Origin of the sequence: Haloglomus irregulare (genome assembly GCF_007421925.1) — an archaeon.
Classification (GTDB): Archaea; Halobacteriota; Halobacteria; order Halobacteriales; family Haloarculaceae; genus Haloglomus; species Haloglomus irregulare.
On sequence record NZ_QMDX01000004.1, the window covers coordinates 1 to 57,383 of the forward strand.

The 57,383-nt window shown below is 70.0% G+C and carries 50 protein-coding genes and 1 pseudogene (1 of these 51 running past the window's edge); 18 read left to right on the forward strand and 33 right to left on the reverse strand.

The features are described from left to right. Positions 1–686: hypothetical protein (locus DP107_RS07970; RefSeq protein WP_202877367.1), on the reverse strand; the 686-nt coding region annotated here is incomplete at its 3' end. A gap of 725 nt (positions 687–1,411) precedes the next feature. Here DP107_RS07970 and DP107_RS07975 point away from each other — a divergent pair. The 3 genes from DP107_RS07975 to DP107_RS07985 all read left to right on the forward strand — a co-directional run bounded on the left by DP107_RS07975 (position 1,412) and on the right by DP107_RS07985 (position 6,338). Then, complete coding sequence (locus DP107_RS07975) at positions 1,412–3,814, forward strand: hybrid sensor histidine kinase/response regulator (RefSeq protein WP_144261634.1); 2,403 nt, start codon at positions 1,412–1,414, stop codon at positions 3,812–3,814. Positions 3,815–4,373: 559 nt separating this feature from the next. Then, positions 4,374–5,018, forward strand: coding sequence for a hypothetical protein (locus tag DP107_RS07980; protein WP_144261635.1), 645 nt, complete (start codon positions 4,374–4,376; stop codon positions 5,016–5,018). Positions 5,019–5,069: 51 nt separating this feature from the next. Further along, positions 5,070–6,338, forward strand: a complete 1,269-nt coding sequence (locus DP107_RS07985) for an outer membrane protein assembly factor BamB family protein (protein WP_144261636.1) — start codon at positions 5,070–5,072, stop codon at positions 6,336–6,338. Positions 6,339–6,552: 214 nt separating this feature from the next. Here DP107_RS07985 and DP107_RS07990 read toward each other — a convergent pair whose 3' ends face one another. The 6 genes from DP107_RS07990 to DP107_RS08015 form a co-directional block, all read right to left on the reverse strand. Continuing rightward, on the reverse strand, positions 6,553–7,623 hold the full coding sequence (locus tag DP107_RS07990) for a dipeptide epimerase (RefSeq protein WP_144261637.1): 1,071 nt from the start codon (positions 7,621–7,623) through the stop codon (positions 6,553–6,555). Further along, a complete protein-coding gene (locus DP107_RS07995; RefSeq protein WP_238330826.1) occupies positions 7,620–8,702 on the reverse strand; it encodes a DUF1611 domain-containing protein in 1,083 nt (360 codons plus the stop codon). Before DP107_RS07995 ends, DP107_RS07990 begins: the two co-directional genes overlap by 4 nt. Before the next feature lie 62 nt (positions 8,703–8,764). Beyond that, positions 8,765–9,655 carry a Vms1/Ankzf1 family peptidyl-tRNA hydrolase gene (locus DP107_RS08000; protein WP_144261638.1) on the reverse strand — a complete coding sequence of 297 codons (891 nt, stop codon included), beginning with the start codon at positions 9,653–9,655 and terminating at the stop codon, positions 8,765–8,767. Positions 9,656–9,706: 51 nt separating this feature from the next. Further along, on the reverse strand, positions 9,707–10,090 hold the full coding sequence (locus DP107_RS08005; RefSeq protein ID WP_144261639.1) for a DUF5802 family protein: 384 nt from the start codon (positions 10,088–10,090) through the stop codon (positions 9,707–9,709). Between the two features lie 122 nt (positions 10,091–10,212). Beyond that, positions 10,213–11,316, reverse strand: coding sequence for a M48 family metalloprotease (locus tag DP107_RS08010; RefSeq protein WP_144261640.1), 1,104 nt, complete (start codon positions 11,314–11,316; stop codon positions 10,213–10,215). A 286-nt stretch (positions 11,317–11,602) separates the two neighbouring features. Beyond that, positions 11,603–13,414 (reverse strand): S9 family peptidase, encoded by a 1,812-nt coding sequence (locus tag DP107_RS08015; protein WP_144261641.1) that lies wholly within the window; start codon positions 13,412–13,414, stop codon positions 11,603–11,605. Positions 13,415–13,586: 172 nt separating this feature from the next. Between DP107_RS08015 and DP107_RS08020 the strand changes: the two genes are divergently transcribed. The 4 genes and pseudogenes from DP107_RS08020 (at position 13,587) to DP107_RS08035 (ending at position 17,379) form a co-directional block, all read left to right on the forward strand. Further along, positions 13,587–13,928, forward strand: coding sequence for a hypothetical protein (locus tag DP107_RS08020; protein WP_144261642.1), 342 nt, complete (start codon positions 13,587–13,589; stop codon positions 13,926–13,928). Continuing rightward, positions 13,895–14,500, forward strand: a pseudogene (locus DP107_RS08025) (S8 family serine peptidase); the annotation flags it as partial. The gene DP107_RS08020 and the pseudogene DP107_RS08025, both read left to right, overlap by 34 nt. A gap of 132 nt (positions 14,501–14,632) precedes the next feature. Then, positions 14,633–15,745, forward strand: a complete 1,113-nt coding sequence (locus DP107_RS08030; protein ID WP_144261644.1) for a glycosyltransferase — start codon at positions 14,633–14,635, stop codon at positions 15,743–15,745. Between the two features lie 89 nt (positions 15,746–15,834). Next, positions 15,835–17,379, forward strand: coding sequence for a CocE/NonD family hydrolase (locus tag DP107_RS08035; RefSeq protein WP_144261645.1), 1,545 nt, complete (start codon positions 15,835–15,837; stop codon positions 17,377–17,379). Positions 17,380–17,403: 24 nt separating this feature from the next. Here the strand turns inward: DP107_RS08035 and DP107_RS08040 are convergent, their stop codons facing one another. The 7 genes from DP107_RS08040 to DP107_RS08070 form a co-directional block, all read right to left on the reverse strand. Further along, positions 17,404–18,036 carry a peptide-methionine (S)-S-oxide reductase MsrA gene (locus DP107_RS08040; protein ID WP_144261646.1) on the reverse strand — a complete coding sequence of 211 codons (633 nt, stop codon included), beginning with the start codon at positions 18,034–18,036 and terminating at the stop codon, positions 17,404–17,406. An 84-nt stretch (positions 18,037–18,120) separates the two neighbouring features. Then, positions 18,121–18,447: a transcription factor S gene (locus DP107_RS08045; RefSeq protein WP_144261647.1), complete on the reverse strand. Its 327-nt coding sequence runs from the start codon at positions 18,445–18,447 to the stop codon at positions 18,121–18,123. A gap of 39 nt (positions 18,448–18,486) precedes the next feature. Continuing rightward, positions 18,487–19,014, reverse strand: coding sequence for a hypothetical protein (locus tag DP107_RS08050; RefSeq protein WP_144261648.1), 528 nt, complete (start codon positions 19,012–19,014; stop codon positions 18,487–18,489). Beyond that, positions 19,011–19,958, reverse strand: coding sequence for an FmdB family zinc ribbon protein (locus DP107_RS08055; protein ID WP_144261649.1), 948 nt, complete (start codon positions 19,956–19,958; stop codon positions 19,011–19,013). The genes DP107_RS08050 and DP107_RS08055 overlap by 4 nt, the downstream gene beginning before the upstream one ends. Before the next feature lie 93 nt (positions 19,959–20,051). After that, on the reverse strand, positions 20,052–20,888 hold the full coding sequence (locus DP107_RS08060; protein ID WP_144261650.1) for an RAD55 family ATPase: 837 nt from the start codon (positions 20,886–20,888) through the stop codon (positions 20,052–20,054). Between the two features lie 24 nt (positions 20,889–20,912). Further along, the gene (locus tag DP107_RS08065; protein ID WP_449405192.1) at positions 20,913–21,299 is read right to left on the reverse strand and encodes a DUF7344 domain-containing protein; all 387 of its coding nucleotides are present in this window, start codon (positions 21,297–21,299) and stop codon (positions 20,913–20,915) included. Positions 21,300–21,384: 85 nt separating this feature from the next. Then, positions 21,385–21,873, reverse strand: coding sequence for a universal stress protein (locus DP107_RS08070; protein ID WP_144261652.1), 489 nt, complete (start codon positions 21,871–21,873; stop codon positions 21,385–21,387). 138 nt (positions 21,874–22,011) lie between these two features. Between DP107_RS08070 and DP107_RS08075 the strand changes: the two genes are divergently transcribed. Further along, positions 22,012–23,454, forward strand: coding sequence for a cryptochrome/photolyase family protein (locus DP107_RS08075; protein WP_144261653.1), 1,443 nt, complete (start codon positions 22,012–22,014; stop codon positions 23,452–23,454). A gap of 100 nt (positions 23,455–23,554) precedes the next feature. On the opposite strand, the gene nadC is transcribed toward DP107_RS08075, so the two are convergent. The 6 genes from nadC to cyoE form a co-directional block, all read right to left on the reverse strand. After that, a complete protein-coding gene (gene nadC, locus DP107_RS08080; protein WP_144261654.1) occupies positions 23,555–24,361 on the reverse strand; it encodes a carboxylating nicotinate-nucleotide diphosphorylase in 807 nt (268 codons plus the stop codon). Between the two features lie 2 nt (positions 24,362–24,363). Continuing rightward, entirely contained in the window at positions 24,364–25,893 is a 1,530-nt protein-coding gene (locus DP107_RS08085) for an L-aspartate oxidase (RefSeq protein WP_144261655.1), read from the reverse strand. A gap of 3 nt (positions 25,894–25,896) precedes the next feature. Then, positions 25,897–27,030 (reverse strand): quinolinate synthase NadA, encoded by a 1,134-nt coding sequence (nadA, locus tag DP107_RS08090; protein ID WP_144261656.1) that lies wholly within the window; start codon positions 27,028–27,030, stop codon positions 25,897–25,899. A 158-nt stretch (positions 27,031–27,188) separates the two neighbouring features. Continuing rightward, complete coding sequence (locus tag DP107_RS08095; protein WP_144261657.1) at positions 27,189–28,778, reverse strand: amidohydrolase; 1,590 nt, start codon at positions 28,776–28,778, stop codon at positions 27,189–27,191. A 40-nt stretch (positions 28,779–28,818) separates the two neighbouring features. Then, complete coding sequence (locus DP107_RS08100; RefSeq protein WP_144261658.1) at positions 28,819–29,739, reverse strand: isoaspartyl peptidase/L-asparaginase; 921 nt, start codon at positions 29,737–29,739, stop codon at positions 28,819–28,821. A 180-nt stretch (positions 29,740–29,919) separates the two neighbouring features. Further along, positions 29,920–31,365, reverse strand: coding sequence for a heme o synthase (cyoE, locus tag DP107_RS08105; RefSeq protein ID WP_238330827.1), 1,446 nt, complete (start codon positions 31,363–31,365; stop codon positions 29,920–29,922). Positions 31,366–31,469: 104 nt separating this feature from the next. Here cyoE and DP107_RS08110 point away from each other — a divergent pair, with 104 nt between their 5' ends. Next, entirely contained in the window at positions 31,470–32,348 is an 879-nt protein-coding gene (locus DP107_RS08110; RefSeq protein WP_144261659.1) for a cytochrome c oxidase subunit II, read from the forward strand. 170 nt (positions 32,349–32,518) lie between these two features. Here the strand turns inward: DP107_RS08110 and DP107_RS08115 are convergent, their stop codons facing one another. Together DP107_RS08115 and DP107_RS08120 are read right to left on the reverse strand one after the other, a co-directional pair. After that, positions 32,519–32,800: a DUF7410 domain-containing protein gene (locus DP107_RS08115; RefSeq protein WP_144261660.1), complete on the reverse strand. Its 282-nt coding sequence runs from the start codon at positions 32,798–32,800 to the stop codon at positions 32,519–32,521. 2 nt (positions 32,801–32,802) lie between these two features. Next, on the reverse strand, positions 32,803–34,197 hold the full coding sequence (locus DP107_RS08120) for a hypothetical protein (RefSeq protein ID WP_144261661.1): 1,395 nt from the start codon (positions 34,195–34,197) through the stop codon (positions 32,803–32,805). Positions 34,198–34,336: 139 nt separating this feature from the next. Between DP107_RS08120 and DP107_RS08125 the strand changes: the two genes are divergently transcribed. The 6 genes from DP107_RS08125 to DP107_RS08150 all read left to right on the forward strand — a co-directional run bounded on the left by DP107_RS08125 (position 34,337) and on the right by DP107_RS08150 (position 39,652). Further along, entirely contained in the window at positions 34,337–35,203 is an 867-nt protein-coding gene (locus tag DP107_RS08125) for a cytochrome c oxidase subunit 3 (protein ID WP_185977227.1), read from the forward strand. A 108-nt stretch (positions 35,204–35,311) separates the two neighbouring features. After that, entirely contained in the window at positions 35,312–35,791 is a 480-nt protein-coding gene (locus DP107_RS08130) for a DUF7541 family protein (protein WP_238330828.1), read from the forward strand. Positions 35,792–35,845: 54 nt separating this feature from the next. Further along, positions 35,846–36,196 (forward strand): DUF6684 family protein, encoded by a 351-nt coding sequence (locus DP107_RS08135; protein ID WP_144261662.1) that lies wholly within the window; start codon positions 35,846–35,848, stop codon positions 36,194–36,196. Positions 36,197–36,343: 147 nt separating this feature from the next. After that, entirely contained in the window at positions 36,344–38,200 is a 1,857-nt protein-coding gene (gene ctaD / locus DP107_RS08140) for a cytochrome c oxidase subunit I (protein WP_144261663.1), read from the forward strand. A gap of 99 nt (positions 38,201–38,299) precedes the next feature. Further along, positions 38,300–39,073 (forward strand): class I SAM-dependent methyltransferase, encoded by a 774-nt coding sequence (locus DP107_RS08145; RefSeq protein WP_144261664.1) that lies wholly within the window; start codon positions 38,300–38,302, stop codon positions 39,071–39,073. A 228-nt stretch (positions 39,074–39,301) separates the two neighbouring features. Further along, positions 39,302–39,652: a DUF7520 family protein gene (locus DP107_RS08150; RefSeq protein ID WP_238330829.1), complete on the forward strand. Its 351-nt coding sequence runs from the start codon at positions 39,302–39,304 to the stop codon at positions 39,650–39,652. Between the two features lie 435 nt (positions 39,653–40,087). Here the strand turns inward: DP107_RS08150 and DP107_RS08155 are convergent, their stop codons facing one another. Next, entirely contained in the window at positions 40,088–41,704 is a 1,617-nt protein-coding gene (locus DP107_RS08155) for a class I adenylate-forming enzyme family protein (RefSeq protein ID WP_144261665.1), read from the reverse strand. A gap of 106 nt (positions 41,705–41,810) precedes the next feature. On the opposite strand from DP107_RS08155, the gene DP107_RS08160 reads away from it, so the two are divergent. After that, the gene (locus tag DP107_RS08160) at positions 41,811–42,707 is read left to right on the forward strand and encodes a hypothetical protein (RefSeq protein WP_144261666.1); all 897 of its coding nucleotides are present in this window, start codon (positions 41,811–41,813) and stop codon (positions 42,705–42,707) included. Here the strand turns inward: DP107_RS08160 and DP107_RS08165 are convergent. The 9 genes from DP107_RS08165 to DP107_RS08205 all read right to left on the reverse strand — a co-directional run bounded on the left by DP107_RS08165 (position 42,662) and on the right by DP107_RS08205 (position 55,207). Beyond that, positions 42,662–43,363, reverse strand: coding sequence for a thioredoxin family protein (locus DP107_RS08165; protein ID WP_144261667.1), 702 nt, complete (start codon positions 43,361–43,363; stop codon positions 42,662–42,664). The genes DP107_RS08160 and DP107_RS08165 overlap by 46 nt on opposite strands. 26 nt (positions 43,364–43,389) lie before the next feature. After that, positions 43,390–44,133, reverse strand: a complete 744-nt coding sequence (locus DP107_RS08170) for an ABC transporter ATP-binding protein (protein ID WP_144261668.1) — start codon at positions 44,131–44,133, stop codon at positions 43,390–43,392. Then, positions 44,130–44,987, reverse strand: a complete 858-nt coding sequence (locus tag DP107_RS08175; protein ID WP_144261669.1) for an ABC transporter ATP-binding protein — start codon at positions 44,985–44,987, stop codon at positions 44,130–44,132. The genes DP107_RS08170 and DP107_RS08175 overlap by 4 nt, the downstream gene beginning before the upstream one ends. After that, entirely contained in the window at positions 44,987–46,216 is a 1,230-nt protein-coding gene (locus DP107_RS08180) for a branched-chain amino acid ABC transporter permease (RefSeq protein WP_144261670.1), read from the reverse strand. The genes DP107_RS08175 and DP107_RS08180 overlap by 1 nt, the downstream gene beginning before the upstream one ends. Further along, positions 46,213–47,163, reverse strand: coding sequence for a branched-chain amino acid ABC transporter permease (locus DP107_RS08185; protein WP_144261671.1), 951 nt, complete (start codon positions 47,161–47,163; stop codon positions 46,213–46,215). The genes DP107_RS08180 and DP107_RS08185 overlap by 4 nt, the downstream gene beginning before the upstream one ends. A gap of 119 nt (positions 47,164–47,282) precedes the next feature. Next, a complete protein-coding gene (locus DP107_RS08190; protein WP_394348535.1) occupies positions 47,283–48,611 on the reverse strand; it encodes a substrate-binding protein in 1,329 nt (442 codons plus the stop codon). 316 nt (positions 48,612–48,927) lie between these two features. Continuing rightward, on the reverse strand, positions 48,928–50,922 hold the full coding sequence (gene acs / locus DP107_RS08195) for an acetate--CoA ligase (RefSeq protein WP_144261673.1): 1,995 nt from the start codon (positions 50,920–50,922) through the stop codon (positions 48,928–48,930). Positions 50,923–50,964: 42 nt separating this feature from the next. Continuing rightward, entirely contained in the window at positions 50,965–53,103 is a 2,139-nt protein-coding gene (locus DP107_RS08200; protein WP_144261674.1) for a bacterio-opsin activator domain-containing protein, read from the reverse strand. 151 nt (positions 53,104–53,254) lie between these two features. Next, on the reverse strand, positions 53,255–55,207 hold the full coding sequence (locus tag DP107_RS08205; RefSeq protein ID WP_144261675.1) for an AMP-binding protein: 1,953 nt from the start codon (positions 55,205–55,207) through the stop codon (positions 53,255–53,257). A gap of 168 nt (positions 55,208–55,375) precedes the next feature. Here DP107_RS08205 and DP107_RS08210 point away from each other — a divergent pair, with 168 nt between their 5' ends. Both DP107_RS08210 and DP107_RS08215 read left to right on the forward strand, forming a co-directional pair. Continuing rightward, positions 55,376–56,296 carry an ABC transporter ATP-binding protein gene (locus DP107_RS08210; protein WP_144261676.1) on the forward strand — a complete coding sequence of 307 codons (921 nt, stop codon included), beginning with the start codon at positions 55,376–55,378 and terminating at the stop codon, positions 56,294–56,296. Then, positions 56,293–57,171, forward strand: coding sequence for an ABC transporter permease subunit (locus tag DP107_RS08215; RefSeq protein ID WP_144261677.1), 879 nt, complete (start codon positions 56,293–56,295; stop codon positions 57,169–57,171). The genes DP107_RS08210 and DP107_RS08215 overlap by 4 nt, the downstream gene beginning before the upstream one ends. 85 nt (positions 57,172–57,256) lie before the next feature. On the opposite strand, the gene DP107_RS08220 is transcribed toward DP107_RS08215, so the two are convergent. Beyond that, positions 57,257–57,383, reverse strand: the end of a protein-coding gene (locus DP107_RS08220; protein ID WP_144261678.1) for a hypothetical protein. 275 nt of this gene lie beyond the right edge of the window; only the last 127 of its 402 coding nucleotides appear in the window; its start codon lies beyond the right edge, outside the window; the stop codon is at positions 57,257–57,259.

The window sequence follows — 57,383 nt, forward strand, 5'->3', positions numbered from 1 at the left end:
CGAGTTGGGAACCTCTCCGCCGTGGGAGCCCGTCTGTGACGGGAACCCCACGACTGAAGTCGTGGGAGGAAGTCAGCCTCGCGGTAGCGGGCGGCAGCACTCCCCGAATCCGCGAACGGATCGTAGTCATACTCGGCGTACCACACGTGACCGTCGCTCCCGTCCAGCACCGATTCTCGGCGTGTCGAGTCGAACAGGATGGTGTGTGCGCCGGTCGGCGAGTTCCGTCCCCTCCGACGGTCCGTGCGCCGTCTGGGTCGTGCTGAGTCGTTTCCTGACCGGCTGCCACAGGTCGGCGGACGTGACACCGTCGAACGGCCAGTCGACGCCCTGCTGGATGCACGGCGTGCGGATGACGGGAGACCGGACCCACCCTGCCACGAGTCGGCGTTGTACGCGCCGAGACGGTTGTACTCGCGGTCGAATCGCTCGAACAGCACGCGGCCCATCGGCGTCAACAGCTCGTTCTCGTCCTCGGCGACTCGCACGCGCACAGCCGCTTCGCTGGTATCGGTCAGCGACTCGGCCAGCTGCTCGCCGTCGGCGTGATGTGGGCCGGAGTTGAGCACCAGAGTCGCGTGGCCGCCGGGGAACCAGAGCCCCGAAACCGTGATGCCATCCGTCCAGCCAAAGCCCGTCGTCTCGACGTCCCACGCCACGTGAGCGTGGTCCGAATGGTCGAACATCGCGTCCGAACGTGTCGCCAGCGGTGCGTATACTCCTGAGCGTGTAGCTCCCGGAACGTCCGACTACTCCGTTATCAGTGGGCTGTCGGTCTCATAAGAGACTGGAGGACGTCGTAAGTAGCGTAGGCACCTCATTGCGGCATAACATCGTGGATGTGGAACTATTCGGAGAACACGTCGAAACGTCTGAGGAGGCAACCACACTCGGCGACCCCCCGAACTCCCCGGAAAACTGCTCGGGGCGTTCGAAGCCGAACGCCACGGGAGGACCTCTCGAACGTCGGCGCTGGCCCTGGCCGAGATACCGGCTACTTCCACGGACCCGACCACGGGATCGGTATCGCGTCTCCAACTGGACGTCCGTAACCGGCCCGTCTCAAGAGATCATGATCCACGGTCATATGGTTCGTCCCAAGGACGGTTTCTACGCTGTCGATCGATTCGGCCCGTTCGGGGTTCGAAAGGCATCTTCGGTAGTTGGAGCGGTCATCATCCGGGTCTGCAGTACGATCGACGTGATCCTGGCTGTCCCCGTTGGACCTCGGGGCCTGATACGAACCGCGTGCCGAATACCGCGTGCGACCGTAGCGCGATGGGGGTATCAGGGCTACTCGGGTCGGTCATGGCAGGGCATGGATGTGACAACCGGCAGCCAGTATGCGATACCCCTATCTCAAACATTTATTACTCGTATCGTCCAACCGCCGAAGACAGAATAGATCATCATGAGCACAGTTCCGGACGCCATCCACGTCCTTCATGTCGATGACGAGCCGGATTTTGCCGACATGGCCGCGTCGTTCCTCGAACGCGAGGACGAGCGTCTCAGCATCAGAACTGCGACCAGTGCTGAGGCGGGACTGGAGCGGTTGGGCGACGACGAGTTCGACTGTGTCATCTCGGACTACGATATGCCGGGGACGACCGGTATCGAGTTCCTCCGGGCGGTGCGCGACGACTACCCTGATCTCCCGTTCATCCTCTACACCGGCAAGGGGTCGGAGGAGGTCGCCAGCGATGCCATCTCCGCCGGTGTCTCCGACTATCTCCAGAAGGAGACCGGAACCGACCAGTACAGTGTCCTGGCCAACCGCATCACGAATCTCGTCAGTCAGTATCGGGCGATCGCCACCGTCGAGGAGTATGCCAGCCACCGCGAGGAGAGCGAACAGTACCGCCAACAGCTCCTGGAAATCGTCTCCGATACGGCCCTCTCGGACCCCGAGAAGATCGACCGCTTGCTCGCGCTTGGGCGCGACCGACTGGGGGTCGAAAACGGACACCTCGTTATCATCGACGAGGAGACCGACCGGCACGAGGTCGTCAGGATCTCCGGCTCCGAAATCGTTCGAGAGGGTGTCACCGATCTTTCCACTACCTACTGCCGCAAAACGATCCAGTCCGACGGGATACTGGATGTCTACCGGGCTGGTGACCAGGGCTGGGAGGGTGACCCTGCCTACGAGGCGTTCGGCCTGGAGTGCTATATCGGTGGGAAGCTCGGTATGGACGACCGACTGTTCGGCACCCTCTGTTTTGCCGGTGAATGCTCACGCGAACCGTTCACACACAACGAGAAGGCGTTCTTCGAGCTGTTACGGCAGTGGTTCACCCACATGCTCGATCGGAGACGGCGCTTGAACCAAGCCGAGACCATCTTCGAGCACACCCAGGATGCGCTCTTCCTGATCGACGTAGTCGACGAACGGACGTTCACCCTCCAGTCGGTGAACCGTGCCTACGAGGAACTGACTGGAGCCACGGCCGCTGATGTCCAGGGGCGGACACCACAGGACCTGCTGAGTGACGACCAAGCAGCCAACGTGGTAACGAAGTATCAGGAGTGTATCGAGAAGCGCGAACCCATCGAATACGACGAACGACTCACGTTCGGCGAGACGACGAAATGGTGGCATACACGCCTTGCGCCGGTCATCGAGGACGACAACATCGTTCAACTGGCCGGGGCGACCCGTGACATCACGTCACAAACTGAGCGGGAAGCGCGCCTGCAAGCGCTCAACGAGACGAGCCAGGAACTGATGGCCGCGAGCACTCCACAGCAGGTCGCCGAGATTGGCGTCGGGGCGGCGCGGGAGGTCCTGGGGCTGGAGGCGAATGCGGTCCATCTCTACGACGACGAGCGAGACGGCCTCGTGGCACTGGCACAGACGGCACTCAGCGAGGAACTCGTCGGTGAGGCCCCCACGTTCACGGAGGGAGACAGCATCGCGTGGCGCGTCTACGAGACCGGAGAGGCAGTTGCCGTGGACAGCGTCCACGACGACCCGAATATACTGAACCCGGACTCGCCAGTGGAGAGCGAACTCTGTATTCCGATCGGCGACCGAGGAATCCTGCTCAACGCCTCGGAGGAGCCGGAAGCGTTCGATACACAGGACGTCGTCCTCGGAGAGCTGCTAGCTGGCAACATGGCGGCTGCACTCGAGCAGATCGATCGAACCGCACAAGTCCGTATCCGTGAACGGAATCTGGAACGACAGAACGAGCGCCTGGATGAGTTCGCCGGTGTCCTCAGCCACGACCTCCGCAATCCTCTCTCCGTCGCACAGGGCCGTTTGGAACTCCTGGCTGAGGAGTGCACCAGCGACCATACCGAGGCGATCGACCGTGCGCTGACCCGGATCGACGAACTGACGCAGACACTCCTCCAACTGGCCCGTGGGAGCAAGCGAGTGCACGACACGGAGACCGTCGATCTCGCGGAACTGTCGGAGACCTGCTGGCAGAACGTCGAGTCGAGTGACGCGAGTCTCCGTGCGGACGTCGAGCGCACCGTCGAAGCCGACCGGAGCCGGCTGGCACAGTTGCTGGAGAACCTGCTCCGGAACGCCGTCGAACATGGTGGGGACGACGTCGAGATCCGCATCGGCGACCTGTCGGACGGGTTCTTCGTAGCGGACGACGGACCAGGGGTTCCGGCCGACGAGCGCGATGCGGTGTTCGAGTGGGGGTACTCGACACGGAAGGACGGGACCGGGTTCGGGCTGAGTATCGTCAAGACGGTTGCAGAGACCCACGGCTGGACGATTACGGTCACGGAATCCGCCGAGGGTGGCGCGCGGTTCGAACTGACGGGCGTGAGTGGCTCGGGAACGAGCACCTGAGATCGTAAACTGCTCCGCCGGGTTTCGTGGCTCTATCGACTTCCCCGATCGGCATCTGGTGAATCCGCCCTCTGCGTTCGGCACGAGGATGGAAACGTATCACCATCCGGGAGTCCCGACAGAGCCCCCATATTCAACTCCGGACGAACTGGAAACACTCGTCAGTCGCCTGGGTCCGGTTGCGTCCGACGGAGTCGCGCAGGCCCCCGACGGTCCTCAGCCGGGTCGCGATGTCCCGCTCTGAGCCTTCGCCGTTCCTGGGCGGAGCCGTTCCGTGATGGTGGCGCAGTTTCACCCAGTGCTGGTGGACGTCCACCGCATCCACACCCAGCGCTCGGGCCTCGACTCGGAGGCGGCCGTACCACAGGCGGTCGATAAGAGCGTGCGCTATCCGGGGCGGACTCCCCATACCCGAGCCACTCGGGACACTCGAGGGTCGCCCCGGCAACAACGGGCAGGCGTTCCGGCCGGCGAATCTGACTCCGGGCGAAGGACATATACCGGGTAGCGCGTAATCATGCCCAGACATGGCATGCCGGAGCCGGAGGGTGGGAACGGAATGAGCGACTCGAACGATGACCCGTCGGGCGACCACGTCACGGACGCCCTGATGGGCGGGTCGGCGTACGAGCGGCTCCGATTCGAGCGGTACAGCGTCTTCAAGCAGTCCATCCCCCAGAAGATGCACTTCCAGAGCGCCCTCCTGTTCGGGCTGGCGGCGGTGCTTCCCGTGATGGCTGCGCTGCCCGCGGACGTACGGGAGGCACTGAACGCCAACGAGGTCGCGGCCGCGTCACCGCGGGTCATCCTGCTGGGGCTACTCGGCGGCGCCCTCGTCTTCGTCTGTGGGATCGGGCTGGCCACGCTCGGCTTCGCGCGGCTCAAACTCGGCAGTTCCATCACGGAATCGCAAGCGGAGACGATGCTCAACCTCGAGGAGGTCGCCTCGCTCCTCAGCCTCATCATCGGCGGCATCAGCATCGTCCTGACCATCTGCTACGCCCTGATGGCCCACGGTGGGATGGGGACCATCCAGGCCTACGTCCGGACGGTGGGCCGGGACCCGTACGTCGCGAGCGGTTTCGACGTCTCCGTCGTGGCCGTGGCCGCCAGCGCGTTCGTCGGCGGCGTTGCGCTGTTCGTCCTCGCGCAGGCCATCCACCTCCAGTTCCGCCTCAAGCTGGGTGCCGACGCGAACGCGTGACGGCGCCGCGGAGGCGAACAGCGAAGTAGGGGGCCCCAGTTGCTCCCTCCAATGACCGACCGACGGGACAGGTCCACACGTCGGACGTTCCTCCGACTCGGCCTCGGCGCGAGCGCCGCGCTCGCCGGCTGCATCACGCTCGCGGACTCCACCACCGAGAGCGACTCCGGGCCGGCGGCCGCGACGGCGCAGTTCCGCGGTGGCCTGTCGCGCCGGGGCTACCGACCGGACGTGACCGTTCCCGATAGCGTCGCCGTCGACTGGGCCGCACCCGTCAACACCGGGGACCACACCGCGGCGAAAGCGAGTTTCGTCCACGTCCCCCGGGCGGCGGTTCGCCGGGCCACGGGCGAGGACGATGCGGGCGACCGGCTGGTCGTTCCGGGCGACGACGGCCGAGTCCGGGCGTTCACCGCGGACGGTGAGACGGTGTGGAGCGCGGCCATCGAGGCGGCCGCGCGCGGCATCCACGGCACGCCGGCCGTCGCCGGGGGGCGGGTGTACGTCGGCGGGTACGACGGCGCGCTCTACGCCTTCGACCTCGGGTCCGGCGAGCGCGTCTGGCGGCGGAAACTCGGGGACGCCATCGGCTCCTCGCCGGCCTACCACGACGGGACCGTCCACATGGCTGTCGAGTACTACACCCCCAGCGGCGGCGTCTTCGGCGTCGACGCCGCGACCGGCGCCGGGCGGTGGGCCGACCGCCGCCCGACTGACCACCCGCACTCGACCATCGCCATCGACCGCGAGCACGGCCGGCTGGTCGTCGGGGCGAACGACGGGGTCTGTTACGCCTGGGACTACCCCGAGCTCGAGTTCGCGTGGCGGTTCGAGACGGGCGACGCCATCAAGGGTCCCGTGGCGACGTACGACGGTGCCGCCTTCTTCGGCTCCTGGGACCGGAACGTCTACCGCGTCGACCTGGCCGACGGCACCGAGGACTGGGCCGTCGAAACCCGGAACCTGGTGATGAGCGGCCCCGCTATCGACCCGGAGCGGGGCGTCTGCTACGTCGGCAGCCACGACGGGAACTGCTACGCGCTCGATACCGACGGCGGGACCGAGCTGTGGCGCTTCCCCACCGGCGGCCGCATCGTCGGCTGTCCGACGACGACCGGCGACCGCGTCGTCTTCGGCTCGAAGGACCGCTCCTGCTACGCCGTCGACGCACGCGACGGCAGTCCGGTGTGGGAGCAGTCGCTCGACGGCTGGGTGACGAGCACGCCGCTGGTGACCGGCCGCGGGGTGTACGTCACCGAGCGCGCACCACAGGGTGCCGACGGCCCGCCGGGACACGCGTACGCGCTCCGGGAGGCGTGACGGCCGCCGACGGACGGCTCACGCCCGGTAGACGATGGCCATCGCCCCGGGCCCGACCGTCCACCGATGACGGGGGCGGGGCCGAAGCCGGCGGCGACATGGCCGCCAGCAGGGCGACTCCGACCATGGTGACCCGGGGGCCAAGCGAACGCACCTCACATACTCGGGCCCCCACGAGCGACGACTCGGATCCGGATGGGTCGGGTCTCCCGTTTCAGCGCCCGGTGACTCCGCTGCCCCGCTCGACGACCGAGAGGTCCAGCCCCCCGTCCGGCCGGATACCGTCGAACGCGAACGGGTCGGCACCGTCGGCCAGCAGCAGGGAGCCGTCGAGGTCGGCGTAGTCGCAGGCGGGCGCGAGGGCCGCCGCGGCCGCGAGCGACGCGTTCGTCTCCACCATGCAGCCGACCATCACCTCGCAGTCGTGGGCCCGGGCGGCGTGGAGCTGCCGGAGCGCGGGCCACACGCCGCCGGCCTTGTCGAGCTTGACGACGATCACGTCCGACCGGTCGGCCACGTCGGGGACGTCCGCCGCCGTCACGCAGGACTCGTCGGCCGCGACCGGGAGTGACGAGTGCTCGTAAACGAAGCGCAGCCCCTCCCGGTCGCTCGCGGCGACGGGCTGCTCGACGAACGCGACGTCGAAGTCCGCCAGCCAGTGGCTCTTCCGGACGGCCTCGTGGGGGGCCCAGGCCCCGTTGGCGTCGACGCGGAGGCTCGCCTGGGGGGCGCCGTCCCGGACCGCCGCGACCCGCTCGCGGTCGCGGTCCGTGCCGAGCTTCACCTTCAGGTGCTCGAACCCGGCCTCCGCCGCGGCCGCCGCGCGCTCACGCATCGCCTCGGGCGGGGCCAGCCCGACGCTGTAGCAGGACCGGGGCGCACGGTCGGGGTCGTGGCCAAGCAGCGCGTGGAGCGGGCGGTCGACCTGCCGGGCGTGGAGGTCGTGGCAGGCCACGTCGACGGCGGCCCGGGCGGCGGGGTTCCCGCGCACGACGTCGTCGAACGCGGCGTGATGGCGCTGGAGGCGTCCCGGCGGCTCCCCCTCGACGACGGCCAGCAGGTCCGGGAGCACCGTCATCGCGGTGGCGGGCGTGCCGCCGTAATACGCGTCGGGCGCGCCCGCGCCGACGCCCTCACGTCCCTGCCCGTCCGTGAGCCGGACGACGACCGACTCGGCGGTCGCCGTGGTCCCCCGGGAGATACCGAACGGCGCGTCGAGCTCCATCCCGACGGTCTCGACCGACCAGTCGGCGACCCCGTCCCCGTCGCCGTCGGCCCCGGTCATGGCTCCAGATCGGTCGCCTCGACGATGGCGTCGACCAGCGCGTCCGCACCATCGCGGACGGGGTCGGCGGCGGGGACGTCCAGGGCGTCGCCGTACGTCGCGAGCGCCTCGTCGACCCCGTCATCCAGCTCGTGCGTGTCGAGCGCGCCCGCGACCACGCCGGCGGGGGCCACCGGGTCGGCCAACGACTCGTACAGGCTCGCCACCCGCCCGACCGGCGGGATGGCGAACGACTCGTAGCCGTGGACCGCCCCCCGGCCCGCCTGGTGACACAGCACCAGCGCGTCGGGCATCGCCCCGTGGAGGATGCTGGTCGTGACACCGGAGTACGCGGGGTGGACGAGCGAGCCCTGCCCCTCGACGACGAGCAGGTCGCGGTCGGCCGCGGCGGTCACCAGCCGCTCCGTGGCACCGGCGGCGAAGTCCGCGACGGTGCGGTCGATGGCGATGCCCCAGCCGGCCACGAGGATGCCGGTCTGTCCGGTCGGGACCATCGCGGTGTCGATCCCCCGTGCCCGCGCCGCCCGGACGAGTTCGCAGGTCGTCGTCATCTTGCCGGTCGAGCAGTCCGTCCCGACCGTCCCGACGACCGTCGCGTCGACCTCGCGGGCCCGACCGTCGCTCACCGTCAGATCGGCCGGCGGCTCGCGGACGTCGACCAGCCGCGCGCCGTGCTCGGCCGCGAGGTCGACGAACGCGGCGTCGTCGTTGAGCCGGTAGTGGAGCCCCGCGACCACGTCCGCGCCCGCTCGCAGCGCCCGCTCCACGTCCCCGCGCCACGAGCGGTCGAAGCCGCCGCCGATAGGGGCGATACCGATGACGAGCGTGTCGAACGCCGGCGCCTCGTCGGCCCGACCGACGACGGGGACATCCTGCACCCGGTCGTCGGCGACGAGGTCACGGACCGTGTGGTCGCCCGCCCCCGCGAGTTCGCGGTCCAGCACCGCGGCGACGTCGTAGTCGGCGTACCGGAGGACGCCGAGCGCCGTCTTCGCGCGGTCGGGGAACCCCTCGTGTGCCAGGATGGCGACCCGTCCGGGGTCGAACCCGAGCGCCGTCGCCTCGCGCATGTCGCTCATGTGCGACTCGGCGTACCGGCGCCGGATAAGCGCGGGGGCGTGACGGCGGGCCGGCTCCCGGGCTACAGCCCGTAGACCCGCGTTGTCCAGAAGTCGTGGAAGGCGGTGCCAAGCGCCGCCTCCGGCGCGCCCGTCGCGTCCACGGCCGCGACGGCGTCGGCGGGCTCGTCCAGGGCCTCGATGGCCTTCCGGTCGCCGGCGAGGAACAGCCGGTCCACGTCGCCGCGGAGCGTCCGGAGCACCATCCGGCAGTCGTCGAGGTGCTCCCGGACCTGTTCGTCGCGGAGCCGCTCGAACCGGCTCTGGGAGTAGCCGCCCTTCGAGTGCTGGCCCTTCACGTCGCTCTCGAACCCGGAGAAGTCGACGCGCTCGGTCCCCTCGTAGACGCCGACCGCGAACAGGTCCGCCCGCACCAGCGCCAGCGCGTAACGGCCCTGCGGGGCGAACCAGGACCGCTCCAGGGCGACGTGGTCATCCCAGTCGCAGAACGTACCGGGCGGGACCGGCGGGTCGAGCGCCGCCGCCACCAGCCCGGCGTCGTCGGCGACGACGAGACAGGGCGCGGCTCGTCGGGCCAGCGGCGTCCGGTCGCCGAGCGTCCCGATCACCGGCTCCGGGAGCTCGCCGTCGACGTAGGCCGTCAGCACCCCTTCGGCGTCGGTCGCGACCGAACGGAGCCGGTCGAGGACGGTCTCCCGGCGGTCGCCGGCGACGTCCTCCCGGTAGCGGTAGGTGAGGTCGTCGTCGCTTTCGGCCTGCTCCAGCTGGCCCTCTAGATCCGCGATGCGGTCCTCCAGCCGGTTGACGCGCTCCTCGGCCTCCTGCTTGGCCGTCGACGCGTCCGCGCGGCGCTTCTGTTCGGCCTTGAGCTGGTTCCCCAGCCGCTCGTTCTCGTCCTCCAGCTTCGCGATCCGCTTCTTCAGCTCCGTCTTCCCCAGGAGACTATCGAGCATACGGCATCGCATGTGCCGACGGGGCCTAAACCCGGGTGGTCGGGAAGGGGGTCAGACGCCCATCGTCGGCGTCTCCTCCTCCATGTTGAGGAGTTGCTCGGCGCGCTCGCGCTTGGCCAGCAGCACCTCCGTCAGCGTCGGCAGGTTGCGCAGCCGCGTCGCGTCCAGCCAGTCCTCCGGCAGCGCCACCGTCCGCTCGGGGACCCCTTCGGCCCCGTGGACGGGGACGTGCGTGCCGCCGATCCGCATCACCAGCGGCTGCTCCGGCGTCGGTCCACCACCCTCGCTCGCGTCCTCGCCGGCCGACCCCTCGGCCGTGTACAGCTGCTCCGAGACGTGCTCGTGCTGCTCGCGGTGCATCGCCGGCCGCGCGCCGGCGCGGGGCTCCACGTACAGTCGGCCCAGGTAGTACCCGCTCGAGAACTGTGCGAACATCTCGTGTGGAATGTCAACTGGTACCACGAATAAAGCTTCCGGGGAGATCGATACTGAACTGCCGGCCGCGGAGGGGACCGCCGACGCCTGCCCGACGACCGTCCGACGCGCGGGTCCGCCGGTCAGTCGTCGCCCGGGTCCGGGGCGACGCCCGGGCCGACGGCCCCGCCCCGCTCGCGGAGTCGCCGCACCCGGTCGCCGGTCGCGGGGTGGAGCGACAGGGGGCCGCCGCCGTCGCGGAGGGTCCCGCCCGCCGCCAGCCGCTCCAGCGCCCGCGCCATCGACTCGGCTCCGACCGCCGCGGCCGCCCGCCGGTCGGCGTCGAACTCGGTCCATCGGACGAGCCACAGCAGCCCGAGCACGGCGGGGGCCAGCAGTGCGAGTCCGGTGACGAAGGCCCCGGGGACCGACGCCGCGGTCGCGCCGAGCCAGGGCAGCAGGAACCCCGCGGCCGCGCCCAGTCGCAGCGGCACGTGCCGCCGCCGGTGGTGGCCGAGTTCGTGCGCGACGACCGCGGCCGCCTCCTCGGGCGCCAGCGCCCACAGCACCCGCTCGGTGACGAACACGACGCGGCCGCCCGGGACCGGGAGCACCCCGGCGGCGAGCGCCGTCGCCGGCCCGTCGCGCCCCAGCGCGAGGACCCGGACCCGGACGCCGTCGGGGGTCACCGAGCCGGCCGCCGACCCTTCGCTCCCCCCGCGCTCGTCCAGCAGCGGGGCCAGTGCCGCTCGCTCGTCCGGCCGCAGGCCGCGCGTGGGTGTCAGCCGCGGGACCAGCACCGGCGGGAGCGCGGCCATCCCGACCCCGAGTGCCGCGACGCCGGCGACCAGCCACCAGCTCGTCGGCAACAGCGGTGCCGAGAGCGACAGCGCAAGCGCCGGGCCGACGAGCGCCCCGTAGCCAGCCACGAACCGGCGGGCGCGGCCCCCGCCGGCGACGTGGGTCGCGAGCGCCGTGACCGCCACCGGCCCGAGGACGGTCGCTCCGGTCGCCAGCGTCTCCGGCCAGTCCCCGCCGACGGCCATCGCCGCGATACCCTCTACCGCCGTGGCGAACCCGGCCACAAGCGCCCACAGCGCCGCCGTCAGTCCCGCCAGAGCGACCACGAGCGGCCGGCGGAGCGGTCCCCGGACGAACGCCCCTCGCCCCGCCAGCGACCCCGCCAGCACCGCCCAGCCGGTCGCGAGCACGGCGTGGCCGAGCAGGGCCGGGAGCAGCGAGCGCACGGCACACGGTACGGGTGTGTGGATTGTCAACTTTCGGTGGCCGGCGCGGGGACCGGATGACTGTACTCCGGCCCGGGGCTCACCGACAGTTCACGAGCCGGTGTCCGCGTTCGAGGGCGCCCACCGAGGGCCGCGCGGGCCGAGGTGGACCGGGGACGCCGTGGCCGCCACCGTCATCCCGGGGGTTAGCAGGCGGTTACTCGGGCGCATAAAACGATAATCAGATGTATTGCTGCCGAAGGTCACGGTCAGAAGTCACGTCCAACCGATAACTGAGTTATGCCCGCTACAGTCGGACGTGCTCGTCGAGGAAGTCGACCACCCGCGTGTAGGCCTCGATGCGGTTCTCCAGCTTCGAGATGCCGTGGCCCTCGTCCTCGAAGACGAGCTTCTCGACCGGGACGTGCTCGCCGGCCTCCCCGGCGATCTGCTCGGCCTCCCCGACGGGGACGCGCGGGTCGTTCGCGCCGTGGAGGACGAACAGCGGCGCGGAGATGGCCTCGATGTTGTTGATGGGGCTGATGGACTCGAGGAACTCGCGGTCCTCCGCCAGCGAGCCGTACTCGGCCTCACGGAGTTCGCGGCGCCAGGCGCCGGTGTTCTCCAGGAACGTGACGAAATTGGCGATGCCGACTATGTCGACGCCGGCGGCCCAGAGGTCGGGATACTCCGTGAGCGCGGCGAGGACCATGAAGCCGCCGTAGGAGCCGCCGAGCGCGGCGATGCGGTCGGGGTCGACGGCGGGGTGGTCGTGGAGCCACTTGACGCCGGCGCGGAGGTCCCTCACCGAGTCCATCCGGTTGCGGACGTCGTCGGCGCGGGTGTACTCCTCCCCGTAGCCGGTGGAGCCCCGGACGTTGGGCTCGAAGACGGCGTAGCCACGGGAGACGAAGTACTGGCCCAGCGCGTAGAACGAGGGCCGGCGCTGGCTCTCGGGGCCGCCGTGGATGTCGACGACAACGGGGACCTCGCCGGCGCGCTCGTCGGCGTCGGCGGGGAGGGTGAGGAAGCCGGGGACCTCCAGCCCGTCGAAGCTCTCGAAGTGGATCAGGTCGCGGTCGCGGAAGCTCTCCCGGGGGATGCCGGCGGTGTTCGCGGCAGTCCAGCGCCCGCGCTCGCCCGTGTCGGCGTCGAGGACGTGGACGTTGGTGTTGGTCGTCGTGCCAGTGACGGTCACGGCGAAGCTGTCGGCGTCGTCGTCGAAGCTGACGCCGCCGGCGACCGCGCGGGGGAGTTCCGGCGCCGGCCGCTCCTCGATGGTGGTCGGGCCCGTCAGGTCGCCGACGGTCAGCTCGGTGTAGCCGTCGACGTTCCGGGAGTAGACCAGCCGCCCCGTCTCGTCGTCCAGCGCGACGCCGTCGACGTTCCAGTCCTCGTCCACGACCAGACGCTCGGTCTCGAGCGTCTCCAGATCCAGTCGCGCCAGGTACAGCGTGTCGTGACCGTCGTCGGTGACGAGGTAGAGCGCGTCGCCGTCCGGGCCGAAGTTCGCGCTGCGGTAGCGCACGTCGCCCTCGTGCGGGGTGAGATGCCGGAGGTCGCCGCTCGTCAGGTCGAGCGTGTAGAGGTCCTGGTCGAAGTTCGAGTACGCCTCGCTCACCAGCAGCCGGTCGTCGTCGGGCGACCAACCGCCGACGGAGAGCCAGCCGTCGCCCTCGTGGTGCAGCGTCGCCTCGGCACCGGTCTCGTCGCGCCCCTGCGTGTAGACGTCGAAGACGGCCTCGTCGCGCCGGTTCGAGGTGAACGCGAACCGGTCGCCGTCGTGGCTCCAGCCACCCCACCGGTGTTTGGCCTCCGGACGTCCCGTCAGGTCGGTCACGACGCCGGTCTCGTCGTCGAGCAGGTGGAGCTGGAGCCGCTCGTTGCCGCCCTCGTCCATCCCGAAGACGAGTTCGGGCCGCTCGGGGGACCACGTCACGAACGACACCGGCTCGTCGTAGAACGTCCGCTGCTGGGGCCAGCCACGGGGCTCGTCCATCGTCCACACCTGCGCCGTCCCGGTGGTATCCATCAGGAAGGCGAGCCGTCCGTCGGGCGCCAGCGACGCGCCGTAGGCACTCCGGACGTTCAGGTACCGCTCCAGGTCGTACTCGTGCATGGATACGATCAGGGCCGGGCGCCGCATAGCGTTTGGTGTCCCCGACGTGCGCCCCGGCGACGCGTGGGCCGCGTGGGCGTGTCCCCTGATTGCGCGGTTAATGCAAGGACCGACACGGATACCCGGCAGCGATCCCAGGTTCGGTCGGTGCGTACCCGGATTCGCTTCCAGGATGTCCTACGAGGACCCGGAGAACACGACGGGGTCGGGCGACGGTCTCGGCCGTCGCAACGTGCTGCGAACCGCCGGCGTCGGACTGGTCAGCACGGGGCTGCTGCCTGCGACGGGGGCGGCCCGCGACGCCACGGTCGACACCGCGGCCGCACCGACGGACGGCGAGGGTGACCCGTCGCCGACGGCGGTTCTGACGCTCGACCCGAGCGCCCCGGAGCCGGACGGGACGGTGACGCTGGACGGGCCGGGGTCGTCGCGACCCACGCCGTCGCCAACTACCCGGGAACGCCGACCGGCGGGGCCGACAGCGCCTCGGCGGCGCCGGAGGCCGTCTCCGTGACCCGGACCAACTACCTCTCCGGCATCGCCGTCTCGTCTTCGGGCGGGAGCACCGTCGTCACCGACGACGGGGAGGGCTTCCGCGGCCCGGACGTCGCCGCCTACGGGCGGACCGAGGTCGCGGCGGAGGCCAGGACCGACACGGACGAGGACGGCACGTTCGGCGGGGTCAACGGCTACACGAAGTTGACCGGGACCCCGATGGCCGCGCCCTCGACCTGTGGGCTCGCGGGCCTCGTGATGCAGGCGATGGAGGAGGACGGCCCCGCGGGGCTGGACCTGCCGAGTCCCGAGGGCCTGTACGCGAACGATATGGACGACCGGGACCGCCTGGCCTGGACGCTCCGCGCGAAGGCCGCGCTGCTGGGGACCACCACCGCGTTCAACGCGCTGCCCTGGCACGGGGACCAGGTGCCGGCCTACACGCCCGGCCAGCGCGATCCGTACGAGGGCTTCGGGCGGCTCAGCCACGGCGCCGCCGTCGACGCCGTCTCCCGCGACCTCGCCACCGGGGGGGACACCGTCGAACTGCTGGGGCTGGACGTCCCCGACGACGAGCAGGCCGCCGGCTAGATAACCGGCGCCGGCAGCTACGAGGTGAGCGTCGACGCGTTGGGCTACGAGGGGTCGACTCGACACCCGGGTCCGGGCGGCCGCCGTCGTCCCGCCGCCGCCTTTTTCATCCGACTGCCCGCTTCTGCGAGTATGCAGGTCGCCGTGGTCGCGCCGGAGCTGCGGCTCGTCACTGGCGCCGACGAGGAGCGGGCCGTCGCGCGCGTCGCCCGGACGGCGCGGGGACTCGTCGCGCGCGGCCACGACGTGACCGTCTACGGGATGGGCTGGCAGGGCGAGGGGTCCGACCGGGCACGCACCCGCGAGCGCGACGGCGTCACCTACCACTCCGTCACCATCCTGCCGAACGACGACTTCTACTATCCCCGGCTGTCGGCGCGGCTCGCCCGGACCCGGCCCGACGTGGTCCATGCGGTCGGCGGCCCGGCGGCCGTACTCTCGGGACGGGCCGGCGCGGCCCTCGCCCGCGCCCCGCTGGTGGTCGACTGGTTCGGCGAGGCCCCGCCGGAGGGGCGGCTCGTCGGGCCGGCGTTGCGGGCGGCGGCGCGGGTCGCGACCCCTTCGGAACTCGTCCGGACCCGCGTCCGCGAGCGCGGCGTGAGCGAGGGCCGCGCGACGGTCGTCCCGGAGGCCATCGACATGGCGCGTGTCCGGGCGGCCGAGCCGGTCGCCGACCCGCCGGACGTGGTGGCCGCGACGCCGCTCGAGGATACCGCCAACCTGGAGAGCGTCCTCCTCGCGCTGGCGGAGCTCCGGGACCGCGACTGGCACGCGACCGTCGTCGGGGACGGCCCTCGGCGCGCGGCGTACGAGGCCCAGGCGGCCGACCTCTCCATCGACGGGCGCGTGACGTTCGCGGGCGAGACCCCGCTCGACGAGCGGCTCTCGCTCTACCGGGGAGCCCACGTCTTCTGTCAGACCGCCCGCGACGAGGTGTTCGCCACGGAGCTGTTGTGGGCGCTCGCCTGCGGCTGTGTCGGCGTCGTGGAGTACCAGGCCGACTCGGCGGCCCACGAACTGGTCGAGCGCCGGGAGCGGGGGTTCCGCGTCTCCACGCCCGAGGGGATCTCCGAGCGCATCGCGGCGGCCGGCGCCTACCCGCAGTGGGACCTCGACGAGTCGGTGGCCGCGTACGACGAGGGGGCGGTCGCGGGCCGGTGGCTCGACTGCTACAGTGCGGCCGGCGCCCCCGACGAGACGGCCGAGGCCCCGGAGCCGACCCCCCACCCGGACGCGGAGCAGTGAGGGCGGCCATACTCCCGGAGGGAGCGACCCCGGCCCACGAACGGTCGGTTCCGCGTTAACTATATGTTCAGTCGGCAAGAGGCCGGAACGTGACAGCTAGTGACGGACTCTCACGACGTTCACTGCTGCGTGGAATCGGCGCGACCGGTGCGGCGCTGTTCGCCGGGGTCGACCCGGTACTCGCGGCGGTCCAGGACGAGGGCCGACCGGAGGGCGAGTTCGCCGTCTCGGTCACCGACCCGCTCGAGATCGAGTCCGAGGACGGGACGACCATCGTCGCCACGCTGTACGAACCGGACGCGGACGGCGAGCGCGCGGCGGTCCTGACGACGCACGGCTGGGGCGGGACCCGGGCCGACCGCGAGCCACTGGCGCGGTTCTACGCCAGCCACGGTTACGTCGTCCTCGCGTACGACTCGCGCGGGTTCGGTGAATCCGGCGGACGGGTGGACGTGGACGGCCCGAACGAGGTCGCCGACGCGCAGGCGCTGCTCACTTGGCTCGCCGGCCGGTCGAACGTCCGGACCGACGGTGCGGAGGATCCCCGGGTGGCGATGGACGGCTTCTCCTACGGCGCCGGGATCCAGCTCAACACCGCCGCCGTCGACGACCGCATCGACGCGCTGGTCCCCCGCTGGGCCTGGCACGACCTCGGGTACTCGAACGCGCCGAACGGCGTCCTCAAGTCCGGCTGGGCCGGGCCGCTGTTCGTCTCCGGCCGGGAGAACGGCTCCCTCTCGCCGGAGTTCCTCGAACTCGCCGGGCCGGCGCTCCGGTCCGGCGAGCCCAGCGAGGCGCTGTTGTCCTACTACCGCGAGCGGTCGCCGGTCTCGAAGATCGACGACATCACCACCCCGACGCTCACGATCTCGGGCTGGCACGACCGCCTCTTCTGGCCGAACGAGGCGCTGTTGAACTGGGCGGGGATCGCCGACAACGGCGTCGACAGCCGCCTGCTGCTGTACGACGGCGGCCACGACTTCGAGGGCGCACCCTCCACACCCGTCCAGAGCAGCTACATCAGCGACGCCGTGCTCTCGTGGCTCGACACCTACCTCCGGGACGGCGACGATGCCGACGACCTCGCGCGGGTCAGCACCTATCGCGCGGCCTCGGACAGCTTCGAGACGGGCGAGCGGTTCCCGCCCGAGGGGTTCGAACGCGAGTCCTTCGCGCTCGGCGACGCCGTCGACGCGCCGGTGTTCATGCTCGGCAACGGGACGCGGTACGGGGCCGAGACCCTCTCCTTCGACTTCACCGTCGATACCGGGACGGAGATAGCCGGCGTGCCGCGGCTCTCGCTCCCGGTGACGGCGGCCGGCGGCGACGCCAACGTGTTCGCCGCGCTGCAGCGGGTCGACGCCGACGGGAACACCACACTGCTGAAGGACCAGGTCGCCGCCGCGTCGCCCGAGGGCAGCGAGACGCTCGAACTCGACCTCGTCGCCGTCGAGACGACGCTCGCCCCGGGGGAGTCGCTCCGGCTCACCCTCACGTTGCGGGACGGCGAACTGGTTGACGTCCCCATCCCGGGCGTGGCCAGCGACCTGTTCGAGGAGTCAGAGACCCCCGAGTTCCTGTTCGTCGGTGTGAACGAGGACGCCGCACTGGAGGCCCCCGTCAGACGGGCGTAGAGGCGGCGCTCCGCTGGGTCGACCTCACCGACCGCCGACGGTCCGCTCGAAAGCCGTCGCCAGGTCGTCGCCGTCGGGGAGATCGTTCCCAGCGGCCACCCCGTTGAGCTTCGCGGCGGCCGGGGACTCCCGGAGCGCCGCGTCGTCGTAGCCCGCGTCCTCGAAGGCACCCGACAGCGACGGGTCCGAGCGGAGACTGTACTTCTGGTGGTAGTCCTCGGCGGGATAGAACCGCGAGAGCCGCTCGACACGCGTCGCGATGGCCTCGGGGTCGAGCCCCACGTCCGCGAGGTACTCGTGCAGGACCTCCCGTTGCGCGGCCGATCCGGCGAAGAGGACGTTCTGGTACTGGGTCTTCCGGACCTCGCGCCTAGGGTCGTGGCTCCGCGCGGCGACGGCCACCAGGTCGCGGAACGAGCACCGGTCGGGGTCGTAGTCGACCTGCAGCACCTCCGTGTGGTCGCCCAGCGCGTGGTACGTCGGGTCGACCTTCGTGCCACCGGCGTAGCCGACCCGGGTCCTGACGGCACCCTCTATCGCCCCGAACTGCGCGTCCGGCCCCCAGAAGCAGCCGAGGCCGAAGGTCGCCGTCTCCGTCGCCTCCGGGGCCGGTGCCGCCGCGTCGTACTCGCGGATGAGCGTCGGTGTGATGGTCACTATCCACGGTAGACGCTCACCGAGTTTCAGCGTGACGCCACTACACCGGGGTGGTGGCCGGCCCCCGCCGGCCGGCGTCGCGCCTCAGTTGTACTCCCGCCAGCGGTTACCACACTCCTTGCACTTGAAGAACCGTGTCGGCGGCTCGTCGGCCGACCCGGTCTGCTTGATGCTGTACCAGGCGGCGGTGTGGTCACACTCGTCGCAGTGGACGCTGTCGTCGGTCGGCTTCCCCTCGAACTCGGCGCCCGCCTCCGTCTCGATGACGTCGTTCGTCGACTGCTCCTCGGTGGAGACGAACTCGGCGGCCCGCTCGGCGTCGCGGGTCTGACGGGCCCCGCAGGACGAGCAGACCATCTCGCCGTCCTCGGCGTGCATCAGCGAGCCGCAGTCGTCACAGAACTCGACCATACCGGAGGGACGTGGCGGGGGCGGAAAAGCGGCCCCGGTTCAGTCGTCCTCGCCCGACTCCGCCGTCGTCGGGTCGCCGGGTTCCAGTTCCGGCTCGCTGCGGCCGGCGATGGCGCTGATGTCGCTGTGCTCGCGGCGGGCCACGACGGGGCAGTTCCGCATCTTGAACCGCTCCGTGTCCACCAGTTCGACGATCTCGCCGTCCGGGAAGCCACAGGCGACGTTCGGCGGGTCCGAGAAGTACTCGCACTGCTCGCAGTAGGCTCGCTTCCTGACTACTGTCTCCCCACTCGTGGGCGCGTCCTCCCCCTCGAGAGGGGCGCTCCCGGCGTCGAACTCCGGGCCCGTGTCCGGCTCACTCGCCCCGGCCGTCGCCGACCCTTCGAGTTCCGCCCAGACGTCCTCGTCGTCCACCCCGTCGGTCTCGACCTCGGTGAACAGCGCATCCTCCGGGGCGTCGGCCCCGCCCGTGCCGTCGTCGAGGTCGAACTCCGAGAAGGGGTCGTCCCCGGTCTCGACGTCGGCGTACGGGTCCGCCTCCTCCTCGACGGTGTCGTCGTCGCTCATCGGTCCCCCCCGTCCGTGCTCACCGCGCCGTCACCGCCCCCCCCGGGGTCGACCCCGGACCCCTCGTCCGTGCCGAGGTCGGACAGCTCCGAGCCGACCCCCCCGTCGTCGACCGCGCCCCCGTCGGGCTCGGTGCCGCCGCGTTCACCGGGTCCGACCAGTCGCGGCGGGGACCCGAACACTCCGCCCGAGCCCTCGACGAGCCCGCCGAAGGGGCTTCGGCAGTGCGGACATTCGGCCTCCGGCAGCAGACCGATGCTGACCGTCTCGCCACAGCTCTCACATCTCGCCTCGTCGGCGCCCCGCCGCGCCGCGGCGCGCTTGATCTCCATCAGCGTCTCGTCACCGACGTCGTCCGGGGCGTCACGGAGCCGCACGACGACCCGGGCCAGCGTGTCCAGCTTGCCTTCGAGGTCGCTCACCCGTGCCGCGAGGTCGTCCCCCTCGCCCGTCTCCTGGAGCTTCTGTATCTCGGCCCGGACCTCGCCCAGGCCGGCCGCCAGCTCGTCGAGCCGTTCGAACGCCTCGTGGTCGTGGTCGGCCGAAGCCTTCCCACCGACCTCGCCCTTGAGCTGGACGACCCGGCGGCGGACGTCATCGAGCTTCTCATCGAACTCCGCCTCGAGCGCGTCGGCGCGTTCGCTCATCCGGGTCTCCGCCTGCCGGATGATGGCGTCCTCATCGACCGTGGCTCCCGCGAGGGCGTCCTCGACCTCCCCGCGGACGGCCTCCTCGACGTCGACGGCGTCCTCATCGATGGTGTCGGCCAGTTCGGCGGCGGTCCCGTCGTCGGCGTCGGCGGCGACCCGGTAGCTCCCGACGAGCTGCAGCACCAGCTCCGACTCGTCCACGTCAAGTTCCGCGGCGCGGTCGGCGAGCCACTCGTCGAGGGCCGCCGGGAGATCCAGCGAGAGCGTGCGCCCCTCGGTCGACTCGGAGTCCATTACCCGGTCTTTGCCGCTGGCCCCATTAAAACGTTCCTCCGCCGCTCTCCGGGTATACCGCCGGAATCGGCCGCTGTCGGGCGGTTCCCGGGGCTACCGGATCTTGCGGACGTCACTGATGTCGAACCCGGAGTCGCCGATCTCCGCCTCGAAGCGGACGATGTTCTCGTCCTCGATGCGGGAGAGCACGCCCCGGAACTGGCGGACGACCATCGTCCGGGCCCGGGTGGAGCCGCCGGACTCCCACTCGAACAGCAGCGTGCCGTCCGCGGCGTCCATCAGTTGCCCGTGCTGGACCCTCGAGAGCGTCTCCATGCTGGCGTGGACCAGGATGAGGCCCTGCCAGCCGAACGCGGCCCGCGAGATACCCTTCAGGATGACGGGGATGTCCTCCCAGGAGATGTCGTCGCCGGAGGCGGCGACGAGGTCGGTCAGCGAGTCGATGACGACGACGTTGTTGGCGGCGCTGGCGGAGAGCCGGTCGCCGAGCGCCGACGGGACGGACTGGCGCTCGTCGGTCGCGTTCAGGTCCGAGATCTTCGCCGTCCGGTCGGAGTACCACTCCCGCGGAACCGGCGACAGCTGGAAGTACTCGCTGGAGAGGTCGTGGAACTCGATCGCGGGGCTACTGGCGTCGACGATGTCGTCGTCCATCGCCAGCGACATCTCGCGGCGCACCTTCCGCTCGCCGGCGGTAAAGGAGAGGTAGTGGACCTCGTCGGGCGCGACCGCCCCCGAGGCGAGGTCGCCGTAGTAGAGGTCGAACATCTCGGGGTCGGACTGCAGGAGCCCGTTCATCACCGTACTCGTGTAGATGAACTCCCGGGCGCCGGCCCCTACCTCCCCGGAGAGGAGCACGACGCTCCCGGCGGGGGCGCCCCCGCCGATGGTCGTGTCGAGCCGCCGGATGCCGAACGGGATACGGTCCATGGTTCATCCTCTGCGGGTCCAGGGTTAAATATCCGTGTCGGGAACCGGCCCGCCGGGCTGGCGCCCATCCGCCGTGAGCAGCGGACCGTCCCCGGACTGGTCGAGGCTCTCGTCGACGACCGACAGGAACCCCTCCATGTTCGCCCCGGCCTCGTACCCCCCGTCGGCGTCCCGGAGGACGTCGTGCGCGACCAGCCGGGGGAGGTGGTCGCGCTCGAGGGCGCCCTTGACCGAACCCGCGCTGCGCCCGCCCAGTTTCCCCGGGGGGCGCCCGTGCTCCGCGGCCGCGGTCATCGTCGCGAGCTCGCCGCTGGAGACCGGTTCGTCGGCTGCCTCCACCGCCACGGCCGCGGCGACTCGCCGGCTGGCGCTCAGCAGGTCGAACGCGACGAGCGGGGCCAGGTCCTGCATCTCCGACACGTTCCCCGCTGTTGACCGGCGGCTGATAAATCCGACGACTACGCGCCCGCCAGCCGTCATGGCCGCCGGTCCCGGTTCAGCGGACGACGGTCACCGGCACGGTGGACCGGCGGACCACGGTCTCCGCGACACTGCCGAGGAGCACCCGCGAGAGCCCGGACCGCCCGTGCGAGCCCATCACGACGTGGTCGATGTCGCGATCCTCGTCCTCGGTGTACTCGACGATGAGCCGGGACGGGTTGCCGACCTCCGTCGTCGTCTCGAGGTCGACATCGTGGCCGTGGGCCCGCTCCTCGGCGCCCGCGAACAGCTGGTCGGCCGCCGCCTCGGCCTCCTTGAGCCACTCCTCCGAGGCGGTCGGGATACCGGCCTGCGCGCCGTAGCCCGCTCGGGCCGGGTTGATGACGTGCAGCAGGGTCAGCGTTGCCCCCTCAAACTCCGAGAGGGCGTGCTCCAGCGCCTCGGTCGACTGGTCGGAGCGGTCGATGGGGACGAGCACGTGCTTTCCCCCGTCGCGGTCGGTCCCGGTCGCGTCCTCGCTCTCGGCGTCGGTCCCGTCGCTCATACCCGGCGGTGCGACGCCGCGGGTGGTAAATCGTCCGGGTGTCGGGTCCGCCCCCCGGCCCCCGTCCGGCGGCCACTGGAATCGGATGACGGCGTGGACGACCCGAACCTGTATGCGGGAGTCGTGAGTAGATGGGGTATGCGCCTTCACTGGCACCGGAGCGACCTGCGGCTCGTTGACAACCGGGGGCTGGCCGCCGCGGCGGGGGCCGAGGGGGCGGACCCGGCGCCCGGGGACGGCCCGGCGCTCGGACTGTTCGTCTTCGACGACGCCGTCCTTGACCACGCCTCCCCGCCGCGGGTGGCCTACATGCTCGACGCGGTCGACTCCCTCCGGGAGTCCTACCGTGACCACGGTGGCGACCTCCTCCTCCGACGGGGGGACCCCACCAGCGTCCTCCCGGCGGTCGCCGACGCACACGACGCGACCGGCGTCGTCTGGAACCGCGCCTACTCCGGGTTGGGCCGCGAGCGCGACGACGCCGTCCGGGCGGCGCTCGACGACGCCGGCGTCCCGGTCGCCGCCTACCACGACGCGCTCCATCACGAACCCGGCTCCATCACCACCAACGCCGGGGAGCCGTACTCAGTCTACAGCTACTTCTGGAAGAAGTGGCGCGACCGGGAGAAGGCCGACCCCTACCCGGCCCCGGGGACGGGCGCCCTCGCGACGCCCGACGACCCCGGCGACCTCCCGACGGCCGCCGACCTCGGCTTCGACTCGCCCGAGGCGGACGTCCCCGCGGCGGGCCACGCGGCCGCCCGCGAGCGGCTCGACGAGTTCCTCGCCGGCGACGTCTACGACTACGCCGACCGCCGCGACTACCCCGCCGACCGCTGTACCTCACGGCTCTCCGTCCACCTCCGCTGGGGCACCATCGGCGTCCGCGAGGTGTCCGCGGCGATCCGCGAGGCAAAGGCCGACGCCCCCTCCGAGGACGCCCGCGAGTCCGTCGAGGAGTTCCGCGGCGAACTCGCCTGGCGGGAGTTCTACCACCACGTCCTCAACTTCAACCCGGAGGTCGTGACGGAGAACTACAAGGAGTACGAGGAGGAGATCGAGTGGCGCGACGACCCCGACGAGATCGCGGCGTGGAAGGCGGGCGAGACGGGCTACCCCATCGTCGACGCCGGCATGCGCCAGCTGAAACAGGAGGCGTACATGCACAACCGCGTCCGGATGATCGTCGCAAGCTTCCTCACCAAGGACCTCTGCTGTGACTGGCGCCACGGCTACGCCCACTTCCGCGAGCGTCTGGTCGACCACAACACCGCCAACGACAACGGCGGCTGGCAGTGGGCCGCCTCCACCGGGACCGACGCCCAGCCGTACTTCCGCATCTTCAACCCGATGACACAGGGTGAACGCTACGACCCGGCCGCCGAGTACATCAAGCGCTACGTCCCGGAGCTGGAGGGCGTCAACGCCGACGACATCCACTCCTGGCACGAACTCGGGCTCTCCGAGCGAAACCGGCTCGCGCCGGACTACCCCCACCCGATCGTCGACCACGGCGACCGCCGCGAGGAGGCGCTCGCGATGTTCAAACGAGCACGCGGGGAGGACCCCGAAGCGGACTGACGGCGTAGCGCGCAACGTCGCTACCGGTCATTCTCGACGACAACGGATAGAACAGTGCTTCTATCGTGGATATATCGCGTGAATGGCGTGCGTAGCGACCCTATCCGGTCCGGAAGGAGAGGTCCAGGGTACTCGCCGAGTGGGTGAGCGACCCCATCGAGATGACGTCGACGCCGGTCGCCGCGTACGCCGGCACGTCGGCGACGGTGATGCCGCCGGAGGCCTCCGCCAGCGTGTCCGCGGGCAGCGACGCGACGGCGTCCTCCGTCGTCGCGGGGTCCATGTTGTCCAGCAGGACGATGTCGGCGCCGGCCGCGGCCGCCTCCGGGGCGTCCGCGGGGTCGTCGACCTCGACCTCGATCTTCGTGGCGAACGACGCCCGCTCGCGGAACTCCTCCACCGCGCCGGAGAGGCCCATCTCCGCGATATGGTTGTCCTTCACCATCACCATATGCGAGAGGTCGAGCCGGTGGGTGTCGCCGCCGCCGGCGACGATGGCGCGCTTCTCGAGTCCGCGCAACCCGGGCGTGGTCTTGCGGGTGCCAGCGACCCGGACGTCGTCGTCGACCTCTCGGGTGGCGTCGACGGCCCGGCGGGTCCGGGTCGCGATACCCGAGGCGTGGCCGGCGAGGTTGACCGCGGTCCGCTCGGCCCGGAGCGTGGCCTTGGCGGCGCCCTCGGTCCGCATGACCTCGGTTCCGGGGTCGACGGTCGCCCCCTCCGGCGCGCGCTCGACGACGTCGACATCGAGATGTTCGAAGACGGCCGCGGCGGCCCCCAGTCCCGCCACCACGCCGGGCTCCTTCGCCACGAGGCGGCCGGTCGTCTCCCCGGGCACCTCGTTGGTCACGTCGTGGTGGCCGACGTCCTCGCGGAGCCACCGTTCGATGCGCTCCGGGCCGAACATCGTCAGTCCCCGTCCGCCTCGGCCTCGGGGGCCACCGCCGACGGTTCGAGGTAGTGACAGCCCTTCGACTCGGGGTTCTCGCTCGCGGCACGGGTGACCAGCAGCGCCACGATGGTCGCAGACCGGAGTTCGTAGAGGCCACGCGCCGTGCGGGTCCGGACGTAGGCGTCGACCTCGCCCTTCAGCCGGCGGAGGACGCCCTGGGCGCGCGAGAGGTCCTCGCCGTTGCGCGAGAGGCCGACGTACTCGCCCATCACGCGGCGCAGCCGGACGAACTTGTCGCGGGCGAAGTTGCCCGGGAGCGCCGGGTCGCGGTTGAGCAGGTCCGGCGCCTCGACGACCGCGGGCTCGCCGGCGTCGGCGGCCGTCTCGCCGGCGCGCAGACCCCAGACGAGCCCCTCCAGCAGCGATGTCGACGCGAGCCGGTTGGCGCCGTGGACGCCGGTCCGGGAGCACTCACCGACCGCGAACAGGCCGTCAAGCGAGGCCCGGCCACGGTCGTCGACGGCGACGCCGCCACAGAGGAAGTGCTCGGCGGGCGCGATCGGGATACCCTCGGTCCAGTCGACGCCGTTCTCCTCACACTTGTGGACGAGGTCGGGGAACTCGGAGGCGAAGTCCAGCGGCGACACGTCGAGCGTCACGCCGCCTGTCGCGTCGATCTCCGTCCGGACCGCCCGCGCGACCACGTCCCGCGGCGCGAGCTCGGCGTCCTCGTGGTAGTCGGGCATGAACCGCTCGCCCTCGGCGTTCCGGAGGAGTCCACCCTCGCCGCGGACGGCCTCGCTGAGGAGGAACGTGTCCTCGCTGTCCGCGCCGGCGTACGCGGTCGGGTGGAACTGGACGTACTCCATGTCCGCGACGTCCGCGCCGGCGAGCGCGGCCATCGCGATGCCGTCGCCGGTGGCGCCGTCCGGGTTCGTGGTCCGGGGGTAGAGCGCGCCGATGCCCCCCGTCGCCAACACCGTGGCGCCGGCGAAGCAGGGCGCGAACTCCCCGTCCCGCTCGAGGATGGCCCCGTGGACCAGCCCCTCGTGGGTGACCAGCTCCAGCGCGGCGGTGTCCTCCTCGATGGTGACGGCGTCGAGCCCCTGGAGATGCTCCAGCATCGGGGGCAGGATATGCCGGCCGGTGGAGGCGTTGACGTGGAGGATGCGCGACTCGCTGTGGGCCGCCTCGCGTGCGTAGGCGAACCCATCCGTGTCGGCCCCCTCCTCGGCGGTATCGAAGTCGATGTCGAGCGTCCCCAGCAGGACGTCCTCGACCGCGTGGGCGGCGTTCCCGACGAGCGTGTCGACCGCCTCGGGGTCGGCCTCGCCGTCGCTGGCCGCCATGATGTCCTCGCGGAAGGCGTCCGCGTCCTCACGGGTGACGGCGATGCCGCCCTGTGCCCACCAGGAGGAGGCGTCCTCCGGTTCGGTGGCCTTTGTTGCGAGCGTTACCTCGACGCCGTCCCGGGCCGCCGCCAGTGCCGCAGCACAGCCGGCGATACCCGAGCCGACGATCAGTACGTCGGTCGTTCGCTGGTTCATGGGTTAGATCTCAAGCATTCGGTCGAGCGCGAGCTGCGCGAGCTCCTTCTCGCCCGGTGCGACCTCGATGACGTTGCGTTCGCGACCCTCGACGAGCTCCTCGAGCACCCAGGTCAGGTAGTTGGGGTCGATCTGGCGCATCGCGTTGCAGTCCATGCAGGCGTCGCCGCAGAGCGGGAGCACCTCCACCTCGGGGTGCCACCGGTCGAGGTGGTTGGCGAGGTGGATCTCCGTGCCGATTGCCCACGTATCGCCGGGGTCGGCGTTCTCGACGGTCTCGCAGATGGTTGACGTCGAGCCGACGACGTCTGCCGCCTCGACGACCTCGCGGCGGCACTCGGGGTGGACGACCACGTTGGCGTCCGGCCGCTCCTCGCGTAGCTCCGTGATGTGTGATTCTCGGAACCGCTCGTGGACCTGGCAGTAGCCGTCCCAGAGGATGATGTCGGCCGCGGCGGCCTCCTCGGCGGTGGCGCCCTCGGGGTCCCACGGGTCCCACTCGACGATGGAGTCCTCCATGTCGAGCCGGTGGGCCGTGTTCTCGCCGAGGTGCTTGTCCGGCAGGAAGAGGACCTTATCGCCCTGGTCGAAGCCGTACTCGAACGCCTTGTGGGCGTTCGAGGAGGTGCAGACCAGCCCACCCTGCTCGGCGCAGAACGCCTTCAGGTCGGCGTAGCTGTTCATGTACGTGATGGGGATGATGTTCGCGTCGGGCGCGGCCTCCGTGATCTCGGCCCACGCGGTGTCGACCTGGAGCGCCTCGGCCATCCCTGCCATCGGGCAGGAGGCCTCCATCGACGGGAGGATGACCGTCTGGTCGTCGGCCGTGATGATGTCGGCGGACTCTGCCATGAACGTCACCCCACCGAAGATCACGTAGTCGGCGTCGGCGTTGGCGGCCTCCTTGCTCAGCTGGTAGGAGTCGCCGATGAAGTCGGAGTGTTCGACGATCTCCCGGCGCTGGTAGTTGTGGCCCAGGATAACGACGTCGTCGCCGAGTTCGTCCAGTGCGGCCTCGATGCGCTCGGTGCGCTCGGCCTCGTCCAGCTCCCGGTAGGCCGGGGGGAGCTGCTCGAGGTTGTCGTACTTGAAGAGGCTCAGGTCCGTCTCGAGGTCGGCGGTTTCCATCTCAGGCATAGTGGAGCACCTTGGAAGTACCACACCTACCGGTGCCAGCTATGAAAAGATTTTCTCTACAATACCGTCCCGTGGAGAGGATTCCGGCACATACCCCCGGAAGTTACCGGGAGGGTTCCCGGTTCGGCGTCGGGTTCCCCCTGGTATCCACCCCCGTGTTACTCGGCGACGTACGTCGGTTCGCCGCCGACGAACGTCCGCACCACGTCGATATCCCCGATACCACCCGGGTCGACGGCCCACGGCGACGCACCGAGGACGACGAGGTCCGCGTGGATGCCCGCCCGCAGCGTCCCGAACCGGTCCTCGTCACGGAGCGCGTACGCCGCCCCGTGGGTGTATGCACGCAGCGCATCAGCCACGTCGAGCCGCTGCTCCGGTGCGGGCGCGGTGACGGCCTGCTGGACCCCGAACAGTGGCCCCAGCGGCATCGTGTCGCTGCCAAACGCCAGCGGGACGCCGGACTCCCGGAGCGCGGCGTAGCGGTTCGACGCCCGGGCCCGCTCGCGTCCGAGGCGCGCCTCGTACAACCCTCCGTCACGGGCCCACTTCAGGAAGTTCGGCTGGACCGACGCGACGGCCCCGACCTCGCCGAAGCGCGCTATCAGGGCGTCCGTGAGCACTTCCACGTGCTCGACGCGGTGTCTGGCCGCGGCCGCGTCAGTGTCGGCGTACGCGCCCAGCACCGCGGCGATGGCCTCGTCGCCGATGGCGTGGGCACAGAACTGGAGTCCCAGTTCGTCGGCGCGCTCGACGTACCCGGCGAACTCCTCCGGGGGGACGACCCACTGGCCGCGCGGGTCGCCGGCCTCGCTCGCGTCCACGTCGGCGTACGGCTCGGACAGCCGGGCCGTGCGGGCCCCCAGGGACCCGTCAGTGTAGGACTTGACCGCGCCGACCCGGACGAGGTCGTCGCCGTCGCCGGTCGACAGCCCCGTCCGCTCCAGCGCGTCGAGGAAGTCGGTCCAGTAGTTCAGACGCACGCGCAGGCCGAGGTCGCCGTCCCGTGCGAGGTCGCGGTACGCCCGCGGGACCCGGTGGTCCCGCACCATGTCCCCGACCGCGGTGATGCCCAGTTCCGCGGCGCGGTCGCTGGCCGCCCGCAGCAGGTCGCGCTCCGGGCGGTCGCCCCGCGTCGCGTCCAGCACGGTCCCGACGGCGCCCTCGACGGCGACGCCAGTCGGCTCGTCGCCCGAGTGCTGCAGGTTCTCGTCGGCGATGTCGTCGGCCAGCCGTGCCAGCGCGACGCCGTTGAGCGACACCTGATGGAGGTCCTCGCGGAACGCGGCGACCGGTCGCTCCTCGCTGACACGGTCGAGGTCCGCCCGGGTCAGGAAACGCGACTCGTCCCAGGTCGACTCGTCGTAGCCGAAGCCGAGGATCCACTCCCCCCGGTCGGCCGGGTGAGCCCCCTCGACGAGCCGTTCGACTGCGTCGTCCGGCCCGGTCGCGCCGCCCAGCGCGGCGTGGACGAGGTAGCGACCGACCATGTCCATGTGGGTGTGCGCGTCGACGAACCCGGGGAGGACGACGCGGCCCGCGCAGTCGTGGACGGTCGTCGTGGCCCCGACGAGGAACTCGACCTCGTGCGCGGTCCCGAGGCGGACGATGCGACCGTCGCGGACCGCGACGGCCTCGTGTATCTCGTCGCCGGGCGTGTCCGACGCGGGTCGCCCCGTAGGGCCGTCACCGGGAGCGAGCGTGTGGACCGCCGCGTTCGTCAGGACCAGGTCGGCTGGTGCGGTCATCGTCGGGGTGTCGGCGCGCGGGCTGATAGTTCCGGAGGCGCTACGCGTCGTCCGCGACCGCGGTCTGCATGGCGTCGCTGTTGTACGCCTTGCCGACACCGCCGGCGTTGTCGAGGACGATGATGCCGGCCTCGCTGCCCGTGGCGTCGGCCAGCTCCTCGACCGCCAGCTCCGCGGCGTCCGCGGCGTCCCGGCTCATCTCCAGGTGCGCGACCGCCCGTCGTGCCATCGTCACCCGGGCGATGTCCTCGCCGGCACCCGTCGTGGACGCGCCGCCGGCCCGCGAGCAGTAGAAGCCACAGCCGACCTGCGGCACGTCGCCGACCCGTCCGGCCAGGGCGGCCCACCGCCCGCCGGTCGACGTCGCCGCGGCGAACCGGTCGTGCTCCCGCGCGACGACGCCGACGGTGTCGTGGTCGTGCGGTCCGTCACCCGTCCCGCCCGAATCCGGCACCGCTGTCCCCGCGCCGCCGCCGAACCGGCCACCGACCCACTCGAGATGCTCGCCCGTCGACGCCGTCGGCTCCGGGGCGGGGACGTCCATCCCGTCCCAGCGCTCGCGAGTGGCCTCGGTCCAGAGGTCGACACCGGTCTCGACGCCGAAATCCGCTGCCAGGTCGACGGCGTGGACGCCCGCGACCTGGACGTGTGGCGTCTCCTCCTTGACGAGGCGCGCCACCTCGGCGGCGTCCCGGACGCCGGGCATCGCACAGGCCGCGCCGACCGCGCGGTCATCGGTCATCAACCCCGCGTCGGTGCGCGGGATGCCGTCCGACTGGACCGCCGCCCCGACGCCGGCGTTGAACCGCTCGTCGTGTTCGAGCACACCGAGTGCGGCCACCGCGGCCGTCGTGGGGTCGTCCGCTTCGCTCCCGGTCGCAGCCGCCTCGTCGAGCAGCGCCTGCCGATCTGCCGGTTCGTCGGCCGGCCCGCCGGCACCGCCGTGGACGATGACCTGCATGGCTGGCGAGTACGCCCGGGAGCGGATTATGCCTATGGTCCGACGGGGAGCGACGCTTCCGACCCCGAGACCGGTGACCGGGCCGATATACGGGTTATCGCCGCGTTTCGCCGGTAATCGCGGTGGTATTGTGGTACTGCCGGACCGCTCCGCCGGGAGACCGTGATTCCCGAGAACCGCTCACACGACCAGCGCGTCGAGGACGATCGCGAGCAGCAGCAGGCCCAGGTATGCGTTGGAGGCGTGGAACGCCCGGAACGCGGCGCCCTCGGTCTGCTCGTAGTGGAGGCGGACGACCGCGACGAGGAAGACGGCACCCAGCAGGACGGTGGTCCCGGCGTAGAGCCAGCCCAGCGCCGTCACCTCCGCGAGCACCGTGGCGGCGAGCAGCGTCGCCGCCAGGTAGAGCAGGATATGCTTCCGGGTGACCGTCTCGCCGCGGACGACGGGCAGCATCGGGAAGCCACCACGCTCGTAGTCGTCGCGGTAGGCCAGCGCGAGGTTGTAGAAGTGCGCCGGCGTCCAGAGGAAGATGACACCCGCCAGCGCGAGCCCCGGCAGCCCGACATCGCCGGTGACGGCGGTCCAGCCGATGAGTGCCGGGAGTGCCCCCGCAGCGCCGCCGATCACCGTGTTCTGGACCGTGTTGGGCTTGAGAACCAGCGTGTAGATGACCGAGTAGAACACGATGGCGGCCAGCCCGAGCGCCGCGGCGAGGAGGTTGACGGTCAGGAACGCGCCGAGCGCCGCGACGGTCAGGAGCCCACCGAAGGCGAACGCGTTCCGGACGGGCACTTCGTGGGTGGCCACGGGACGGTCGGCGGTCCGTTCCATGCGCTTGTCGATATCCCGTTCGAGGACGTGGTTGAACGTACCCGAGGCGCCGATCGCGAGGACACCGCCGACGAGCGTGGCCGCGACGACGGGGAGCGTGAGGCCGCCGCCGGTCGTCGCCGCGAGCGCCATCCCGGCGGAGGCGACGAGACAGAGCAGCCACATCAACCGGGGCTTCATGAGCTGGACGTAGGCGCTTCCGACGGCACGGACGCGGGCGAGGCCCGAGAGCGGCGGGCCCGGGTCCGCCCGGAGGTCGTCGGCGACTGGTTCGGGCGGTTCGAGGTCGGTCGGGTCACGTACCGACCGCTCGTCGTCGCTGCCGGTCTCGACCTCGAGCTGCCAGGCGAGTGCGAGCACGAGCGCCCCGAAGATGGTCATCCCGACCAGCAGGTGGGCGTTGGAGACGAGGGGGTCGGCGCTGCCGCCGCCAACGGCGACCAGTGCGCCGACCGACACCTGCACCGGGAAGAGCGCGAGCGCAGCCGCCATGGCGAGTCTCACGCGGCCAGTAGCGCCTGCCCGGAACGCGACGACGGCCGTCAGGATAACGAGGAGGCCGACGGCCGCCGCCGCGACGCGGTGGCCGAGCGCGACGAGCACGGCCGGCCGGGTGAGGTCGGCACCCGCACACCCTGGCCAGGACGAGCACGCGCGGGCCGCCTCGGCAAGGGCCGCGGTCGCGCCGACGACCACCAGCAGGTAGATGCCGACGACCGACGCGGCCAGCAGGGCCGTCAGGCGGGACTCGCTGCCGGTCCCGAGCGCGGCGCGAATGGTGGAGGGGGACACGGATGCTGTTCCTGTAGAGATTGACGTCAGGGGACTTAGCCCCCACGCTTTTCGGGGCACGGCGAGTCGGCAGGTACTTACCTGACTGCTTCCAACGCGGTGTCATGAACCTCAGGCGCGTCGTCCTGCGGTCCGTCGTCGGGGTCGCGCTCCTCGCCCTTTTAGGGGCGACCCCGGTCGCGGCACAGTCTTCGGTCAATATCGAACTTATCAACAACCTCAACGAGAAACTGCTCTACGTCGCCATCCCCATCGCGGTGCTCGTCGAGGGGATCCTGTTCTACACCGTCTACAAGTACAAGGACAACGACGACCCCCAGCCGACCCAGGAGAACCGCCGGCTGGAGATCACCTGGACCGTCGCGACGGCCGTCATCCTCCTGTTCGTCGGCTTCGCCGCCTACCAGGTGCTCGGCAACGTCGCCATCGGCGGGGTCACTGCCGCCACGGTCGAGGACCCCGAGGTCGCCCAGGAGAACGCCGACGTGACCTACTACGACGGCAAGGGCGCCTACATGCCCGCCGCCGAGGAACTGCCGGGCGAGGGCGAGCCGGTTCAGGTGGAGGTTGTCGCCCAGAAGTACTACTGGACGTTCAACTACGGCACGGGGAGCGGGGAGAACTTCTCCACGACCGGCGAGATGGTCATCCCGGAGAACCGCCCCGTGGTGATGCACGTCACCTCGCGGGACTGGCTCCACGCGGTCCACGTCCCGGACCTGGGGCTGAAGCAGGACGCCTTCCCGGGCCACTACAACACCATCGCCACGGCGACGAGTCTGCCGGAAGGCCAGTCCGAGTCCACCCACCAGCTCTACTGTGCGGAGTACTGTGGCTCGGGCCACTCCGGTATGCTGGGCACGGTCACGGTGCTCTCCGAGGAGCGCTACGAGGAGTGGCGCCAGGAGCAGCTGAACGGCGACGAGGAGAGCGACATCGAGCCGCGAGAGACCCTCGCCACGGTCGGCGGCTCGCCCGCCTGAGACGGCTCGCGGCGGCGCCGGACGAACGACCTCTCCGTCCACGCTTCTGCTGATTTCGACGGGCGGTGACCACACCTCCCGGTCGACCCGCCCCCACGGGGCGTCGCGGCGCCATGCCCCGGAGCGGTAGATAGCTCCGTCGACGGACGGCGGCAGCGGGTCCGCGGCGCTCACAGCGAGAACGCGTAGACGAGCAGGAAGCCGAAGTAGATGAACACGAGCGCCGCGAGCGCCTGTAGCCGAAACAGCCGGAGCGCCTCCTCCTCCTCGTCCCGTGCCGTCTCGAACGCCTGGCGCTCGGCGTCGGTCAGGTCGTCCGGGTGCGTCTGGCCGCGGTGGAGCGCCAGATACGACTCCCGGTGGAACGCCCGGTCGCAGTAGGGGCAGTCGTAGGGCGGCCCCGACGACGCGGACGGTTCGGCGGGCTCAGGCGGCGTGGTATGTTCGGGCATGGTCAGACGAACGGTGGTGCGGCGTACGGTCTGCTGACGATCCAGAGCGAGGTCATGGTGTAGAAGACCATGGCCGCGGTGAGCGCGTACTGGCTGCGGACGGCCTGCATCCGCGAGGGGAACAGGTCGTAGGCGACGGCGTGGGCGACCCAGATGGCGCCGAGATGGCCCAGCAGTACGAAGCCGAGCGACACCACCGAGAACCACGGCGGTAGGACGACGGCGACGGGTGCGGGCGGGGCCAACGGCGCCGAGAGCGCCCCCAGCAGCGCCGGCGACAGCTCGATGAAGTAGCCCAGGTAGTGGGCGACGTGGTAGCCGGCAGCGATGGCGAGCAGCGACGGCGCGAACCGGTTGGCCAGCTCCAGCGGGTCCCGGTAGGACTCGGCGTCCCGGCGCCCGCGGCTGACGGCCACGCGGTAGATGGCGAGGAAGACCCCGAACCCGGCCAGCAGGGCGACCGGGTACAGCACCGCGGCTGGCACCCCGGCGCCGACGATGGCGGTCGCGAACCCCCGCCAGGGGGGCGTCGCGACGAGCCCGTCGTACGTCGTGACCCACAGCAGCGCGACTACGAACGCCACGTCGCTGGCGTCGCGGACGAGGTCCGGCGACTCGAGCCCCGTGCCGGGAACCCGGAGGCCGAGGCTGCCGCCCGCGTCCCGGTACACCGGCGCGACGGCACCGAACGAGGCGAAGACCCGCGAGATGGGGTCGACCCGCTCGAACCACTCCTCGCCGAACGCAAAGCCCCCGGCGACCGCGAGCGCCGAGTAGGCGCCCACGACGCCAGCGAGCAGCCGGGGGTCCCCGGCCAACGGACTGACCACCTCCAGCCAGATGAACGCGAGCAGGCCGGCGACGGCGGGCCAGGAGCCGACCCGCTCCGGGAGCCGCCAGTCGGGCGCCGGCAGCCGCTCGCGGAGGGGCAGTGCGACCCGCCACGGGTTGAAGACCGGCCAGGCGTTGCCGACGAGGTAGGTCGTCATGGTGAAGCCGGCCCACCAGCCGACCCAGACGACGAGCACGGCCAGGTTCGACAGCGGCGCCGCGGGGCCGACGACGCCGACGACCAGCACGGCGGCGAGTCCGAGCAGTCCGATCGCGCGGGCACAGATAGCCAGCCAACGGCGGACGCCGGACGGCAGCACGACGTCGCGGCGGCGCTCCCGGACCGCCCGGAGCAGTTCCCGGTCGGTGACGAAGCTCGTCAGGAGGAAGCTCACCCCGACAACGCCGCCGCCGGTCGAGAGGAACAGCCACAGGGGGACCGCAAGCGCCCGGGAGTCGTCGGCGCTGAGGCTCCCACCATGGGCCGTGGCCCGACCGGTGAGCGCGAGGGCCAGACTGGCCGCGACGAGGCCGGCCCCGACGGCGCGGCGCTGTGGACATCGCATCGACTGTCCCTACAGCCGTCCAGCACCTTTGTTTTCCGGACCGCGTCGCGTCCAGGCCGGCCGCCGTGCCCCCGATACTGTGGCCCCCCGCCGCCGCGCGGATGGATGCGTTTTTGTGAGTAGAACGGTGAGACCGGGTATGGCAATCGAAGAAGCCGACGACCACTCGGGGGAGGACCACGGGCACCACCTCCCCGCGGTGGAGGACTGGCCCAAGGGGTTCGGCGAGGCCTCCTGGTGGCCCTTCATCACCGCCATCGGCGCGGCCGGGTTCTACATCGGCGCATCGCTGTACGTCATCGCCACCCAGACGGACCTGCTCGGGATCGCCGTCGGGCCCGCGGTGTTCGTCGCCAGCGCCTTCCTCTTCCTCGCCGGCCTCTACGGCTGGGTCTACCACGCGTTCGTGGCAGCCTACTGGGAGGGTGACGGCCACGGTCGCGGCTTGCGGTTCGCGATGGTCCTCTTCCTCGGGAGCGAGGTGGCCACGTTCGGTGCCGGGTTCATCTACTACTTCTTCGTCCGGACCGGCGCCTGGGAGAACCTCCCCGAACTGGTCGAGAGCGGGAACGTGCTCTCGAGTCTCGTCATCGTCAACACCATCATCCTCGTCATCTCCTCGGTCACGCTCCACTACGCACACATCGCACTCCACAAGAACGACCGGCAGAAGTTCATCCGGCTGCTGGCCGCGACCCTCCTGCTCGGCGTCGTCTTCATCGGCGGGCAGGCCCTGGAGTACTACGAGTTCATCGTCCACGAGGGCTTCACCATCACCGAGGGTGCCTACGGCTCCGCCTTCTACGGCCTGACGGGCCTCCACGGCCTCCACGTCAGCCTGGGTGCGGTGCTGCTGGGCGTCGTGTTCGTCCGCGCGCTGTACGGCCAGTACGACGCCGAACACGACACCTCCGTCTCGACGGTTTCGATGTACTGGCACTTCGTCGACGCCGTCTGGATCTTCCTCGTCGTGGTGCTCTACGCTGGCGCCATCGTCCTCGGCTGAGGCCGCGACCGCGTCCTCCACGCCTCCGCCTACTGGTCGCCGTCGCGCCCGCCCGGCAGTTCGGTCCGCTACCGACGCTCATTTGAGCGACCCGACCTATCGTGGGGTATGGACGAGACCACGTCGGACGACCCGTCCCCGCGCACGTGGGACGACGAGCCGGAGTCCCCCGCGAGGACGAGCGCGGAGGAGGAGGGCCCGACCCGGACGAGCGTCTGGCCGCTCGTGGTCGCGATGGGGCTGACCGTCTCCGAGGTGGGCGTCTTCATGGGCGTCTATCCGCTTGCCGTCGGGGGGCTGGTGCTGTTCGTCGCGAGCGTGGCGGGTATCACCCACGAGGCGGGCTACACCGGCCGACCCTGGCGGCTGGCCGGCGCGCTGGGCGTCGTCCTCGTCGCTGTCGGCGTCTGGATGGTGAGCACGCAGGTTCCGCTGGCGGTCGACCCCGTCGTGGCGGCGGTCGGGGGGGCCGACGGCATCGTGCTGCGCGGCTTCTCGGTCGTCGGCGCGGGACTGGTGGCGGCGGTCGGCGCGGCCGTCGTGTCCGCGATGGGCGACGGTGACGTCGACGACGGGTTCCCCGCCTGAACCCGCCCAGCGGCGAAAGGAAAGGTTGTAGTTCGTCCCCGGGAAGGTCGTAGCATGGCAAGCGACTCTGAGGGGAAGACGTTCGACCGCGAGACGCTCCTGGACCTCGTGGTCAACGCCATCCCACTCGGCATCATCCTCTTCTTTATTCTCGCGTTCGCGCTCATCAACCCGTTCGGCTCGAACCCGGTGAACACGGCCATCCAGTTCTCCATCATGGCCGTCACCGGTGCCGCCCTGCTGGTCCTGACGTACGTGTCCGGAAAGGCCATCTCCGAGGCCGAGGACGAGCTGGAGGAGAAGGGCCTCGAACTGAGCGAGGAGGCCGGAGCGGGCGAGGTGGCGGAGCCGGAGTCGGAGCCCACCCCCGAAACGACGGACGGCGACGACGAACCCGCGGCCTGACGCCGTTCCCGCCGGGAGTGATCTTCTCATGACCCGCCGAGGACCGGCCTCGAGCCGCGCTCTCGGGGGCTGTGGGAACCCGACGAGGGCAGCGAGACACCGCCCGCGAACGCAACCTTTCTAACGTCGTGGTCCCACCGAGCAACCATGGTAGGAGAGCAGCTCGCACTGACGGCCCTGATGGGGGTCTTCCTGGTCGCGGTCGCCGGGTTCCTGGCCCGCATGGAGGACTGGCGCTCGTACACCCCGCTCGCAGGGGGGAGTGCCATCGGTGACGCGGGCTATGGCGGCCACGCGGAGAAACCCGCAGGTATCGTCCGATGGTTCACCACCGTCGACCACAAGGACATCGGTATTCTCTACGGCATCTACGCCCTCATCGCCTTCTTCTGGGGCGGCGCGGCCGTGCTGCTGATGCGTGCGGAACTCGCGGCGCCGGGCTTCGACATCATGCAGGCGCAGTTCTACAACAGCCTGCTCACCAGTCACGGCATCACGATGCTGTTCCTGTTCGGAACGCCGATCATCGCGGCGTTCTCCAACTACTTCATCCCGCTGCTCATCGGGGCCGACGACATGGCGTTCCCGCGGATCAACGCCATCGCCTTCTGGCTGCTCCCGCCGGGAGCCATCCTCATCTGGGCCGGCTTCTTCACTGCGCCGCTCGGCCTCGGCATCGACCCGGCACAGACCTCGTGGACGATGTACACGCCCCTCTCGGCCGAGCAGGCCAACCCCGGGGTCGACCTGATGCTGCTGGGGCTGCACCTGACGGGGGTTTCCGCGACGATGGGCGCCATCAACTTCATCGCGACCATCTTCACCGAGCGCGGCGACGAGGTCAACTGGGCCAACCTCGACATCTTCAGTTGGACCATCCTCACCCAGTCCGCGCTCATCCTGTTCGCGTTCCCGCTGCTCGGGAGCGCACTCATCATGCTGCTGCTGGACCGGAACTTCAGCACCGCCTTCTTCGCGGTCGAGGGCGGGTCGCCCATCCTCTGGCAGCACCTGTTCTGGTTCTTCGGCCATCCCGAGGTGTACATCCTCGTCCTGCCGCCGATGGGGCTGGTCTCGTGGATCCTGCCGAAGTTCTCCGGCCGGAAACTGTTCGGCTTCAAGTTCGTCGTCTACTCCACGCTGGCCATCGGCGTCCTCTCCTTCGGCGTCTGGGCCCACCACATGTTCAGCACGGGCATCGACCCGCGCATCCGGGCCTCGTTCATGGCCGTCTCGTTGGCCATCGCGATACCGTCCGCCGTCAAGACGTTCAACTGGATCACCACGATGTGGAACGGCAACCTGCGTCTGACGGCGCCGATGCTGTTCTGTATCGGGTTCATCAGCAACTTCGTCATCGGCGGCATCACCGGGGTTTTCCTGGCCGCCATCCCGGTCGACCTCGTGCTCCACGACACCTACTACGTCGTCGGACACTTCCACTACATCGTGATGGGGATGATCGCCTTCGCCGGCATGGGGGCGCTCTACTACTGGTTCCCCATCGTCACGGGCCGGATGTACCAGCGCCGGCTGGCGAAGATGCACTTCTGGCTCTCGATGATCGGCACGAACATCACCTTCTTCGCCATGCTGGTCCTGGGCTACCTCGGCATGCCGCGCCGCTACGCCACCTACCAGTTCGACGGCGCCATCGCGCCGCTCGCGCAGGTGACGACCCTCCACCAGATCGCGACGGTCGGGGCGTTCATCATCGGCTTCGCCCAGCTCATCTGGGCCTGGAACATGGTCCAGTCCTGGTACGAGGGGCCCGAGCTCGACGACGCCGACCCCTGGAACCTGAAGGACGACGGCATGTTTGGCCGCGAGTTCCAGTGGTTCGAGACGCAGAAGCTCGCCGCCGACGGCGGCGAGAGCGAGGAGGTCCGTGCGGACGGTGGCGAGGTCGAGACCGACGGCGGTGAGGCCACAGGCCGAGTCTCGTCGGACCCCCGCTCTGACGGCGGCTACCGGAAGGCCGTCCGCCGCGTCGACGACGAGTAGCCCGCGGTCGTCGTCCCCGTCTTCCTGCCGAACGCCCACTCCCCGAGCACCCCACACCTGGCCCGGGATGTTATTAACGGCACGAGCGCAATAGTCGGCGTGCGAGACCCTCCAGCCGACAACAGACGGCTGTGGAACGAGTGGAGCGACGGTTTCCAGGCCCTCTGGTACGCCGACACCGACGAGGACCCGCCGCCCGCCCCGTGCCCGTTCACCGAGGACGCCCCCGGCGGCGCCCAGCCCAATCTCCTGCCGACCGTCGAGGGCGTCGACTTCGTCGAACTGGGTTGTGGCGGCGGGCAAGCGACCGTCGGCACCGCGGCCGCGGGCGCGGACCGCGCGGTCGGCGTGGACTTCTCGGGGGGACAGCTCCGGCACGCCCGACCACTCAGGGACCACTACGGCCTCGACGCCGAGTTCGTTCAGGGGGACGTCACCGAGGTTCCGCTTGCCGACGGATCGTTCGACGTGGCGTTCTCCGGGTGGGTACTACAGATGGTGCGTGACCTCGATGCCTACTTCGCGGAGGCACGCCGGGTACTCCGCGACGAGGGGGTCCTGGTCTTCGACCTCCCCCACCCGTTCTACGAGCTGTTCGACCCCGAGACGGCGACGCTGGAGCGGAGCTACCACGGGAACCCTCGCCGGACGATCAGCATCAGCGAGACGCACGAGTCCGACCTGGCCGTGTTCGACCACACGGTCGGGGGGCTGCACAACGCGGCCGTCCGGGGCGGGTTCGACATCAGGCGCGTTCTCGAACCGGGGAGCGACGACCCCGAGGACTACGACGACGACCCGTTGCCGAGCAACCAACCCGACCTGATGGCGACGGTGCCGCGGAGCCTGCGGCTTTGGGCGGTCGTCAGGTGACGGCCCGGCATCAGTCGTGATCACTCCGCTCGGCCGCCCGGATTGACGGTCGAGAGACGGCAGGGAACGTTACGCGCCGGTCGAGGTCAGCACCAACACGATCCCCGTGACGAACATCAACAGCGCCGTGCCGCCCAGGATGGTGAGCAGCAGGTCCTTCTCGCCCATACTACCGGTTCGCGGAGCGAGGACAAAAGCCCTTATCCTCGACAGGCACCCAACTAATCCATGAGCGATGGGCCGGAGGCAAGCACCGACGGTGGGGGCAATCGTGAGGGTGCTGTCCCCGGCGACGAGGTGTGGGACGAGGCCGACGAGGACGTGTCGACGCTGGGTGGCAAGTGGCTCATCCTGGTGCTGTACGCCGTCGTCGTCTCCATCGCCGGGCTGACCGGGTTCCTCATCGGCGCGCTCGGCATCCGTGGGCTCCGGCCGGTCACCTTCCTCGGACTGATTACGTTCCAGCCCACGGCCGTCGGCCTCGCCGCGTACGGCGTCCTGACGATGGGGCTCGGCCTCGGCGTGATGCTCGGGCTAGTCATCTACGTCTCCAACAACTACGTCGACGAAGATACCTGAACAGGTCCGAGGGGGCCGGAGGCGCCGAGAGCTACCGGCTCGGCTCGATGTGGCCCGAAGGGCCTCTGCCCGGCGTTCACGCGGCTCCAGTAGTACCACGTCGTCATAGGGGTCCCCCGAAGGACGGCCGCATCGCCGAGAGGGTCGCGGCCGTTACCGGATTGCCGACGGCCCGCCATCGCTCCCGCCGCCCGTACAGCCGGCGACAGTCGCGAGCGTCCCCGCACCCGCTTTGTGGAGTAGCCGCCGGCACGAGCTCCCCCGTCGCTGCCCGGTCGGATCGCTATCTCCCCCCTTACCGGAGTTCATATTGCTGAGTTGTCAGTTCTGACCGGATAAGACCATCACCCTGAGCGGTGGGCGGAAGCGGGAGATAGCGCGCGCGAAGGGCTGTGCGCGTCCTCTGCTCACGCTCTCCCTCTTCGGATGGATTCGCTACCCCTGCCCGACCATCCGGTCCTCGTCGCCCCACTCCTGCTCGCGGAGCTCGTACTTCTGGACCTTCCCGGTCGCCGTCGTCGGGAGCTCCGAGACGAACTCGACCCGGCGGACGCGCTTGTAGGAGGCCAGCTGCTCCTTGGTGAACCCCTTCAGGTCGTCCTCGGTGACGCCGGGGTCGTCCGGGTTGCCGTTCATCGGGACGACGAAGGCCTTGACCGTCTCGCCGTACTTGTCCGAGGGCGCGGGGATGACGGCCGCCTCGGAGACCTCGGGGTGGTCGTAGAGGGCGTCCTCGACCTCTATGGAGGAGATGTTCTCCCCGCCGGAGATGATGAGGTCCTTCTTGCGGTCCTGGATGGAGATCATCCCGTGTTCGTCGATGGTCGCGAGGTCGCCGGTGTGGAAGTAGCCCTCGATGCGGTCGTTGAACGCCTCGTGGGTCGCCTCGGGCTTGTTCCAGTACTTCTCCATCACCTGGTTGCCCTTCACCACGACCTCGCCGATCTCGTCGTCCCCGCGTGAGACGTCGTTACCGTCCTCGTCGACGACGCGAACCTCCGTCCCGAGGAACCCCAGCCCCTGGCGCTTCTTGATGGAGAACCGGTCGGAGGAGTCGTCGTCGAACGTCCGGCGGGCGTTGCTGGTCGTGATGAGCGGTCCGGTCTCGGTGAGGCCGTAGACGTGCATCATGTACCAGCCGAACTCGTCCTCCAGGGTGCGGATGGTGGCCTCGGGCGGCGCGCTCCCGGCCGTCGCACACCGCACGTCGTTGTCGCCGACGGTCGTCACGTCGTTTTCGGCGTAGTGGTCCAGCAGCATGTTGAGGACGGTCGGTGCGGCACACATGTACGAGACGTCCTCCTCGCGGACCGCCTCGAAGATACCGGCGGCGTCGACCCCCCGCGTGCAGACGTGTTTCCCCCCGTTGCCGGTGATGGCGAAGATGTGGCCCCAGCCGTTGGCGTGGAACATCGGGAGGGTCCACAGGTAGACGTCATCGTCCGAGATGTTCTGGTGGTGGCTCGTGAGGTACGCGTGGATGGTCTCGCAGCGATGGGTCCGGCAGACACCCTTCGGGTCGCCGGTCGTCCCGGAGGTGTAGTTGATGGTGCAGATCTCGTCCTCCTCCATCTCGGGGGTGGTGTAGTCGTCGGCACCCACCCCATCGATGATATCGTCGAACGACTCCCAGTCCCCGCCCACGGCGTCGGGGTCGTTAGTGATGAACGTCTCCGTGGGGACCTCGTCGCGGACCTGCTCGATCTTGTCGGCGTAGTCGTAGTCGGCGTAGATGGCGTCGACACCGGCGTCGCTGAGAATGTACTGGTAGTCGTCCGGCGTGAGCCGGTAGTTCAGTGGCGTGTGGACTCCCCCGACCTGGAAGATGCCGTATGCGGCCTCGAGATGGTAGTGGGTGTTCGGGTCCAGCACCGCCACCCGGTCCTGATGCTCGATACCCCGCTGTTGGAGAGCGGCGGCGAAGCCGTCGGCCCGCGCCCCCAACTCGTCGTACGTGTAACGGGTCCCGTCGGTCGCCAGCACCGCTTCCTGGTCGGCGTAGTGCCGTCGTGCCCGGTCGAGGAACTCGGTCACCAGCAGTGGCTTGCGCATAGCACCAGAGCGTTCGACTGCCAGCATCAAATAATGGGGCGCTAGAATGTTACACTGGACGAGGACTAGGGAGGAGTGTTTACCCCGGACTCCCCGAACATCCGGTATGGCCGCCTGCCGTCTGGAGGTCGTCGCGTTGGCCGTGCTGCTCGTCACCGCAGGATGCAGTGGCTTCGGACCGGCGAGCGACCCCGGTGACGCCGGCCCGACGAGCAGTCTCACCCCGGTGCCGGTCCCCGACGACGACAGCCGGGAGACGCTTGCGCCCGGGCTCACCGCTGACGGGGTGGAGTCGCCGGAGGCGCTCGCCAACGGCCACGCTGCCAGCCTCGACACCCGCTCCTACCGACTGATAGCCAACCGGACGGTCCGGTACGAGAACGGAACCCTGCGAGAGCAGCTCCTGTTCGACCTCTCGCTGGGTGCCGACCGAACGTACCTCGTCGAGACCGCGACCGCCGGGCCGGAGGCGCCGGTGTTCCTCGGCACACCGCCCGCGAAGGCGGCCTTCTGGTCGAACGGCTCGGTGTACACTCGGCGGCTCACTCGCGACGACGAGACGACCTACACGCGGTTCCGGCCCATAGATGGGGCGGGAACGTGGCAGTACTGGGCCCGCACGGTCCCGTTCGGAGGGGGACTCGCATCTCCGCGCGGCTTCTTCGAGACGACGTTCTCCTCGGTTCCGACCCGTGTCACGGGCCGAGCACCGGAGAGCGATACCGTGAGCTATCGGCTCGCGGGCGACCGAGCCACCGGATCGCTACCGGGCGTCGACGACCCACGGGCAGTCGATCTCGCTGCGACGGTGACGACGAACGGGCTCGTGCGGTCGCTGACACTGGTTTACAACGGCACAATCGAAGGGGAGCCGGTTCGGGTACGCTGGACGATCCGGTACGAGAACGTCGGCAACACCACTGTCAACCGTCCCTCGTGGACCGACCGTGCGCTCGATCAGGAGGCCCGACCGAACGCCGCGTCGAAAAGGTCCGCGACCTGATCGGGGGTCCCTCGGCCGGTGACGCAGTCGACCAGCTCCCCGTCGGCGAAGGTGAGCGTCGCGGGAGCGGCGTCGACATCGAACTCCCGGCGGAAGTCGGCGACTGACTCCCCATCAACCCCCGCCACTGCGACTCCCTCGGGGACGTGACCGAGAATCTCGTCGAGGTCCGTCTTCATCGCGTCGCAGGGGTCGCAGTGGAGCTGCCAGACGAACACGACCGCGTCCTCGTTCATCTCGATGAACGACTCGTAGTCCGCGTCCCCGACCTCCGGCATCGCGTCGGGGACCGGTGAGGTCGGCTCGGCGCCCGCGACGAGCACGGCCAGGTGGAGCAGTTCGTCGTGTGAGACCTCCGTGTCGGGGGCCTGTCGCTTGAAGTAGCCCCGTAACGAGAGGTAGGCGACCAGCTGCTCGCGGGTGATCTCCAGTTCCTCGGCCTGTTCGGCGGCCTCCTCGGCGGTCATGTCGAAGAGGTCGGCCAGCGTCTCGTGGAAGGTCTCGTCGCTGGCGTTCGCGTAGGTATCGTGATAGACACCGCGCTCGGCGTCGTAGGCCTCGCTGGCCACCAGTTCGTCGTCCTCCTCGACGAGTACGCCGGTGTCGAGGAGGAACTCGTACCGCTCGGTCGTCGCCGTGTCTGTGGTTTCGTTCATGATCGTCGCAGCGTCTATGGTTCCGTTCATACGCCCAGATACCGCTGTCGCGTCTCCTCGTCGGCGCGGAGCTCCTCGGACGGGCCCTCGTAGACGATTTCGCCCTGGTCGACGATGTAACACCGCTCGGCGATTTTGATCGCTGCGGCGGCGTTCTGCTCGACCAGGAGGACGGTCGTCCCCTCCTCGCTGATGCGACGGATAGCGTCCTCGACGTCCTCGATGATCTGCGGGGCGAGCCCCTCGTATGGCTCGTCCAGCATCAACAACCGCGGGTTCTGCCGGAGGGCGCGGGCGATGGCGAGCATCTGCTGCTCGCCGCCCGATAGCGTCCCCGCCATCTGGTTCTGCCGGTCGTCCAACCGCGGGAAGGCATCGTATATCTCCCGGAGCGGGCGGGTCTCACTCACCTGACTCAGGTTCCGGCCGATGAGGTTCGAGGAGTTGCGCGACACCTCCGCGAGGTGGAGGTTCTCCTCCACGGTCAGGTTCGGGAAGATGCGGCGCTCCTCCGGCACGAGCCCGATGCCGGAGATGGAGACGTCCTCCGTCTCCCGCCCGACGACCTCGTCGCCGTCGAACCGGATCTCGCCCGACCGCACGTCCGGCGGTGTCGCACCGGCGACACAGCGCAGCGTGGTCGTCTTACCGGCGCCGTTCCGGCCGAGCAGCGCACACACCTCACCGTCCTCGATCTCCAGCGACAGGTCGCGGAGGATGTGACTCTGGCCGTAGTAGGCGTCGATTCTGTCGACCTCCAGCAGGCTCACAGCTCGACACCTCCGAGGTAGGCCTCCTGGACGTCCGTGTCGCCCTCCACCTCGTCGGGCGTGCCATCGGCGATGATGGCCCCCCGGTTGAGGACGGCGATACTGTCGGCGATGCTGAAGATGATCTCCATATCGTGTTCGACGAGGACGATGGTCAGTCCGAGCTCCTGCTGCAGCCGTTCGACGAGGTCGACCGTCGCCTGCGTCTCCTCGGGACTCATCCCCGCGGTCGGCTCGTCCATGAACAGTAGATCCGGCTCGGAAGCCAGCGCGATGGCGATCTCCAGCCGACGCTTGTCACCGTACGGGAGACTGGCCGCCTCTTCCCCGGCGTCACGAAGCAGGTCGACGGCCTCGAGCATCTCGGTGGCGATCTCGTCGACCGCGTCGAACGAGCTCTGCCGCCGGAGGAAGTTGAGCTTGAACGAGCCGTGCTCGGTCGCGAGGGCGGCCATCTGGACGTTCTCGCGGGCCGTCATCCCCGGGAAGATCGAGGCCGTCTGGAACGACTTGCTGATGCCGGTCTGGACCACCTCGTGGGGCTCTAGCCCGGTGATACTGTACTCGGACCGGAGCTCGTCGAGCCGCTGCTGCTGGTCGGCGCTCCGCTCCTCGTCCGAGATGGTCCTGAGTTCGTGGATATCCGCTGCGGCCTCGTCCGGCGGGTCGTAGTAGACGTGACCGGCGGTCGGCTCGAGCAGCCCCGTGATGAGATTGATCGTGGTCGACTTGCCGGCGCCGTTCGGGCCGATGATCGCCTTCGTCTCGCCGCGCTCGACCGTCAGGTCGACATCGTCGACAGCAGTGAGACCGGAGAAGCGCTTTGTCAAGCCCTCCATCTCGAGCAGCCCCATCAGTCGTCACCCCCCTGTTCGGGCTCTGCGGGCGGGCTGGATTCGTCGGAGCGGAGCGCATCCACCGCCTGCCCGGCGATGAAGTTCTTGATGTCGACCAGGCCACCGTACACCCCGCGCGGGAACACCCACACGATGGCGACGAAGACGGCCCCCAGGATGAGCCGCCACAGCGAGCCGACCTGGCCGATGACCGGCAGTGTCGTCCCGCTGATGACGTTGCTGATGTACTCGAAGATGAACGCGCCGAACACCGGCCCGACCAGCGAGCCGGTCCCTCCGAGGACGGTCATGATGACGAAGTCACCGGACTGGATCCAGTACAGCGCCGTCGACGGGTGGACGAACGCCTCGTGGATCGCGAAAAGCGAGCCGCCGAGGCCGGCGAACGAACCGCTGATGACGAACGCCATCAGTTTGTACCGGAACACGTTCAGCCCAACGAACTCGACGCGCTGCTCGTTCTCCCCGAGCGCTTTGAAGATCAGTCCGTACGGCGAGTTGATGATGCGGTTGGCCACGGTGAGTGCCAGCAGGAACAGCACCGCGATGAACACGTACTCCATCTTGCCGACGAAGGGAACGAGACCGTCGAGATTAATGAAGCCGAACAGCTCCCCGACGTTCAGGTCGCTGAACCCGTTGTCACCGTTCGTGATACCCGCTCCGGGGCCGAGCGCGAAGAAGTACAGCATCTGCCCGAAGGTCAGGGTCAGCACTGCGAAGTAGACACCAGACCGCCGGATCGACATGAAGCCGATCGGCCAGGCGAGCAGCGTGGCGAACAATGTTCCGAACAGGATCATGGCGAGCGGCGACGTGATTCCCGGCATGGTGGCCGAGAGTCCCAGGAACGAAATCTCCGTGGTTGAGGAGACCAGACCGGTCACGTACGCCGCCGTCCCGAAGAACGCCGCGTGCCCGAACGAGAGCAACCCAGTGTACCCCAGCAGGAGGTTGTAGCCGACGACGATGATGCCGTAGATGAGCACCAGCGACGCCAGTCCCTCGTAGCCGCCGATACCGGGGTCGCCGAGCAGTCCGTTGACGACCTCCAGCCCGTCGACGAGCAGGAACGGGAAGAACAGCAGGAAGACGGCGCTCCCGACAACCACCGACAGCTCGTGGTCCCGGACGGTCCGATAGAGGTCACCGACCTGTCCACCGAACGGTTCCGGGTCGGGGCCCTCGCTGACGGCAGTGCCGCCGTCGGTCTCGGGATCGCTCATTCGACCACCCCCTTGCTCCCGAACAGCCCCTCGGGGCGGAACAGGAGGACGCCGGCCGCGACCGCGTAGAGGACGATCTGCGCCCACTGCGAGGCCAGCACGGTCATTCCGGCGACAGTGATGCCGAGGACGAACCCGCCGAAGATGGCGCCGATGACGCTCCCCGCGCCGCCGACGACGAGCACGAGGAAGGCGGGGATGAGCGCCCGCTCGGTGCCGATCTGTGGGCTCACGGTCTGGAAGGAGACGCCGATGAGGCCGGCGAACGCCGCCAGCGCGGCGCCCATGGCGAACACCAGGCTGTACGAGCGGTTGATCCTGATCCCGAGCATCCGGACCATCTCGGAGTCGTGCGTGCCAGCCTGCACCACGAGTCCGAAATCAGTCTTCTCGATGACCAGATAGGTCAGCCCGATGACGAACAGTGCGATGCCGACCAGATAGAGCCGCCACTGCGGGTAGTTCCCGATGATGGGGAGCATGACGGGGCCACCGACGTTGATACCGAACAGCGTGGTCGGTGCGGTCGGCTGGAACGTGTTGCCGCCCAGCATCCCCTTGATGACCTCCTGCACGATCAGTGCGAGACCGAACGTGACGAGCAACTGGTCGGTCTCCGGGCGGTCGTAGAACGGTTCTGCCACGTATCGTTCCATCAGCAGGCCGACGATGAACCCGAAGACCGGGACCAGTATCATCGCCGCGGCGAAGCCCAGTCCCAGTCCGATGGCGTCGACACCGATACTGTTCAGGTAGCCGGCCGAGAGCGACGTCTCACGGATGAAGTACATCCCGGCGTAGCCGCCGATGAGGTAGAGCGCCCCGTGGGCGAGGTTCAGGAAGTCCATCGTCCCGAGGATGACACTCAGGCCGATTCCCAGGAGCGCGAAGATCGCGCCCTGCTGGAGGCCGTTGAGCAGGATTTCGATGGCGGTCTCTAGTACCATCGGGCGACCACCTCCGGAGACGTGGACCCGGTCTGTGTCCGAATCATGTGTATACGTATCATTGTTCGTTATGTATATCTTCGCCCATGGAGGAGCGGGATGTGGGCTGCGTCCCGTCGTTACTCGTCGCCGTACGGGCCCAGTTCACATTCGGCGGCTGGCCCCTCGTCACAGCCGTAGGCGACGTCCTCGGTCGGGGTCTCCGAAGTGATCTGGAGCAGGCGCTGGGAGGTCTGCTCCTCCGCGCCCTGCATGACCAGTACGGGCCGCTGGGCCTGGTGGTCGCAGGCCCGCATCGTCTCGGCGCCGAGGCCGGCGTTGTCGTACTCGTAGTCCTCCAGCTGGCGGATGACCTCGGGGGGGTAGAACGTCCCGGCCCGCTCGGCCGCGGCGGCGTACTGCAGGGTCTGCAGGTACGCCAGCCGGGCCGCGTACGACGGTACCTTGTCGTACTCCTCGCGGAACGACTCGGTGAACGTCGTCGAGATGTCGTCCTCGAGCTGCCAGTTCCAGTCCGCTGTGCCGAACACGCCTTGGATGGAGTCGCTGGCGGCCTCGGCCATCAGACGGTTGTACAGCGGGACGACCAGCTCCATGTCCTCGTCGAGCCCGGCGTCCCGCGCCTGCGGCAGGGAGTTCGCGGCGTCCAGCCCGTAGTGGGTCAGGATGAGCATGTCCACCTCGTCGGTCGGCACGTCCGAGAGGAACGAGGAGTAGTCCGACGTACCCAGCGGGGTCGGTACCGACTCGACCAGGTTGTGGCCGGCCTCCTCAAGGAACTGCGTCATCGACTCTTGGACCGTCTGGCCCCACGTGTAGTCCGCGTACAGGATGTAGAAGTTCAGGTTGTCGCCGTACTCCTCTGTCAGCACCGGGGCGAGCGCCGCCCCCGTGTTGAACGCGTTGAACAGCTCCCGGAACGTGTACCGGACACACGCCGACCCGGTGGTGTCGTTCGAGTGGGTCAGGCAGGCCATGAACTGGACCTTCTCCGCCTGACACAGCTCCTGCACGGCGATGGCCACGCTGGAGGAGGAGCCGCCACTGACCATCATCGCGTTGTCACGACTGATCATCCGGGAGGCCGACTGTCGGGCCGTGTCCGGGTCCGTCGCAGTGTCGCCCTCGACGGACTCGACGGTGAAGCCGAGCACACCGTCGCCGGAGAGGTCCTCCCACTGGTCGACCCAGCCACCGCCGTTGTTCAGGTGTTGCTTCGCGAGGTTGTACCCACGGAGTTCGTCCTGGCCCTCCTGGGAGTAGGACCCGGACTGTGGAACGTTGAACCCGAAGGTGACGGTGTCACCCTCGACGGGGAAGTTCCCGAGGGCGGGGAAGTCGTCGCCTCCGTCGCCTCCGTCGCCTCCGTCGCCTCCGTCGCCTCCGTCGCCTCCGTCGCCCCCGCCACCATCACCGCCGTCACCGGTACACCCGGCGAGCCCGGCGATTCCTGCAGCTCCAGCGGCACCTTTCAGTACGTCCCTTCGTGTCTGTGATTCGCTTCGGGTCACGACAGTTGTACAGCGCCTGTCTTATGAATAACCCTGGTCCCTAGGTATTGTAACTCGTACCGAACGGTATATATCGAGTTGCCGGCCATCACCTGCAGCCGGTCTTTACGCGGTGTCCTGCGACCGAACTGTCCCGGAAACAGGACACGAATACCACAGCTGTCCCCGATATCTGGCATATATCCGTCCTGACTGTAGTATATCCGAAATCGGAGGGGACAGGGGCGCCGGGGACGACCCGACCGCGGTCGGCTCAGTCGCCGTGAATCTGGTCGCGAATCTTCTCGGGCACCGAGGGGTCACGCAGGGTGGTGGTGTCCCCGAGCTCGTCGCCGTTGGAGATGTTCTCCAGGATGCGGCGCATGATCTTCCCCGAACGCGTCTTCGGGAGGTCGTCGACGAACATCACGTTCGCCGGGCGGGCGAACTTACCGATCTCGTCCTCGACGGCCGTCACGATGCGCTGGCTGACCGCATCGCTTTCCTCGACGCCGTCACGGACGACGACGTAGACGTCGGGCACCTCGCCCTTCTGGGCGTCCTCGCGGGCGGCGACGGCGGCCTCGGCCACGTCCTCGACCTCCGCGACGGCCGACTCGAGTTCCATCGTCCCCAGCCGGTGGCCGGCGACGTTCATCACGTCGTCGAGCCGGCCGAGCACGCGCCAGTAGCCGTCCTGGCCCTGGACGGCGCCGTCGCCGGCCTTATACGACCAGTCGTGCCAGTCGCCGGAGTCCACGTCCGAGAAGTCCTCCCAGTACTCCTCGATGAACCGCTCGTCGTTGCCGTACACCGTCTGGAGCATGCCGGGCCACGGCCGCTCGATGATGAGGTTGCCGGCCTTCCCGCTGGCGGGCTCGATCTCGTCGCCCTCGTCGTCGACGAGGGCGGGCGAGATGCCCGGACAGGCCTTCCCGGCGCTGCCGGGTTTCATGTCCTCCAGCGCCGGGAGGTTGGTGATGAGGTGGCCGCCGGTCTCCGTCTGCCACCACGTGTCCACGATGACGGCGCTCTCGTCGCCGATATGCTTGTAGTACCAGAGCCAGGCCTCGGGCTGGATCGGCTCGCCGACGGTGGTCATATGCCGGAAGTCGAAGTCGTACCCCTCGACGTGCTCCTTGCCCCACTTCATGAACATCCGGACCGCGGTCGGCGAGGTGTGGAAGATGTCGACGTCGTAGCGCTCGGCGATCTCCCACATCCGGGACTTGTGTGGATGGTCCGGCGTCCCCTCGTACATGACCGAGGTGGTACCCAGCGAGAGCGGGCCGTAGACGATGTAGCTGTGCCCGGTGATCCAGCCGATGTCGGCGGCACACCAGTAGGTGTCCTCGGGCTCGATGTCCAGAACGTACTTCGACGTCGCGGTCACGTAGGAGAGGTAGCCGCCGGTCCGGTGCTGGCAGCCCTTCGGCTTGCCCGTCGTCCCCGACGTGTACATCAGGAAGAGCGGATCCTCGGCGTCCCGGGAGACGGGCTCGACCGTCTCGCGGCGGTTCTCCGCGAGGAGGTCCGCCATCATCGTGTAGTCGTCGCTGACGCCGACGTCGTCGTGGACGTCGTCGTGACGGGTCCAGACCAGCGTCTCGGGGTCCCGGTCGGCGGACCCGTTGGCCTCGTCGGCCTTCTCGATGTGGGGCAGGAAGTCGCCACGGCGGTAGTAGCCGTCGATGGTGACGATGAAGTCCGAGTCGGCGGCGTCGACGCGCTCGGCGAGCGCCTCGGCCGAGAATCCGGCGAAGACGACGGAATGCGGGGCGCCCAGCCGGGCGCAGGCGAGCATCGTGATGGGCAGCGCCGGGACCATCGGCAGGTGGACGGTGACGACGTCGTCCTCCTCGACGCCGGCCTGGCGCAGGGCGGCGGCCGTCTCGTTGACGCGCCGGTAGAGGTCCTGGTAGGAGATGTTCCGCTGCTCGCCGCCCTCGCCCTCCCAGAGCAGTGCCGTCTGGTTCTTGCGCTCGTCGAGGTGTCGGTCGACGCAGTTGTGCGAGGCGTTGAGCTCCCCGCCGACGAACCACTCGTAGAACGGCGGGTCCGAGGCGTCCAGTACCTCGTCCCAGTGCTCGTCCCAGTCCAGCAGTTCGGCGTACTGCTCGAACCCCTCCGGGAAGTCACCGACCTCGTCGTGGATCGAGGGGTCGGTGACGTTCGCCTGGCCGACGAACTCCGTCGGTGGACGGAAGTAGTCCTGTTCGTGGAGACGTGCCTCGATGGTGGCGTCGTCAGGCTGGTCCTGTTCGGACATGTACGACCAGTTGGACCCGAGCCAGCATAATAACCCGCCCCGCTAGCTATCCCAACCGCCCGACTCCTCGTCCGGCGGCCGGCGTTCCCCCTCGAACAGCGCCGTCAGGAGGCGCTGCTGCGCCCGGCGCAGGTGGTTGTGCAGCGTCGGCGAGGAGACGTCCATCGAGTCCGCCAGCTCCTCGGCCGTGCTCCCTCGGGGCCACTCGAAGTAGCCGGCGTGGTAGGCCGCCCGGAGGACGGACCGCTGGCGGTCCGTCAGCTCGTCGTCGACGGATTCGCGGAACGAGGCGGACGAGGTCGACCGCTCGGTCTCCCGCTTCGAGCGCAGCTGGGACTCCGGGAACGACCCGCGGAGCGCGCCCAACAGGTCCCGGACGCCCGCGTCCGGGGAGAACTCACAGGTCAGCTCCGCGCGACCGTCCTCGGCGACCAGCGACCGGACGTTGCCGCCGTGGTCGATGAGCGGCGCGGCCAGTGACGCATCCGGCGCCCGGACCTCCAGCAGCGCGGCCTCGCCGCGGTCGGCCACCAGCCGTGCCTCGCCGGCCTCATGGGCCAGCTCCAGCGCCGCCTCCGGCTCCGCGTCCGCGACCGTGATGTAGTAGAGCAACCCCTCCTCGACCGGCACCATCCCGTCGAGTTCGATGCGACAACCCAGCTGCTGGGAGGCGTCGACGAAGAACGACCCGGGGTCGGTGCTCTCGAACGTCAGCTCCAGGACGGTGTCCGAGAGGAGCAGGTGGCGCCACTCGGCGGCGCTCAGGGCCAGTCCGACGCGGCGCCCGAGATCCGAGACCACCTCGCGCTCCCGCTCGTTCGCGGGCGCGGCACGCGGCCCCGCGAGGACGAGAACGCCGTGGACGTTCTCGGCGTGTCCCAGTGGGGCCAGCAGGAGCGACGGAGCATCCGGCGCCTCGGCGGCGGTCTCGACCGAAACCGTCCGCGTCGTCCCCGTCTCAGCGACCCCACGTGCGGCCTCCGCCAGGTCGGTCCCGCCGGCGACGTAGTCGCCCGCGACACCGGGGTCGATGCCACCGGCCGCCAGCGGCTCGCCGTCCGCCGGCGGGTACGGGTCGAGCACCCAGGCGCAGACGTAGGCGTCGCTGTGGCCCAGTTCCTCCGCCGCCGTCCGGAGGACGCCCTCCCGGGTCGTCTCGTCGGCCAACCTTTCGCCGACCGCTCGGGCGGCAGCCGCCACCGTCTGGGCCCGACCCGCCGTCGGGTCCGACCCGCGCTCCCGGATCTCGACGACGACCCGCTCGGCCCCGCCGGAGCCGTCCGGGACCCGCGAGGCGCGGGTCCAGCGCTCGATGGTGGCTCCGTCCGCCCGCGCGTACGGCAGGACCCCCGACCAGGCGCCCTCCGTGGCGACGGTCCGCCAGAACTCGCCGGGCAGTGCGTCGTCGGCCACCGCCGTCCCGAAGGGCCGCCCGGCGACCTCGTCGACCCGGCGGCCCGTGATACGCTCGAACGACCGGTTCGCGTGGCCCACCTTCCCGTCGGGACCGAGGACGAGCACGCCGGTGTCGACCCGGTCCAGCGCGTCCCGGAGCGCCTCGGGGGCCGGCCCGGTCGTCGGCGTGGCCCCTCCACCCTCTGCGACGACCGGCGGCTGGGCGCTGGCGAACGCCGACAGCGCCGTCTCCCCGTCGGGGTCGGACACCGTCGCGTCGATGCTGCCCAGCCGCTCCCAGCCGCCGGCGGCCAGCACGGCGCCCGGCGGGACCCCCCGCTCGACAGCGTCCCGGCCGAAGAACCGGCGGAGGTCGGCGCTGGAGACCCCCTCTAGTGTCGGGTCATCGGCCCGGGTGGCGGCCCGCTCGGCGACCGCCCCGACCAGCATCTGGAGTCGGCGCGGCGTCACCTCCAACACCGGCGTCCCGTCGCCCGCCCCGTCCGCGTAGGCCGTTAGCTCCGACTCCAGGTCTGCGGGGAGCGGCGCCAGCCGGTCCCAGCCGCCGTCCCCGTCCGGCACCCGGAGGGCGTGCCCCACGCCCCCGTCGTGGAGTCGCGTCTCCGCATCACCGGTCTCGAGCCGGGTCATCTCCGTCGGCGTGAGGCCGGCCTCGCCGGCCAGCCGCAGCACGAGCCGTTCACGGTCGGTTTCGGCGGCAGCCACCAACTGCCGATAGCGGTCGCGGTCCACGCGGACGCGGTCGGACCGCCCGTCGGATGACATGTTTCGGGACAAACGTCGAAAACGAAATAAAACTGCCGGGTGGAACCGGTCGAATTTTCAAACACCGGGGGGACTGTCGCCCGGAACCGACGCCGGGCTGTTCTTCACGAACGAGGACCGTTTCGCGAGCCGTGCCGGGTCCGAACCCGGGTCACTCCTGGCGGCGCGTCACGGTCTCGATCTCGCCGACGACCTCCGGGTTCCGGAGGGCGCTGGTGTCGCCGTAGCCGCGCCCGCTCACGACGTCCGCCAGCAGTCGGCGCATCACCTTCCCGGAGTGGGTCTTCGGGAGTTCGGGGACGATGATAACCCGGTTCGGTCGGACTGCCGGCGATATCTCCCGTGCGACACGGGCCCGGACGCGGCCGGCGAGGGCGTCGGGGTCGGTGCTGCTCCGGTCGCAGGAGACGTACGCGGCCACCTCGTCGTCCTCCGAGATGGCGACGACGGCGACCTCCGTGACCCCGTCCAGCGCGCTGACGACCCGCTCGACGACGGCGGTCCCGTACGCCGCCTGCCCCACGTCGAGGGTGTCGGCATCCCGGCCGAGCAGCGTGACGTAGCCGTCCGGGCCCCGGACGGCCCGGTCGCTGGTGACGTACCGCCAGGCGTCGGGGTGGTCCCGGCCGGCACCCGCCCCGTGGCCCTCGCTGGCGAGCCGGCGGCACATCCCCGGCCACGGTCGCTGGACGGCCAGCGTCCCCTCCTCGCCGTCGGCGACCGGCGCGCCGTCGTCGTCGACGACGTCCACGGAGAGGCCGGGGACGCCCGGGCCCGCCGCGCCGGGTTGCATCGGGTCGACCGCCGGGAGCGTCGCGACGGCGATACCGCCGGTCTCGGTCTGCCACCACGTGTCGACGACCGGGGCCTCGCCGCCGCCCAGCTCGTCACGGTACCAGTGCCAGGTCGACGGGTCGATGGGCTCGCCCACGGTGCCCAGCAGCCGGATGGAGGAGCGATCGTACTCGTCGGCCGGCGGGGCGCCGCGCTGGCGCATCGACCGCAACGCCGTCGGCGACGTGTAGAAGACGTCGACGGACTCGCGCTCGATGCTCGCCCACGGGTGGCCGCCGGCCTGGTGGTCGGCGGGCGACTCGTGGAGCAGCGTCGTCGTCCCGAGCGCGAGGGGCCCGTAGACGCCGTAGGTGTGGCCCGTGATCCAGCCGATGTCGGCGGCGCACCAGTAGGTGTCCTCGGGTCTGATATCGAGCACCGCCGTGGCGGTCCAGGCGGCGTACGAGAGGTAGCCGCCGGTCGTGTGGGTCACGCGGTCGGGCTCGCCGGTGGTCCCGGAGGTGTAGAGCACGAACAGCGGGTCGGCCGCGTCCCGGGCGACCGGGTCCACCTCGGCACCGGCGAACTCGTCGCGCAGGGCGCCGTAGCTGTGGTAGTCCCGGCCGAGGTCGGGGTCGTCCGCCAGCCGCCCGACCAGCACACCCGTCACGTCGGCGTCCACCTGGAGGCGGGCGCTGTCGGCCGTGTTCCGCTGCCCGACGGCGCTCCCCCGGCGGTAGTAGCCGTCGCAGGTGACGAGGAAATCCGAGTCGGCGCTCGCCATCCGGTCGGCCAGCTCGTCGGCCGAGAAGCCCGCGTAGACGACGTTGTGCAGCGCGCCGAGGCGCGCGCAGGCCAGCATCGTCACCGGCAGCTCCGGCACGTTCGGCATGAACAGGGTGACGACGTCGCCCGGGCCGACGCCCAGCGAGCGCAGCGCGGCCGCCACCGCCTCCACCTCGTGCTGGAGGTCGAGGTAGGTCAGTGACTCACGCTCCCCGTCCGCGCCGATCCAACGGATCGCGATGGCGTTCTTCCGTCCGGCCGCCACGTGCCGGTCGACGCAGTTGTGCGACGGCTTCAGCCGGCCGTCGCCGAACCACGCCAGATGCCCCTCGTCGCGGTTCAGTACCGTCTCGTACTCCCGGTCCCAGTCGAGCATGTCGCCGGCAACTGTCCAACAGTCCGGCCAGTCCTCGGCGAACCGGTCCCGGATACCCGCGTCGGCGACGTTGGCGGTGTCGGCGAACCAGCAGGGCGGCCCGTACCGGTCGGTACCGGCCGTCGGAGACCCGTCGGACTCGTCGACACCCTGGTTCCCTCTCGACATTAGGTGCTAACAGCTACCACTCGGCTGAGCCGCCGGTTAAACGTTGGGTAAAACCGCGTGCCATCGGCCGGGGTCGGCCGGTCCGCCGGGGAAAACTTATGCGCCGGACGCACCCCGAGTTCCCATGGTCCCCCTCTGCCCCCCGGACCCCTACCGTGAGGTGTCGACATGAGCGTCATCGAACTCGACGGCCTCCGCAAGTCGTACGGCGACGTGACCGCCCTCCGCGGTGTCGACCTCACGGTCGAGCGCGGCGAGGTGTTCGGCTTCCTCGGGCCGAACGGGGCCGGGAAGTCGACGACAATCAACATCATGCTCGACTTCGCCTCACCCACGGCCGGCGGGGTCCGCGTGCTCGGCGAGGACCCCCAGTCCGACTCCGTGCCGGTCCGCCGCCGGACGGGCTCGCTGCTGGAGGGATACGGCGTCTACGGGGGCCTCACCGCCCGCGAGCATCTCCGCCACGCCATCGAGACTCGCGGCGCGGACGACGACCCCGACGAACTCATCGCCCGGGTGGACCTCGAGGGGGCCGCCGGCCGGCGGGCGGGCGGGTTCTCCAAGGGAATGAAACAGCGCCTCGCGCTTGCCGTTGCCCTGGTCGACGAGCCGGACCTGCTGGTGCTCGACGAACCCTCGACCGGCCTCGACCCGAACGGCGCGCGCATGCTACGACGCATCGTCCGGGCAGAACGGGACCGCGGGGCGACGGTGTTCTTCTCCTCGCATATCCTCGAACAGGTCGAGGCCGTCGCCGACGAGGTGGGCATCCTCTACGACGGGGAGATCGTCGCTGAGGACTCCGTCGAGGGCCTGCGCAGGGAGCTCGGTGCCGGTAGCACGCTGGTCGTGGAGCTGACGGGCCCCCCCGACCGACTGTCCGGGCTTGAGGACCTGGCGGGCGTCCGGGACGTGACGTTCCGCGACGGTCGCCTGGAGGCTTCGTGTGACGATGCCGACGCGAAACTGCGCGTCCTGAACGAACTGTCAGCAGCGGGGCTCCTGGGCGAGTTCGACGTTCGCGAGGCTTCGCTCGGCGAGGTGTTTTCGAAATACACGACGGACGACGACGTGGTGACCGACGCATGAGCTGGCGACACGTCTGGCGTCGCGACCTCCTGTCGACCTACCGGTCGCGGCTGGTGCCGGTCGTCGCCGTCCTGCTCGTCGCGGCCACCGCAGGGATCGTCCTCGCGATCTACGCTCTGAGCCCGAGCGACCGGCCGCCCGGGATGCGGAGCGCGGTGTTCGCGGTCGGGGCCGTCTCGCACGCTCTGGTGCCGCTGGCGGCGCTGCTCGCGTCGTACTCGGCGCTGATCGGGGAGCGCGAATCCGGGAGCGTCCGGTTCCTGCTCGGGCTGCCGAACTCGCGGGGCGACGCCTTCACCGGGAAGTTCGCCGCCCGGCTGACGGCCGTCGGCGCACCGCTCGCGGTCGGACTGGGGGTCTGCACCGCCGCCGTCGGCGCGCTGTTCCGGGAGGGGTCCTACGTCGATATGGTCGGCCTGACCGCGGTGACGCTCCTGTTCGCGCTGCTGTTCGTCGGGACGGGGCTCGCGCTGTCGGCGGTGGTCTCGACGAGCACTCGTGCGGTCGTCGGTGGCGTCGGCCTCTTCGCCGTCTTCCGCGGCGGCTGGCCCGCCCTCCAGTTCGGCCTACTCGAACTGACCGGCGCCGACCGGTTCCCGGTGCCCCCTGACTGGTACTTCTGGGTCGGCCGGGTCAATCCGCTCAACGCCTACCTGAAGCTGACGACCGCGTACACGGATTTCGGGGGCACCGGTCACCCGCTGCTCACAGCCGCCAACGACGTCCGGTTCGAGCCGGACGCCGGGGAACAGGTCGTCTCGGCGGCGGGTACGGTCGCCGTGACACACGAGTTCGCGGCCGTCGTCCTGCTTCTGTGGACCGCCGTGGTTCCGCTGCTGGGGTTCCTCGTCTGGCGCCGACGGGACCTGCTGTAGCGGAACGGCCGTGCGGTCGCGAGCGGACGGCTCGTGACACGACGCCTGACCCGCCGGCCCTGATGACCGCCAGCGCGTCGCCCGGTCACTCCGGCCGCTCGAACCCGGAGGCGTCCTCGCCGTCGTCCCGGTCACGCGCACGCCGAGCGAGGGCCCCGCCCACCAGCCCGCCGACGGCGCCGCCCGACAGATCGAGGAGGAGCACGTAGACG

Bases quoted from the DNA above. Each gene is read 5' to 3' on its own strand.
- DP107_RS08215 (WP_144261677.1), top strand. From the start codon at position 56,293: ATGAGCTGGCGACACGTCTGGCGTCGCGACCTCCTGTCGACCTACCGG.
- acs (WP_144261673.1), bottom strand. From the start codon at position 50,922: ATGTCCGAACAGGACCAGCCTGACGACGCCACCATCGAGGCACGTCTC.
- DP107_RS08060 (WP_144261650.1), bottom strand. From the start codon at position 20,888: ATGGACCGTATCCCGTTCGGCATCCGGCGGCTCGACACGACCATCGGC.
- DP107_RS08050 (WP_144261648.1), bottom strand. From the start codon at position 19,014: ATGAGCGACGACGACACCGTCGAGGAGGAGGCGGACCCGTACGCCGAC.
- DP107_RS08100 (WP_144261658.1), bottom strand. From the start codon at position 29,739: ATGCAGGTCATCGTCCACGGCGGTGCCGGCGGGCCGGCCGACGAACCG.
- DP107_RS07985 (WP_144261636.1), top strand. From the start codon at position 5,070: ATGACCGACCGACGGGACAGGTCCACACGTCGGACGTTCCTCCGACTC.
- DP107_RS08130 (WP_238330828.1), top strand. From the start codon at position 35,312: ATGGACGAGACCACGTCGGACGACCCGTCCCCGCGCACGTGGGACGAC.
- DP107_RS08185 (WP_144261671.1), bottom strand. From the start codon at position 47,163: ATGGTACTAGAGACCGCCATCGAAATCCTGCTCAACGGCCTCCAGCAG.
- DP107_RS08110 (WP_144261659.1), top strand. From the start codon at position 31,470: ATGAACCTCAGGCGCGTCGTCCTGCGGTCCGTCGTCGGGGTCGCGCTC.
- DP107_RS08030 (WP_144261644.1), top strand. From the start codon at position 14,633: ATGCAGGTCGCCGTGGTCGCGCCGGAGCTGCGGCTCGTCACTGGCGCC.
- ctaD (WP_144261663.1), top strand. From the start codon at position 36,344: ATGGTAGGAGAGCAGCTCGCACTGACGGCCCTGATGGGGGTCTTCCTG.
- DP107_RS08175 (WP_144261669.1), bottom strand. From the start codon at position 44,987: ATGGGGCTGCTCGAGATGGAGGGCTTGACAAAGCGCTTCTCCGGTCTC.
- DP107_RS08180 (WP_144261670.1), bottom strand. From the start codon at position 46,216: ATGAGCGATCCCGAGACCGACGGCGGCACTGCCGTCAGCGAGGGCCCC.
- DP107_RS08075 (WP_144261653.1), top strand. From the start codon at position 22,012: ATGCGCCTTCACTGGCACCGGAGCGACCTGCGGCTCGTTGACAACCGG.
- DP107_RS08020 (WP_144261642.1), top strand. From the start codon at position 13,587: ATGTCCTACGAGGACCCGGAGAACACGACGGGGTCGGGCGACGGTCTC.
- DP107_RS07990 (WP_144261637.1), bottom strand. From the start codon at position 7,623: ATGACCGGGGCCGACGGCGACGGGGACGGGGTCGCCGACTGGTCGGTC.
- DP107_RS08120 (WP_144261661.1), bottom strand. From the start codon at position 34,197: ATGCGATGTCCACAGCGCCGCGCCGTCGGGGCCGGCCTCGTCGCGGCC.
- nadC (WP_144261654.1), bottom strand. From the start codon at position 24,361: ATGTTCGGCCCGGAGCGCATCGAACGGTGGCTCCGCGAGGACGTCGGC.
- DP107_RS08205 (WP_144261675.1), bottom strand. From the start codon at position 55,207: ATGTCGAGAGGGAACCAGGGTGTCGACGAGTCCGACGGGTCTCCGACG.
- DP107_RS08150 (WP_238330829.1), top strand. From the start codon at position 39,302: ATGAGCGATGGGCCGGAGGCAAGCACCGACGGTGGGGGCAATCGTGAG.
- DP107_RS08095 (WP_144261657.1), bottom strand. From the start codon at position 28,778: ATGACCGCACCAGCCGACCTGGTCCTGACGAACGCGGCGGTCCACACG.
- DP107_RS08055 (WP_144261649.1), bottom strand. From the start codon at position 19,958: ATGGACTCCGAGTCGACCGAGGGGCGCACGCTCTCGCTGGATCTCCCG.
- DP107_RS08115 (WP_144261660.1), bottom strand. From the start codon at position 32,800: ATGCCCGAACATACCACGCCGCCTGAGCCCGCCGAACCGTCCGCGTCG.
- DP107_RS08065 (WP_449405192.1), bottom strand. From the start codon at position 21,299: ATGCAGGACCTGGCCCCGCTCGTCGCGTTCGACCTGCTGAGCGCCAGC.
- DP107_RS07975 (WP_144261634.1), top strand. From the start codon at position 1,412: ATGAGCACAGTTCCGGACGCCATCCACGTCCTTCATGTCGATGACGAG.
- DP107_RS08125 (WP_185977227.1), top strand. From the start codon at position 34,337: ATGGCAATCGAAGAAGCCGACGACCACTCGGGGGAGGACCACGGGCAC.
- DP107_RS08070 (WP_144261652.1), bottom strand. From the start codon at position 21,873: ATGAGCGACGGGACCGACGCCGAGAGCGAGGACGCGACCGGGACCGAC.
- DP107_RS08045 (WP_144261647.1), bottom strand. From the start codon at position 18,447: ATGGTCGAGTTCTGTGACGACTGCGGCTCGCTGATGCACGCCGAGGAC.
- DP107_RS08085 (WP_144261655.1), bottom strand. From the start codon at position 25,893: ATGAACCAGCGAACGACCGACGTACTGATCGTCGGCTCGGGTATCGCC.
- DP107_RS07980 (WP_144261635.1), top strand. From the start codon at position 4,374: ATGAGCGACTCGAACGATGACCCGTCGGGCGACCACGTCACGGACGCC.
- DP107_RS07995 (WP_238330826.1), bottom strand. From the start codon at position 8,702: ATGAGCGACATGCGCGAGGCGACGGCGCTCGGGTTCGACCCCGGACGG.
- DP107_RS08135 (WP_144261662.1), top strand. From the start codon at position 35,846: ATGGCAAGCGACTCTGAGGGGAAGACGTTCGACCGCGAGACGCTCCTG.
- DP107_RS08165 (WP_144261667.1), bottom strand. From the start codon at position 43,363: ATGAACGAAACCACAGACACGGCGACGACCGAGCGGTACGAGTTCCTC.
- nadA (WP_144261656.1), bottom strand. From the start codon at position 27,030: ATGCCTGAGATGGAAACCGCCGACCTCGAGACGGACCTGAGCCTCTTC.
- DP107_RS08000 (WP_144261638.1), bottom strand. From the start codon at position 9,655: ATGCTCGATAGTCTCCTGGGGAAGACGGAGCTGAAGAAGCGGATCGCG.
- DP107_RS08210 (WP_144261676.1), top strand. From the start codon at position 55,376: ATGAGCGTCATCGAACTCGACGGCCTCCGCAAGTCGTACGGCGACGTG.
- DP107_RS08015 (WP_144261641.1), bottom strand. From the start codon at position 13,414: ATGCACGAGTACGACCTGGAGCGGTACCTGAACGTCCGGAGTGCCTAC.
- DP107_RS08005 (WP_144261639.1), bottom strand. From the start codon at position 10,090: ATGTTCGCACAGTTCTCGAGCGGGTACTACCTGGGCCGACTGTACGTG.
- DP107_RS08160 (WP_144261666.1), top strand. From the start codon at position 41,811: ATGGCCGCCTGCCGTCTGGAGGTCGTCGCGTTGGCCGTGCTGCTCGTC.
- DP107_RS08155 (WP_144261665.1), bottom strand. From the start codon at position 41,704: ATGCGCAAGCCACTGCTGGTGACCGAGTTCCTCGACCGGGCACGACGG.
- DP107_RS08200 (WP_144261674.1), bottom strand. From the start codon at position 53,103: ATGTCATCCGACGGGCGGTCCGACCGCGTCCGCGTGGACCGCGACCGC.